The 56748-nt window shown below is 72.5% G+C and carries 47 protein-coding genes and 1 riboswitch (1 of these 48 only partly in view); of the genes, 13 read left to right on the top strand and 34 right to left on the bottom strand.

Translation table 11 applies throughout. The features are described 5' to 3' along the window. From ACZ6CZ_RS09080 to ACZ6CZ_RS09040, 9 genes are all read right to left on the bottom strand, one after another. On the bottom strand, positions 1-744 hold the 5' portion of the coding sequence (locus ACZ6CZ_RS09080; protein WP_469016940.1) for an RNA polymerase sigma factor SigF. Its footprint begins 96 nt before the window's first position; only the first 744 of its 840 coding nucleotides appear in the window; its start codon is at positions 742-744; its stop codon lies beyond the left edge, outside the window. Positions 745-961: 217 nt separating this feature from the next. Next, positions 962-2743: a thiamine pyrophosphate-dependent enzyme gene (locus ACZ6CZ_RS09075; protein WP_469016937.1), complete on the bottom strand. Its 1782-nt coding sequence runs from the start codon at positions 2741-2743 to the stop codon at positions 962-964. 13 nt (positions 2744-2756) lie between these two features. Beyond that, positions 2757-4340 carry an FMN-binding glutamate synthase family protein gene (locus ACZ6CZ_RS09070; protein WP_469016934.1) on the bottom strand — a complete coding sequence of 528 codons (1584 nt, stop codon included), beginning with the start codon at positions 4338-4340 and terminating at the stop codon, positions 2757-2759. Positions 4341-4420: 80 nt separating this feature from the next. Beyond that, the gene (locus ACZ6CZ_RS09065) at positions 4421-5449 is read right to left on the bottom strand and encodes a MerR family transcriptional regulator (protein ID WP_469016931.1); all 1029 of its coding nucleotides are present in this window, start codon (positions 5447-5449) and stop codon (positions 4421-4423) included. Then, the gene (locus ACZ6CZ_RS09060; RefSeq protein ID WP_469016928.1) at positions 5443-6219 is read right to left on the bottom strand and encodes a HEAT repeat domain-containing protein; all 777 of its coding nucleotides are present in this window, start codon (positions 6217-6219) and stop codon (positions 5443-5445) included. The genes ACZ6CZ_RS09065 and ACZ6CZ_RS09060 overlap by 7 nt, the downstream gene beginning before the upstream one ends. A 732-nt stretch (positions 6220-6951) precedes the next feature. Next, on the bottom strand, positions 6952-8607 hold the full coding sequence (locus tag ACZ6CZ_RS09055; protein ID WP_469016925.1) for a DUF7910 domain-containing protein: 1656 nt from the start codon (positions 8605-8607) through the stop codon (positions 6952-6954). 292 nt (positions 8608-8899) lie between these two features. After that, positions 8900-10192: a ThuA domain-containing protein gene (locus tag ACZ6CZ_RS09050; RefSeq protein ID WP_469016922.1), complete on the bottom strand. Its 1293-nt coding sequence runs from the start codon at positions 10190-10192 to the stop codon at positions 8900-8902. Positions 10193-10218: 26 nt separating this feature from the next. Then, entirely contained in the window at positions 10219-12444 is a 2226-nt protein-coding gene (locus ACZ6CZ_RS09045; RefSeq protein ID WP_469016919.1) for an RICIN domain-containing protein, read from the bottom strand. A gap of 46 nt (positions 12445-12490) precedes the next feature. Further along, positions 12491-13888 carry a lectin gene (locus ACZ6CZ_RS09040; protein WP_469016916.1) on the bottom strand — a complete coding sequence of 466 codons (1398 nt, stop codon included), beginning with the start codon at positions 13886-13888 and terminating at the stop codon, positions 12491-12493. A 56-nt stretch (positions 13889-13944) separates the two neighbouring features. On the opposite strand from ACZ6CZ_RS09040, the gene ACZ6CZ_RS09035 reads away from it, so the two are divergent. Beyond that, complete coding sequence (locus ACZ6CZ_RS09035; RefSeq protein ID WP_469016913.1) at positions 13945-14442, top strand: tetratricopeptide repeat protein; 498 nt, start codon at positions 13945-13947, stop codon at positions 14440-14442. 334 nt (positions 14443-14776) lie between these two features. On the opposite strand, the gene ACZ6CZ_RS09030 is transcribed toward ACZ6CZ_RS09035, so the two are convergent. Both ACZ6CZ_RS09030 and ACZ6CZ_RS09025 read right to left on the bottom strand, forming a co-directional pair. Beyond that, positions 14777-16117, bottom strand: a complete 1341-nt coding sequence (locus tag ACZ6CZ_RS09030) for a class I SAM-dependent RNA methyltransferase (protein WP_469016910.1) — start codon at positions 16115-16117, stop codon at positions 14777-14779. Positions 16118-16236: 119 nt separating this feature from the next. Then, entirely contained in the window at positions 16237-18288 is a 2052-nt protein-coding gene (locus tag ACZ6CZ_RS09025; protein WP_469016907.1) for an APC family permease, read from the bottom strand. 419 nt (positions 18289-18707) lie between these two features. Here ACZ6CZ_RS09025 and ACZ6CZ_RS09020 point away from each other — a divergent pair, with 419 nt between their 5' ends. Then, on the top strand, positions 18708-19379 hold the full coding sequence (locus ACZ6CZ_RS09020; protein WP_225827021.1) for a potassium channel family protein: 672 nt from the start codon (positions 18708-18710) through the stop codon (positions 19377-19379). Then, positions 19379-20050 (top strand): potassium channel family protein, encoded by a 672-nt coding sequence (locus ACZ6CZ_RS09015; RefSeq protein ID WP_293992736.1) that lies wholly within the window; start codon positions 19379-19381, stop codon positions 20048-20050. Before ACZ6CZ_RS09020 ends, ACZ6CZ_RS09015 begins: the two co-directional genes overlap by 1 nt. A 105-nt stretch (positions 20051-20155) precedes the next feature. On the opposite strand, the gene ACZ6CZ_RS09010 is transcribed toward ACZ6CZ_RS09015, so the two are convergent. The 7 genes from ACZ6CZ_RS09010 to ACZ6CZ_RS08980 all read right to left on the bottom strand — a co-directional run bounded on the left by ACZ6CZ_RS09010 (position 20156) and on the right by ACZ6CZ_RS08980 (position 26834). Continuing rightward, positions 20156-20974 (bottom strand): DUF3159 domain-containing protein, encoded by an 819-nt coding sequence (locus ACZ6CZ_RS09010; protein WP_469016903.1) that lies wholly within the window; start codon positions 20972-20974, stop codon positions 20156-20158. A 3-nt stretch (positions 20975-20977) separates the two neighbouring features. Further along, entirely contained in the window at positions 20978-21376 is a 399-nt protein-coding gene (locus ACZ6CZ_RS09005) for an OB-fold nucleic acid binding domain-containing protein (protein ID WP_469016900.1), read from the bottom strand. Positions 21377-21502: 126 nt separating this feature from the next. Further along, positions 21503-22189, bottom strand: a complete 687-nt coding sequence (locus ACZ6CZ_RS09000) for a response regulator (protein WP_469016897.1) — start codon at positions 22187-22189, stop codon at positions 21503-21505. Continuing rightward, positions 22186-24741, bottom strand: coding sequence for a sensor histidine kinase (locus ACZ6CZ_RS08995; RefSeq protein ID WP_469016894.1), 2556 nt, complete (start codon positions 24739-24741; stop codon positions 22186-22188). Before ACZ6CZ_RS08995 ends, ACZ6CZ_RS09000 begins: the two co-directional genes overlap by 4 nt. Before the next feature lie 110 nt (positions 24742-24851). Further along, a complete protein-coding gene (locus ACZ6CZ_RS08990; protein WP_469016891.1) occupies positions 24852-25619 on the bottom strand; it encodes a DUF3710 domain-containing protein in 768 nt (255 codons plus the stop codon). A gap of 1 nt (position 25620) precedes the next feature. After that, positions 25621-26190, bottom strand: a complete 570-nt coding sequence (gene dut, locus ACZ6CZ_RS08985) for a dUTP diphosphatase (protein ID WP_469017879.1) — start codon at positions 26188-26190, stop codon at positions 25621-25623. 59 nt (positions 26191-26249) lie between these two features. Next, positions 26250-26834, bottom strand: coding sequence for a PaaI family thioesterase (locus tag ACZ6CZ_RS08980; protein ID WP_469016888.1), 585 nt, complete (start codon positions 26832-26834; stop codon positions 26250-26252). Positions 26835-26892: 58 nt separating this feature from the next. Here ACZ6CZ_RS08980 and ACZ6CZ_RS08975 point away from each other — a divergent pair, with 58 nt between their 5' ends. Continuing rightward, positions 26893-27351 carry a DUF3093 domain-containing protein gene (locus ACZ6CZ_RS08975; RefSeq protein WP_469016885.1) on the top strand — a complete coding sequence of 153 codons (459 nt, stop codon included), beginning with the start codon at positions 26893-26895 and terminating at the stop codon, positions 27349-27351. A 76-nt stretch (positions 27352-27427) separates the two neighbouring features. Here ACZ6CZ_RS08975 and ACZ6CZ_RS08970 read toward each other — a convergent pair whose 3' ends face one another. The 4 genes from ACZ6CZ_RS08970 to ACZ6CZ_RS08955 all read right to left on the bottom strand — a co-directional run bounded on the left by ACZ6CZ_RS08970 (position 27428) and on the right by ACZ6CZ_RS08955 (position 30957). After that, positions 27428-28348, bottom strand: a complete 921-nt coding sequence (locus tag ACZ6CZ_RS08970) for a hypothetical protein (protein ID WP_469016883.1) — start codon at positions 28346-28348, stop codon at positions 27428-27430. A 13-nt stretch (positions 28349-28361) separates the two neighbouring features. Next, complete coding sequence (locus tag ACZ6CZ_RS08965; protein WP_053655247.1) at positions 28362-28658, bottom strand: DUF4193 domain-containing protein; 297 nt, start codon at positions 28656-28658, stop codon at positions 28362-28364. 392 nt (positions 28659-29050) lie between these two features. After that, positions 29051-30298, bottom strand: coding sequence for a sensor histidine kinase (locus ACZ6CZ_RS08960; RefSeq protein WP_469016881.1), 1248 nt, complete (start codon positions 30296-30298; stop codon positions 29051-29053). A gap of 5 nt (positions 30299-30303) precedes the next feature. Then, on the bottom strand, positions 30304-30957 hold the full coding sequence (locus tag ACZ6CZ_RS08955) for a response regulator transcription factor (RefSeq protein WP_469016878.1): 654 nt from the start codon (positions 30955-30957) through the stop codon (positions 30304-30306). A gap of 631 nt (positions 30958-31588) precedes the next feature. On the opposite strand from ACZ6CZ_RS08955, the gene ACZ6CZ_RS08950 reads away from it, so the two are divergent. After that, a complete protein-coding gene (locus ACZ6CZ_RS08950; protein WP_469016876.1) occupies positions 31589-31762 on the top strand; it encodes a hypothetical protein in 174 nt (57 codons plus the stop codon). Positions 31763-31867: 105 nt separating this feature from the next. On the opposite strand, the gene ACZ6CZ_RS08945 is transcribed toward ACZ6CZ_RS08950, so the two are convergent. Both ACZ6CZ_RS08945 and ACZ6CZ_RS08940 read right to left on the bottom strand, forming a co-directional pair. Then, entirely contained in the window at positions 31868-32725 is an 858-nt protein-coding gene (locus ACZ6CZ_RS08945; protein ID WP_469016874.1) for an inositol monophosphatase family protein, read from the bottom strand. 8 nt (positions 32726-32733) lie between these two features. Further along, a complete protein-coding gene (locus ACZ6CZ_RS08940; RefSeq protein ID WP_469016871.1) occupies positions 32734-33861 on the bottom strand; it encodes a ferrochelatase in 1128 nt (375 codons plus the stop codon). Positions 33862-34030: 169 nt separating this feature from the next. Here ACZ6CZ_RS08940 and ACZ6CZ_RS08935 point away from each other — a divergent pair, with 169 nt between their 5' ends. From ACZ6CZ_RS08935 to sepH, 3 genes are all read left to right on the top strand, one after another. Beyond that, entirely contained in the window at positions 34031-35272 is a 1242-nt protein-coding gene (locus ACZ6CZ_RS08935; RefSeq protein WP_469016868.1) for an MFS transporter, read from the top strand. Continuing rightward, the gene (locus ACZ6CZ_RS08930; protein WP_469016865.1) at positions 35229-36551 is read left to right on the top strand and encodes a D-arabinono-1,4-lactone oxidase; all 1323 of its coding nucleotides are present in this window, start codon (positions 35229-35231) and stop codon (positions 36549-36551) included. Before ACZ6CZ_RS08935 ends, ACZ6CZ_RS08930 begins: the two co-directional genes overlap by 44 nt. 488 nt (positions 36552-37039) lie before the next feature. After that, on the top strand, positions 37040-38086 hold the full coding sequence (gene sepH / locus ACZ6CZ_RS08925; protein WP_469016863.1) for a septation protein SepH: 1047 nt from the start codon (positions 37040-37042) through the stop codon (positions 38084-38086). Between the two features lie 109 nt (positions 38087-38195). Here the strand turns inward: sepH and ACZ6CZ_RS08920 are convergent, their stop codons facing one another. After that, positions 38196-39044 carry a sulfurtransferase gene (locus ACZ6CZ_RS08920; RefSeq protein WP_469016862.1) on the bottom strand — a complete coding sequence of 283 codons (849 nt, stop codon included), beginning with the start codon at positions 39042-39044 and terminating at the stop codon, positions 38196-38198. 310 nt (positions 39045-39354) lie between these two features. Between ACZ6CZ_RS08920 and ACZ6CZ_RS08915 the strand changes: the two genes are divergently transcribed. Next, the gene (locus tag ACZ6CZ_RS08915; protein ID WP_469016860.1) at positions 39355-40158 is read left to right on the top strand and encodes a VOC family protein; all 804 of its coding nucleotides are present in this window, start codon (positions 39355-39357) and stop codon (positions 40156-40158) included. 68 nt (positions 40159-40226) lie between these two features. Here the strand turns inward: ACZ6CZ_RS08915 and ACZ6CZ_RS08910 are convergent, their stop codons facing one another. From ACZ6CZ_RS08910 to ACZ6CZ_RS08895, 4 genes are all read right to left on the bottom strand, one after another. Continuing rightward, entirely contained in the window at positions 40227-40877 is a 651-nt protein-coding gene (locus tag ACZ6CZ_RS08910) for a thymidine kinase (protein ID WP_469016859.1), read from the bottom strand. A gap of 116 nt (positions 40878-40993) precedes the next feature. Continuing rightward, the gene (locus ACZ6CZ_RS08905; RefSeq protein ID WP_469016857.1) at positions 40994-42184 is read right to left on the bottom strand and encodes an alkaline phosphatase family protein; all 1191 of its coding nucleotides are present in this window, start codon (positions 42182-42184) and stop codon (positions 40994-40996) included. After that, on the bottom strand, positions 42184-42771 hold the full coding sequence (locus ACZ6CZ_RS08900; RefSeq protein ID WP_469016855.1) for a DUF5998 family protein: 588 nt from the start codon (positions 42769-42771) through the stop codon (positions 42184-42186). Before ACZ6CZ_RS08900 ends, ACZ6CZ_RS08905 begins: the two co-directional genes overlap by 1 nt. 95 nt (positions 42772-42866) lie before the next feature. Further along, entirely contained in the window at positions 42867-45758 is a 2892-nt protein-coding gene (locus tag ACZ6CZ_RS08895) for a bifunctional acetate--CoA ligase family protein/GNAT family N-acetyltransferase (protein WP_469016852.1), read from the bottom strand. Positions 45759-45936: 178 nt separating this feature from the next. Here ACZ6CZ_RS08895 and ACZ6CZ_RS08890 point away from each other — a divergent pair, with 178 nt between their 5' ends. Further along, a complete protein-coding gene (locus tag ACZ6CZ_RS08890; RefSeq protein ID WP_469016850.1) occupies positions 45937-46218 on the top strand; it encodes an HPr family phosphocarrier protein in 282 nt (93 codons plus the stop codon). Between the two features lie 172 nt (positions 46219-46390). On the opposite strand, the gene ACZ6CZ_RS08885 is transcribed toward ACZ6CZ_RS08890, so the two are convergent. From ACZ6CZ_RS08885 to ACZ6CZ_RS08870, 4 genes are all read right to left on the bottom strand, one after another. Beyond that, on the bottom strand, positions 46391-47086 hold the full coding sequence (locus tag ACZ6CZ_RS08885; protein WP_469016847.1) for a GntR family transcriptional regulator: 696 nt from the start codon (positions 47084-47086) through the stop codon (positions 46391-46393). Between the two features lie 218 nt (positions 47087-47304). Next, positions 47305-48060: a M23 family metallopeptidase gene (locus tag ACZ6CZ_RS08880; protein ID WP_469016845.1), complete on the bottom strand. Its 756-nt coding sequence runs from the start codon at positions 48058-48060 to the stop codon at positions 47305-47307. 12 nt (positions 48061-48072) lie between these two features. Continuing rightward, positions 48073-48236, bottom strand: a riboswitch (cyclic di-AMP (ydaO/yuaA leader). Between the two features lie 198 nt (positions 48237-48434). Next, on the bottom strand, positions 48435-49823 hold the full coding sequence (locus tag ACZ6CZ_RS08875) for a M16 family metallopeptidase (RefSeq protein WP_469016842.1): 1389 nt from the start codon (positions 49821-49823) through the stop codon (positions 48435-48437). Further along, on the bottom strand, positions 49820-51238 hold the full coding sequence (locus ACZ6CZ_RS08870; protein ID WP_469016839.1) for a M16 family metallopeptidase: 1419 nt from the start codon (positions 51236-51238) through the stop codon (positions 49820-49822). Before ACZ6CZ_RS08870 ends, ACZ6CZ_RS08875 begins: the two co-directional genes overlap by 4 nt. Before the next feature lie 279 nt (positions 51239-51517). Here ACZ6CZ_RS08870 and ACZ6CZ_RS08865 point away from each other — a divergent pair, with 279 nt between their 5' ends. Continuing rightward, complete coding sequence (locus ACZ6CZ_RS08865) at positions 51518-53974, top strand: DNA gyrase/topoisomerase IV subunit A (protein WP_469016837.1); 2457 nt, start codon at positions 51518-51520, stop codon at positions 53972-53974. On the opposite strand, the gene ACZ6CZ_RS08860 is transcribed toward ACZ6CZ_RS08865, so the two are convergent. After that, positions 53971-55143, bottom strand: coding sequence for a CobW family GTP-binding protein (locus ACZ6CZ_RS08860; protein ID WP_469016834.1), 1173 nt, complete (start codon positions 55141-55143; stop codon positions 53971-53973). The genes ACZ6CZ_RS08865 and ACZ6CZ_RS08860 overlap by 4 nt on opposite strands. Positions 55144-55523: 380 nt before the next feature. Here ACZ6CZ_RS08860 and ACZ6CZ_RS08855 point away from each other — a divergent pair, with 380 nt between their 5' ends. Together ACZ6CZ_RS08855 and ACZ6CZ_RS08850 are read left to right on the top strand one after the other, a co-directional pair. Beyond that, positions 55524-56108 carry a DUF6082 family protein gene (locus ACZ6CZ_RS08855; protein WP_469016832.1) on the top strand — a complete coding sequence of 195 codons (585 nt, stop codon included), beginning with the start codon at positions 55524-55526 and terminating at the stop codon, positions 56106-56108. Positions 56109-56343: 235 nt separating this feature from the next. Continuing rightward, the gene (locus ACZ6CZ_RS08850; protein WP_469016829.1) at positions 56344-56580 is read left to right on the top strand and encodes a hypothetical protein; all 237 of its coding nucleotides are present in this window, start codon (positions 56344-56346) and stop codon (positions 56578-56580) included. The last annotated feature ends 168 nt before the right edge of the window (positions 56581-56748 follow it).

The raw sequence follows: 56748 nt of genomic DNA, 5'->3' as shown, positions 1-56748 counted from the left end.
CTCCTTCTGGGTCAGCTCCTCGACGAAGCGCCAGTGGATGATCTGCCGGTCGCGCTCGTCCAGCTCGGCGATCATGGGAGCCAGGGCGTGGAAGTCCTCGACCAGGCCGAGCGCGGCGTCGTCGTCACCGATGAAGTCCGCCAGTGCGGCCTCGCCGTCCTCGCTGCCGCTGATCGCGGCGTCCAGGGAGGCCGAGGTGTAGCCGTTGGAGGCCAGTCGCGCCTCGACGACCTCCGACTCCGGCAGGCTCATCAGCTCCGCCAGTTCCCTGGTGGTCGGAGTGCGGCCCAGGCGGCTGCGCAGCTCCTCGGTGGCGCGGGCCAGGTGCACCCGGGCCTCCTGGAGGCGCCGCGGCACGTGGACTGCCCAGGACGTGTCCCGGAAGAAGCGCTTGATCTCACCGACGATGTAGGGGATGGCGAACGAGGTGAACTCCACCTCGCGGGTCAGCTCGAACCGGTCGATCGCCTTGATCAGGCCGATCATGCCGACCTGGACGATGTCCTCCATCTCCTCCGGCCCACGGCTGCGGAAGCGTCCGGCCGCGAAGCGGACCAGCGACATGTTCATCTCGATCAGCGTGTTGCGCGCGTACTGGTACTCGGGAGTCCCCTCCTCCAGCACCGCGAGCTGGTCGAAGAACAGCCGCGACAGCTCCCGTGCGTCCTTCGGCGCGACCTTGGACGGGTCCGCTATCTCGGGAACGTCCACGGTCCGCTCGGTCTTCTGCACGGTCGTCGTCATCTTGCGCCCTCCCAGTCGATCGGCCTCGCCCTTTGTTCACCGGCCGAGCAAAGGGGCGGCTACCCCGCCTCACGCCATGCATGCCTGCCTCGGAAAAAATTTCTTGGAGCGCGCGTGAGCCGGAGCCCGCCTGGGCCGGTGCCCGCGTGAACCGGGGAGGGGACCGGGCCGGCGGGCCCGGGGAGGTGACGGGGCCGGCGGGCCCGGGGCGCGGAGGTCAGCCCGCGTCCTTGTCCCCGTGGCTGCGCACGACCTCCTTCACCTTGGCCAGGGCGAAGCCCCAGCCCTGCTCGACGGTGGGCTTGGCCGGCACGGCGACCTCGTCCGGGTTGGTGAGCACGTCGAGCAGGACCGGACCGGGGGTGGCGAAGGCGCGCCGTACGGATTCCTCCAGGTCGGCCGGGTCGGTGACCCGGATGCCGGTGATGCCCATGGCGGTGGCGACGGCCGCGAAGTCGGGGTTGTCCAGCACGGTGCCGAACTCCGGCAGCCCTGCCTGTTCCTGCTCCAGCTTCACCATGCCCAGCCGGCGGTTGTCGAAGACGACGAGCTTGACCGGCAGCCGGCTGGTCTTCAGGGTCATCAGGTCGCCGAGCAGCATGCTGAGCCCGCCGTCACCGCAGAAGGCGACGACCTGCCGGTCCCGGTCCAGGCACTGGGCGCCGAGCGCCTGCGGCATGGCGTTGGCCATCGAGCCGAGGTTGTAGGAGCCGATCAGCCGCCGCTCGCCGCGCATCTCGACGAAGCGGGAGAGCCACACCGTGGCCATGCCGGTGTCGGAGGTGAACACGGCGTCGTCGTCGGCGAGCCGGTCCACCACGGCGGCCAGCGCCTCCGGCCGGATGTCGTGCGTACGGTTGTCCAGCGCGGAGCGGACGCGGCCCACCAGGCCCTTGTCGTGCTCGGGGTCGGCGAGCCGCGCCTGCCCCTCGCGCCACCGCTCGAAGCGCTTGCGCGCGTCCTCCAGGTGCGACCGGTCCCGGGCCCCTCGCGTCTCCCCGCCCCCGGCGGGTTGCGCGGGGCCGGCCGTGAGGTGGCCCAGCAGGTCGCGGACGGTGGCACCGGTGTCGCCGACGAGTCCGACGTCGACGGGCACCCGGCGCCCAATGTGGGCGGCCTCGGTGTCCACCTGGATGACGGTCCGGCCCGACGGATACCAGTCCCGGTAGGGGAAGTCGGTGCCCAGTAGCAGGAGCGTGTCGGCGTCCTGGAGGGCGGAGGCGGCGGCCGGGTTGCCGATCAACCCGGTCTGGCCGACCTGGAAGGGGTTCGCGTCGCCCTCGAAGCCCTCCTTGGCCTTCAGTGTGAGCACCATCGGCGCGGCCAGCCGGTCGGCGAGCGCGAGCACGTCCTCGCGGGCGCCGCGGGCGCCCTTGCCGACGAGCAGGGTGACCCGCTCGGCCCGGTCGAGCAGGTCGGCGGCGCGCCGGACGGCGGACTCGTCGGGCCGGCTCAGCGGGGCGTGCAGGGAGAACCGGGCGGGCCGGTCGTCGGTCAGCTCCCGCTCCCCCAGGTCGCCCGGCACGGTCAGCACGGCCACGCCCTTGCGGCCCAGCGCGTTGCGCACGGCCGTCTCCAGCATCTGCGGCAGCTGGTCCGGGGAGGTGATCGTCGCCCGGAAGACGGCCACGTCGCTGAAGAGGGCGTCGTTGTCGACCTCCTGGAAGTAGTCGCTGCCCAGCTCCGGCAGCGGCACCTGACCGGCGATGGCCAGCACCGGGGTACGGCTCTTGGCGGCGTCGTACAGGCCGTTGAGCAGGTGGACCGAGCCGGGTCCGACGGTGCCCATGCACACGCCCAGGGTGCCGCTCAGCTGCGACTGGGCGCTCGCGGCGAAGGCCGCCGCCTCCTCGTGCCGGCAGCCCACCCACTCCAGGTCCTCGGTGGTGCGGATGGCGTCGGTCAGCGGGTTGAGCGCGTCCCCCACGACGCCGAAGACCTGGCGCACGCCAAGCTCGCTCAGCGCGTCCACGATGACGCGGGCCACAGTTCGTGCCACGGGATCCTCCAGATCACACGGTGAAGCGGTCGGGGTCGGCGGCCTTCCAGTCGGCCGCCCAGGACTCGGGGGGCCCGGCGAGCAGCTGCCCGGGCTCGAGCCACTCGTACAGCTCCGCGTAGGAGCGTTCGGTGTAGGGGTCGATGCGCCGGCGGAGCATGTGCGGGCGCAACTGCGCGGGGTCGGTGACCCCCATCGAGGCCATGATCTGCAAGGCGCTGGCCACCGTCGCCTCCTGCAGCCGCCGCACCCGCGGCGTCTTGTCGCCGACGTCGAGGGCCCGGGCGCGCCGGGGGTCCTGGGTGGTGACGCCGGTGGGGCAGGTGTTCGTGTGGCAGCGCTGGGCCTGTATGCAGCCCACCGCGAACATCATGGCCCGCGCGGCGTTGCCGTAGTCGGCGCCCTGCACCATGCGTTTGACCAGGTCGGCGCCGGTGGCGATCTTGCCGCTCGCGCCGATCCGGACGCGGTCGCGCAGACCCGCGCCGACGAGGGCGTTGTGCACGGTCAGCAGCCCCTCGGTCAGCGGGGTGCCGACGTGGTCGGCGAACTCCAGGGGCGCGGCGCCGGTCCCGCCCTCGGCGCCGTCGACGACGATGAAGTCGGGCGCCGTGCCCTCCTCCAGCATCGCCTTGCACACGGCGAGGAACTGCGGGCGCGAACCCACGCAGAGCTTGAACCCGGTGGGCTTGCCCCCGGACAGCTCCCGCATCCGGGCGATGAAGCGGACGAGTTCGCGCGGGGTGGAGAACACCCGGTGGTACGGCGGTGAGATGACCGTCCGCCCCTCGGGCACGTCCCGCACGCGGGCGATCTCGGCGTTGACCTTCGCTCCCGGCAGCACGCCGCCGATGCCGGGCTTGGCGCCCTGGGAGAGCTTGAGCGACACGCACTTGACGTGGTCGTGGGCGGCCTTGTCCGCGAACTCGCCGGGGTCGAAGTCGCCGTCGTCGGTGCGGCAGCCGAAGTATCCGGTGCCGATCTCCCAGACGAGGTCGCCGCCCGGGCGCAGGTGGTACTCCGACAGCCCGCCCTCGCCGGTGTCGTGGGCGAAACCGCCGGCCGCGGCGCCGCCGTTGAGGGCGAGGATCGCGTTCGCGGACAGGGAGCCGAAGCTCATCGCCGACACGTTCAGCAGCGCCATGTCGTACGGCTTGCGGCAGTCGGGGCCGCCGACGCGCACCCGCGGGGGTGTGCCGGGCACCGGGCGGGGCGCCATGGACGGCACGAGGAACTCGTACCCGGGCTGGTAGACGTCCTGTTCGGTGCCGTAGGGCTGTTCGGCGTCGGTGCCCTTGGCCCGCTCGTAGACGATGTTGCGCGTGTCCCGGTCGAAGGGACGCCCGTCGAAGTTCCGCTCCACGAAGTACTGCTGGAGTTCGGGGCGGATCTTCTCCAGGAGATAGCGGGCGTGGCCCAGGACGGGATAGTTGCGCAGCACGGAGTGGCGGCGCTGGAGGAGGTCCCAGGTGCCCAGCAGACCCACCAGGGCGAGCGGTACGGCGGCCGCCCACCACCAGGGCGACAGGCCCGCCGCGGCCACGCCCGCGGCGAGGGCGGTGAGCAGGAACAGGGCGACGATAGCGATGCGTGTCACTCCACGCTCCTTGCCCGCCGATCGCCCTCCATGTCCCGCGGCCGCCGTCCGCTTCCCTCCGGCCCCGACGTCGCCGGCCTTCAGCCGTCCCGGTCCTCGGCCGCCCGCCGGTCGAGCAGCGTGACGCAGGCCGAGGCGACGCGGGCGAGCGCGGGGTCGTCGTCGTGGGCCAGCCGCCGCAGCACACCGCGCGCGGCGGTCCCCGGCAGCTCGATCAGCGCCTGGGTCAGCCGCAGGCGCGTCGCGCGGTCCGCGGCGGGCGCGGCGAGTGCGTCCACCAGCGCGCTCGTGATCGGGCCGGCGCGGCCGGGGTCCCGGGACAGCGCGCCCAGGACCTCAGCGGCCTCGACGTCGCGGGAGCCCTCGGCCACCATCCCGACGAGCGCCGGCACCGCCCCGGCCACGCCGAGCCGGCCCAGCGCCACGGCGGCATGGCCGCGCACCGTGGCGTCCGGGTCCCCGAGCGCGTCCGCGAGCGCCTCGGCCGCGCCCGGTGCCCCGGCCATCGCGGTGATCGCCAGCACCGCGCGCCGCCGGACCTCGGCGTCCCGCGCGTGCACGCCGGCGGCCAGGGCGGCCACGCCGTCGCCGCCCGAGCGGGCCAGCGCCCAGCGCAGGGCGCCCGCGACATGCGGGTCGGGCTCGGCCAGGACCGCCTCGGCCAGCAGCTCGGCGGGCACCGGCGCGTCCGCCGGCTGGGTCAGCACGGCCTGCTGCCTGCGCGCGGCACTGGCCGAGCCGAGCCCTTGCAGAAGCGCGACGATGCGCAGGACGTCCTGCCAGCCGGCCGGCGCCGACGCGTCGACGGCGCGCAGCCGCTCCAGCAGCTCCCGTTCCCGCGCCAGGCGGTCCTCCGTCCACCGGATCAGGTCGTCGACCAGGGCGGACGGCGTGAACCCCGGGTCCTCCAGGGCTCGCGCGACCTGTTTGAGCGACAGCCCGAGGGACCGCAGGCTCTGCACGTGGAAGATCCGGCGCACGTCCTCGGCGGAGTACTCGCGGTAGCCGCCGACGGTGCGCCCCGTCGGCCGCACCAGCCCGAGGGCGTCGTAGTGCCGGAGCATCCGGGTGCTCACCCCCGAGTGCCGTGCCACGTCGCCGATCAGCATGACGCGGTGCCCTCAGCGGTCTCCGTGGCGGCCTCGGTGGCGGCCTCCGTGGCGGCCTCTGGGGCGGCCTCTGTGGCGGCCTCTGTGGCGGCGGCGGCCCGCTCCGGTCCGAGGGCGACGACCCGCCTGGCCTCGGCGACCGCCGCTTCGAAGCCGGTCTCCGGGTCCCGCCGGAGCAGCTCGGTGGCGCGGGCGTGCGTGGCCACCGCCGGGTCGGGACCGGCCGCCGCCTTCCGCAGGGCGGGCCCGGCCGCGTCCGAGAGGTCGACGAGGGCCCGGCTCAGACTCAGCCGCACGTCGCGGTCCCCGCGGCCGAGCTGCGTGAGCAGTTCACCGGCGAGGCGCTCCCTCTCGTCCTCGTCGTCGGGCACGAGCACGACCGCGGCCCGCCACGCGGTCCGCGCGACCTCGTCGTCGGGGTCGCGCAGCAGGGAGCGCGTGATCCAGGCGTACGCGCTCGCGTCCCCGATCTTGGACAGCGTGTGCAGCGCCTGGCTGCGGGCCCGGGCGCGCGGGGAGACGAGTTCCCGCCGGACGCGGGGCAGGGTGGCCGCCGGCGGCAGACGGGTCAGCGCCCAGGACAGCATGTCCCGCACGAAGAAGTCCGGCTCCACCGCGCACCGTTCGACGAGCGTCTCCAGCAGGCCGGTACCGGGGGCCGAGCCGGCCGCCAGCGCCGCCTGCAGCCGCACCGACGGCTCCCCGGCGCCGAGCGCGTCGGCCAGGCGGGCGGTGTACGGGGTCGTGTGTGTCGGGTCGATCGTGACCACCTCCGGCGTCCAGGGGACACCTTGTCACCGTGCCAAGGTCAAGCCGGTGACGGGCGGGGCACCTGACGCCTCGTGGCCGCGGTCGGCGCTCCACGGTCGGGGACAGGGCCAGGACCAGGTACAGCTGTGGCCAAAATTCGATCAAGGGGGCGGCCGGACCGGGCGGCTCGATCGTTGCGTACTCCCGCCGACCTGGCGCTCCTTTTCGCAGCTCAGCGCGGTGGAGCGGGCGGACGGCCCGGTGGGCGGGCATCGACAGCCACGTCGAGCGCGGCTACCTGCCCAACAACCGCGCCGTCCCTTTCAGCCGCAGACACGTCCTCAGCGGCTCCATCGCCCAGCCTGCCCGCCGGCGGCGGATCCCGGTCCGACCTTGCCCCCGGGGGTGCGACCGGCATCGTCGACACCACGTCCGCGTCGGGCTTCACCTTTGCGACGGCAACGGGCGTGGAGGTCACCGTCGACGTGGCGGCGTCCACGACCTATGACAGTAACCGCCGCGGCAGAGCGCCGGTGCCCGTCGCCGGCCCGGGTTGCCACTGGCGGCACGCCCCCGTGGCAACCCGGTCTTCCGGCCCCGGCTTTCCCGCCGATCCGGCGCTCAGGCAGTCGGCCTCCCCACCCTCCGAGGGCTGAGCCCGGGCCCAGCCTCCGGGCCGGGTGCCTTCCAGGCGGCCCGAGCACGACGGCCCGCCGCACAGTGCTGCAGGGCTGGGTCAGGTGGTCGGCGGGCTACGCGGAGGCCATGGTGAACTGCTCGCGGGTTCCGATGGCCGTCCGGTTGGCGATGAGCGGGGACGTCCCGGTGTTGTCCGCGCTGACGTACTGGTTGTTGGCCAGCGCCTTGAAGCTGACCGTGCCATTCGAGTTCCTGATCAGCTGGAAGCTCTCCCAGGTTCCGACGGCCGTCCGGTTGGCGATGAGCGGGGACGTCCCGGTGTTGTCCGCGCAGACGTACTGGTTGTTGGCGTGGGAGAGCAGCGCGACGTTGCCGCTGCCCGCGTCGACGAGGGTGAACTGCTCCCAGGTACCGACGCTCGTCCGGTTGGCGACGAGCGGGGACGTCCCGGTGTTCTCGGCGCAGACGTACTGGCTGTTGGCCAGCGCCTTCAGCGAGATCACCGAGCCGACGCCGGGCGTGGTGCCCGAGAGCACCGGCTGGGTGGGGCGGGAGGCGGTGAGGGCGATCTGGCCCTTGAGCATCCTCCCGCCGTCACCGGTGAGCCTCAGGTAGTAGTCGGAGGAACAGGCGGTGCCGTCCTCATCCAAGGCCGGCATCCCGCTGTTGGCCGGTGTCCAGGCCTGGGATTCGGCTGTCTTGGCGATCTGGTTGCCCTCGTTGTACTCGTCGAACATCGATATATAGATGCCCTGCACCCCGGCCCGCACCATGTTGTAGAACTGCCGCCACATGAAGTCACCGTGCGCTCGCTGCCGCGCCGAGACGTCACCGGGCAGGACGCACGGCTGGTAGTCGATGCCGTGCGCGGCGCAGTCGGCGACGTCCGGCACGGTCGCCACGTTGTAGAAGTTGTCGGCGTCGGCGACAGTGCCGATCCGGCCGACCATCCACGGGGAGATCATGTCGAAGGCGTGATAGGTGTCCAGGAACCCGGTTCTGGAGTCGCCGGTGCCGGTCCGCCACCAGGTCGGCACGCCGCCGATCACGTAACATCCCTGGGACTTGAACCAGTTGATCACGTCCAGGGCCTGCGCGGCGGTGGCCGGGTGATTGCTGTCGTTGAAGCCGAAGCCCCATACGCAGACGACCGGCTTGCCGTTCTGCTTGGCGTACGCCGAGGAGGCAGTGTGGGCCTCCATCTTGTTGGACCAGTCCGTTTTGATCTCGGACTGCATGTTCGTCCAGCCGGTGACGTCGTACATGATGTAGAACTTTCGGCCGTATGACTCCGCGGCGCTGCGCACCTTGGTGGCCATCGCGTCGCGGGTGGGGCCCTCGGCGCTGTTGGGGTTGAACCGTTGCAGGGCAGCGGTGTCGATGTTGTTCTGCTGCATCCACAGGAAGTGCGTGTTCACCGTCTGCTGGTCGTACGACGAGAACAGTGTCGCCGGCCGGCCGTTGCCCAGCGCGGCGAAACCGGTCTGGTAGGTCCTGGTGTACTCGCGCACGTCCGGCCAGCACTTGATGCCGTTGTTCGACGGGGACGGCGCTTGGCCGGAGTTGGGGCTCCAGTGCCACCAGGCAGTGATCGGCGCGCCGTCCCCGATGCACGCGAACCAGCCCTGGTAGCCGACCGTGATCTTCCCGACCACGTCTCCCGGCGCGCTGGCCGCCGATGCGGTGGGGGCCAGGCCGAGCACGGAAAGCCCCACGGCCGCCGAACCGCCGACCGCCGTGCTCAGAAATGTCCGACGCGTCACACCCACGTTGACTCCAATGTTCAACAGCTGAACGCAGCGACCAACCGATTTTTCATTCCGGTAATCAAGTAATTTCCTGAAGTTGCTCATTCAATGCATCCGCTGGAACGAGCCGGGCTCGGGACGCCCGGCTTTGGACGTCGTTGCCGCCGAGGTCTACAGCCGCCCACGCAAAGCGCTCGGCTGGGAAACCCCGGCCGAGCGCCTCGCCAAGCTCCTGGCCACAGCCAGTTGATCACCTGTGTTGCGACCCCTGGAACTCGCCGTGTACGGCGGGGGCACCCTGGTGCTGGGCCGGTCAGGGCTGTGCGGTGAGTGTGAAGCTCTGTGCGGAGGAGCCGTCACAGGTGCGCTGCGTGAGCTGAACGCTGTTCGTCGAGGCGCTCGCCGCGGTCAGGCACTTGCCGCTGTGCCGGGCCGTGAAGTGATAGCGCCCGGTGCTCTCCTTCACCGGCAGCCATTGCTGGTTCTGTCCGCCGGAGTAACTCCACAGCTGAAGGGGCGCGTTGTCGGCCGTCGAGACGCCGGTCACGTCGATGACCTGCTGTGGATTGGGGCGGATGGCTGCCTGCCGGTACCCGCTGTCGGTCGAGCGGAACTGGAACTGCTGTGCCTGGGTGCCGTTGCAGGCGTACTGCTGGATGGCGGTTCCGTTCGCCGTGGCGGCTGAACGGGCGTCCACACAGGTGCCGTTGCCCACGTTCGTCAGCGAGTACCAGGCGGTCTCGGAGACCGAGTCCGCCGGCGGCGTGGTGGTGTCGGCCCCGCCCAGCCACTTCAGGCCGTCCAACAGGAAGCGGTTCTGTGTCGCGCTGGCGAACGTCGACGACGTACGCGTGTTGGTCGAGTAGTTCATCGCGTTGTGACCGAAGTTCGCGTACAGCATCTTGTACCGCGTGTTGGTCCACAGGATCGGGTAATAGCCGTCGTACCAGGACTGGTCGGGATCCGTGCCGAGGGGGAAGCTGCTGGGGTCGATCGAGGCGAGGATCTTGATGTCGAGGTTCTGCCGAAGGTCGTTGGACCAGCTGTACCACTCGCTGACCGACGAGGTGAACGTGGCCGGCAGGTTCTTGGTGGACGGGTGCGTACGGTCCTCCACCCTCAGGACCGACGTCGTCGGACCCCAGGTGTTCGTCGCGAAGTTACCGGAGCCGAGGAACGTGTTGTGGTACCAGGGCCAGCCCGCCGCATCGGTCGTGAAGGCGGCGACATGGAAGCCGAACCAGGCACCGCCATTGCGCATGTACGTCTCGAAGCCCTTCCGTTGGGCCGACGTCTGAGGCAAGTCATCGAGGAACAGCACGACTTGGTAGGAGTTGACGCCGCCGTTGCTGAGCAGGTCCCAGTTGTTGCTGGCCGTGTAGGTGAAGCCGTTCGCCGCGGCCTGCTTGGGGAACCAGTCGTTCGCCTCCTTGACGAAGTCGATGTGCGCGGCGTCGTAGGTGCCGCTGTAGAGAGCCAGCACCTTGAACGGCGTCACCGAGGAGCTCGCCTGGGCGGCCGGCGGTGAGGCCAGACCAAGCAGCGTGGCCAGCAGGACGAGGGCCCGCAGGGCGGCGCGCGCCGGACCGGATCTGATGGTGTGCATCGGCTCATCGATCCTTTCTGTGCGAGTTACGGGTAGTTGGTGAGGTACGCGACGTTGGTGCTGGAGTTGGACGGTCCTCCGGTGTTGTTGATGACATGACTGATGGTGCCGACACCGCCCAGCGAGACGGTCACCATGTCGTGGAACTTGACCCCTGACACACTTGGCACCTCGAAGGCGCGATCGGCGACCACGCTCGAGTTGGCGCTGAAGTAGCAGTAGCTGCCCAGCCCCCACGCCTCGTGGGAGGTGACGGAGGAGGCGACCTTGTAGGCGGGATAGCCCTTTCCGCTGCCGTTCATCCAGGAGGACTGGTTCGGCGGGTCGTAGGGCATCTCGTTCTGGAAGAAGTACGTTCTGCCGCCGTTGCCGTTCCAGATGACCTGGGTCTTCTGGTAGTGCTCGACGAACAGGCCGTAGGCGGTCACGTTGTTGCCGTTGACCACCAGGCCGGTGTCCGCGGTGTTGGTGCTCCAGCCGACCGTGCCGCCGTTGCCGTGGTCGGCTCTCCAGATCCAGCTGTGGTCGATGATCGTGTCGGAGCTGTTGATCACCAGCGAATTGGTCGCCTTGCCGACGGTGGCGCCGCCGATCCGGACGAAGACGTCGGACAGCTGGATCGGGTCGGCCGCGTGCGAGGCGGACGAACCGGCCGGACCGATCTGCATCAGCGTCTGGGAGTTGGTGGTGCCCGCGTCGATCAGCAGGCCCGCGATCTCGATGCCGTCCACGTCGGCGGTGGAGACGGCTGTTATCCCGCCGTCCGGCACGAAGGTGGCCAGGCCCATGCCCAGCACGACCGTGTCGGGGCGAGTGATGCTGATCGTCTGGTTGAGGTGGTAGACGCCTGGGGTGACCAGCAGGTTCTTGCCAGCCGCGAGAGCGGTGTTCATGTCGGCCGCGGTGGCACCGGGCTTGACGATGTAGAACTGGTCGATCGGCAGGGACTTGCCCGCCGGGGTCTTCCCGCTCCACGTGGTGCCCACGGCATTGTTCTGCAGTCCGGGCGCGAACACCTGGTAGGCACCCGCGCTGTTGACGTACAGGAACGGCTTCTCGCGGATGGTCGGTGAGCCGGCGACGTTGGTGTACGTCGGGAAGGACTGGGCGGGCGCGCCCTGGTCGCCGACGAAGACCATGTTCCAGTTGGAGCCGGACCAGCTGCCCATCTGCGAGTTTCGGGTGAGGAACTGCTGCTGGGAGCCGGACTGGATCTGCCCGTCGACCTTGGTGTCGGACATGAAGCCGCCGCTGGACCAGCCGCCGTCGTCGAGCGCGAGGTTGCCGCGCACGTGCATGCGCCGGTACGGGGCGGCCTGCGAGACGGCCCAGCGGTCGCTGCCGTTGGTGGGGTTGACCGACAGGTTCTCGGCGTCGCGCCAGAAGTTCTGGGTGGCGTTGCCCTGGAACCAGTCGGCCTCCGCGTGCACGGAACCGTTGATGGTCACGTCGTCCGGTGAGAACCCGAGACCGGCGACCTGGGTGTAGAAGCCGACGTTGGCGTTGGCGCTGTAGGTGCCGGGCTTGAACAGCAGAGCCTGGCGCGCCGAGCCGAACTGGTTGGTCTCCTGCTGGGAGAAGACCGAGTTCAGCTTGGACTGGATGCTGGACGCCGACATCGACGGGTCGAACACCGTCACGTTGGGACCGAAGTCCGGAGTGCCCGGCGGGTTCGTCGTGCCTCCGCCACCCAGGATGAAGGACTGCGCGGCGGTGCCGTTGCAGGTGTACTGCGCCAGCTGCACGCTGTCCGCGGTGGAGGCGCTGGGGACGTCCAGGCACTTCCCGCTGTTGCGGTTGACGAAGTGGTAGGCGCCGTCGGCCTCGGCGACGGGCTGCCACTGCTGATTGTTGCCGCTGGAGTACGTCCACAGCTGGACGGTCGCGGAGTCGGCGGTGGAAACGCCGGTGACATCCCATGCCTTGGTGGCGTCGAGGTTGCTGTTCACCCGGTAGTAGCCGCCGCTGGTGGCCACCAGCTGCCAGTTCTGGGCGGTGCTGCCGTTGCACGAGTACTGCTGGACGGCGGTGCCGTCACCACTCGCGGCCGAGCGGGCGTCGACGCACTTGCCGCTGCCCTTGTTGACCACGGTGGTATAGCCGGTCGGCAGGGAGGCGGCCGCCGCGGTCTGCGCGTAAGCCGAGTCCTGCGAGGTGTACGCGATGCCGGACACGATGCTCGCCACGAGCGCGACCACGGTCAGGCCCTTCGGTATCCGGTGGCGGCCGGACAGTCTCTTCCGTCTGAGCACGACGTTCTCCTGCGGTGATGGGGGGTGTAAGGGTGGAGCGCGTCCGTCAGCCGGAGTACTTGGCGAAGATGCTGGTGAACTGCCAGGCGTTCTGGGCCACGCCCGAGCAGGTGTCGTTGTTCGGGTAGGCGCCGGAGCAGGGACGGTCACGGTTGACCGACCAGAACGTCAGCCGCGCCAGGTGATGCTGCTGTGCGTAGGCCAGGATGGTCTGGAAGTCGGCTGTGGTGACGGTCTCGTTGACGTCCGTGATGCCGTTCATGGACGAGATGCCCATGTCCCGGTACGCCTGGTTGTCGGTGTACTTGTAGGCGTTCTTGAGCACCGTCTTCAGACCCTCCGCGGCCCGCTGCGTGAGCGTTCCCATGTTCTGGCCGGCGCCGTCGAAGTCGAACGGCATGATGGTCCAGCTGTCCACGGTCAGTCCGGACGCGGCGGCCCTGTTGATCAGGCTCGTGTCGGGACCGCTCTGGCCGGTGCCGATGGTGACGTACACCTTGATGCCCGGGTTCTTTGCCTTGACGGTCTTGAGGGCGTCCACGGTGCGCTGCTGGACCGTGGAATTGCTGTAGGCGTCGGCCTCCAGGTCGATGTCGATGGCCTTGAGCCCGTAGGCGTTGACGACCTTCTGGTACGCGGCCGCCAGCTCGCCGGCGCTGGAGCAGGAACTCTCCAGCTTGTTGCCGCTGTACCCGCCGAAGGACGGGATGACGTCGCCGCCGTTCGCCCGCACGGTGTTGACGGTCTGCTGGTCGACGCCGCCGGTCAACGGGCGGCCGCCGTCCCACTGGGGGTTGCAGTAGCCGTTGCTGAGGACGAAGGCCAGGGTGAACCACTTGACGCCAGTGGCGTTCATGACAGTGGTGGGGCTGGGCGGGCTGCCCCAGCCGTTGTAGATGTACGGGGCGACGGCCATCGGCGCGGAGGTGGAGGGCGGCGGGGTCGTGCCCCCGTCGGCGGCGGGTGCGGTCCACTTCTGGTTGGCCGCGCCGGTGCAGCTCCAGATCTGTATGGCGGTGCCGTTGGCAGACGTGTTGCCCGCGACGTCGAGACACTTGCCGGCCTGCGGATTGACGATGTCGCGGGCCGCGCTGACCGTCCACTTCTGGTTCGCGCCACCGCCGCAGTCCCACAGCTGGAGCCTGGCGCCGTTGGCGGTCGAGTTCCCGGTGACGTCAAGGCACTTGCCCAGGGCCCGGATGCTCCCGTCGGAGCCGACAGTCCACTGCTGGGCGGCGGTGCCGTTGCAGTCGTAGAGCTGTACGGCCGTGCCGTTCGTGGAACTCGCGCCGGCCACGTCGAGGCACTTGCCCCCGAGACCGGTGACGCTGCCGGTGGCCGCCACCGCGGGCGACACGGTGATCGCACCGGCGGAGAGAGTCAGTGCTGCAGTCGAGAGGGTGGCGCGCAGCGCGGTGGAGCGCGCGAGGGAACGTCTGACCATCAAGGGGGATCACAGCCCTTCAGAAGTGGCTGGTGGCGTGGGGGGTGTTCATATGCATGAACGATGAGCGTATCCGTGGAGGCTCGGTGATCGGTGAACTTAAAGGTCTGCACCAGACACGTCAAGAGATGAAGACAAGGGAGAGCCGAATTGGGTTGGCTTCACGAGGAGTTGAACCCGCCGTCAACCTCCGGTGCGACGACGGGCAGCCGGGAATCCGGCGCTCGGCACCCGGATGCCTCGGACGCTCTCTGGAAGAGTTGGGCCGCTACGAGGAAGCGGTGGGCGTGTACCAGCGGGACATTGAGATCTGCCGCGTCGTCGGTGACTGGCACGGCGAGGCGGGCACCCGGAACAATCTCGGCCTCGCTGCGCTCTTCTTGCTCTCGTCAGCTCTGTGGACGACGGACCTGGAGGAAGCCGTCTCTCTCGGTCCGGCGGCGGTCACCGCGCTCGGCATGACTGACGACGAGGCGCTGACCGAACAGGCAACGGCTCTCGTGGCCACGATGCGAGAGTCCGTCGACGGCGGCGGACTGCCAGGGGCTACCTGAGCCGTTCCGCCGGTGCAACGGTGCCTCGGGCGCCGCTACGTGGAAGGCGAGTGGGGTCTTACAAGAGGTACTGCCCGCGCTTGTTGCTGTCCGGACGTCGCTCACGGCAAAAAGGCATCGAGGCCGGGCGTCCCGCGCCAGAACCGGGCCCGGGACGCGGTGGCCCCGGCGCGTGGGTGACCTGCCACGCCCGCGCAGCCAGCAGACCGTCCGACCAGCGACATACGGCACCTGATGACCCATCAGAACGAGCGTCAAATGAGCGTCACTTCAGCGTCAGGACATCGCCCGTAACGCCCGCACCGCATCTCATGCGCACGCACAAAATCGCAGGTCAGGAGCCCTTCGCGGCCGGTTCGAGGATGGCGACACACTCCACGTGGTGCGTCATCGGAAACAGATCGAACGCCCGCAGCGTCCGCACCCGGTAGCCGCCGTCGCGGAAGTACGCCAGGTCGCGGGCCAGCGCGGCCGGGTCGCAGGCGACGTAGGCGATGCGGCGGGCGCCCAGGGACGACAGGTGCTGCACCGTCTTCTTGCCGGCGCCGGCCCGCGGGGGGTCGAGGACGATGAGGTCGACCTCGGTGATGCCGGTGCGCGGCAGGACCGACTCGACCTTGCCCTGCTCGATGCGGACCCGGGGGAATTCGGCCAGGTTGTGGCGGGCGTCCTCCACCGCGCGCTTGCCCGACTCGATGCCGAGCACCGCGCCCTTCTCGCCGAGGCGGTCGGCGAGGGCGCCGGCGAAGAGGCCGACGCCGCAGTAGAGGTCGAGGGCCATGTCGCCCTTGCGGGGCAGCAGGCCCTGCATGACGGTGGTGACCAGGGTGTCGGCCGCCTTCGGGTGGACCTGCCAGAAGCCGCCGCTGCCGACCCGGTGCGTGCGGCCGTCCGCGCGCTCGCGGACGAAGGGGCGGCCGTGGACGCGGTGGACGCCGCCGTCCTTCTCCTCGACCCGCATCACCGACACCGGCCGGTCCAGCTCGACCAGGGGCAGCCGCGCGCCCGGCCGCGGGGTGAGGATGACCTGGCGGTCCTGCGAACCGGTGGCCGCGATGGCCTCCACCGACTCCATGCCCGTCCAGTCGCGCTGCTCGATGCCCAGCTCGCTGACGCCCTCGGCGGCGATCATGCAGTGGTCGATGCGCTCGACGTCGTGGGAGCGGTGGCGGCGCAGGCCCGCGTGGCCCTCGGCGTCGACGGCGTACTGCACCCGCGTCCGCCACTGGGGCACCTGGCCGGCGGGCACCTTGTCGCCCTCGGCCGGCATGACCGTGCCGTCCCAGCCGGCCTCCTCGGGGGTGAGGCCGGCGAGCCGCTCGAGCTGCTCGGCGATGACCTCGCCCTTCAGCCGGCGCTGGGCGCCCGGCTTGGCGTGCTGCCAGTCGCAGCCGCCGCAGCGTCCGGGTCCGGCGAAGGGGCACGGCGCCTCGACGCGGTCCTTGGAGGCCTCCAGCACCCGCACCGCGTCCGCGCGCAGGAAGCGGGCGCCCTCCTCGCCCTCCGTCACCCGGGCCACGACCCGCTCCCCCGGCAGCGCGTGCCGGACGAACAGCACCTGGCCCTCGGCGGTCCGGGCGATGCAGTGGCCGCCGTGGGCCACGGGGCCGATCTCGACCTCGTACTCCGCTCCGACGAGCGACCCCGCCTGCGCGTTCTTCGGTTCTGCCTGCATGGCGGGGTGACTCCAGATCGAGAAGGGTGAGACGGCCGGGGATGAGACGGCCGGACAACAGCCCACCAGTCTACGTGGGTGTCGTCCGGCCGTTCACCACGCGCCCGCGCGGGCGGTCCTCAGCCCTTGGGCGCCGGCGTCTCCTTCGCCCGCTCCTGGGCCGGACCCCGGCGCACCGCACCCGGCGCGCTCCAGTCCTGCCGCCTGCGCGCCCGGTTGCGCGCCGCCACGGAGGAGGCCAGCTGGTAGGGGACGGAGGTGACCATGACGCCCGGGGTGAACAGCAGGCGGCCCTTGAGGCGCAGGGCGCTCTGGTTGTGCAGCAGGTGCTCGTACCAGTGGCCGACCACGTACTCCGGGATGATCACCGAGACGGCGTCGCGCGGGGACTCCTTGCGCAGGCTCTTGACGTACTCGATGATCGGCCGGGTGATCTCCCGGTAGGGCGAGTCGAGCACCTTCAGCGGTACGTCGATCCCGCGCCGCTCCCACTCCTCGCGCAGCGTCCTGGTCTCCGCCGGGTCGACGTTGACGGTGAGCGCCTCCAGGGTGTCCGAGCGCATCAGCTTGGCGTAGGCCAGGGCCCGCAGGGTGGGGCGGTGGATCTTGGAGATCAGCACCACCGAGTGGACCCGGGAGGGCCGCACGCTGTCGTCGCTGGGGCCCTCGGGGGCGGCGATCTCGTCGGCGACGCGGTCGTAGTGCTTACGGATCGCGGTCATCGTCGCGTAGAAGATGCACATGCCCAGCAGGGCCACCCAGGCGCCGTGCGTGAACTTGGTGACGAGGACGACGACCAGCACCAGGCCGGTGAAGAAGGCGCCGAAGGTGTTGATGGCGCGCGAGCGGATCATGCGGCTGCGCTTGGCCGGGTCCTTCTCGGCCGCCAGGTGGCGGTTCCAGTGCCGGACCATGCCGGTCTGGCTGAGCGTGAAGGACACGAAGACACCGACGATGTACAGCTGGATCAGGCGGGTGGAGTCCGCGCCGTAGATGAAGACCAGCAGCATCGCCGTGCCCGACAGCAGCACGATGCCGTTGGAGAAGGCGAGGCGGTCGCCCCGGGTGTGCAGCTGGCGGGGCAGGTAGCGGTCCTGGGCGAGGATCGAGCCGAGCAGCGGGAAGCCGTTGTAGGCCGTGTTCGCGGCCAGGAACAGCACCAGGGCGGTGGCGGCGGCGAGCACGATGAACAGCAGGCTGCCCTTGCCGAAGACCGCCTCGGCGACCTGGGAGATCACCGGGTTCTGGACGTAGTCGGAGCCCAGCGCCACACCGTTGTGGAGCAGATCGGTGGCCGGGTTCTCGGCCATCCGGACCTTGGTCACGCCGGCCAGGGCGATGATGCCGCAGAACATGGTCACGGCCAGCAGACCCATCATGGCCAGTGTGGTCGCCGCGTTCTTCGACTTGGGCTTGCGGAAGGCGGGGACGCCGTTGGAGATGGCCTCCACACCGGTGAGGGCCGCACAGCCGGAGGAGAAGGCCCGCAGCAGCAGGAAGACCAGCGCGAAGCCCGCGAGGCCCTGGTGCTCGGCCTTGATGTGGTAGTCGGCGGTGGGTGCCCGCATGGTGTCGCCGAGGACCAGGCCGCGGAACGCGCCCCAGGCGATCATGATGAAGACGCCGGCGACGAAGACGTAGGTCGGGATCGCGAAGAGCGTGCCCGACTCCTTCACGCCGCGCAGGTTCATCAGCGTCAGCAGCACGATCACGGCGGCCGCGCAGAAGACCTTGTGCTCGACGACGAAGGGGACGGCCGAGCCCAGGTTCTCGATGCCGGACGAGATGGACACGGCGACGGTCAGGACGTAGTCGACGAGCAGCGCGCTGGCGACGGTCAGGCCGGCCGCGGGTCCCAGGTTGGTGGTGGCGACCTCGTAGTCGCCGCCGCCGCTGGGGTAGGCGTGGACGTTCTGCCGGTAGGAGGCGACGACCGTGAACATCAGCACGACGACCGCGAGGGCGATCCACGGGCTGAAGTGGTACGCCGACACGCCCGCGATGGACAGGACCAGCAGGACCTCTCCGGGCGCGTACGCGACGGAGGACAGCGGGTCGGAGGCGAAGACGGGGAGTGCGATGCGCTTCGGCAGGAGCGTCTCGCCCAGCCGGTCACTGCGCAGGGCCCGCCCGATGAGGATCCGTTTGGGCACGTCGGTCAGTTTGGACACGACAGAGGATCGTAGGCCTTCGAACTGGCAGTCGCCCACCCGCCATCCCCTATCCGCCGCGCGCCGTCCAAGGTTCTGCCTCCCGGGTGAACTCGCAGGGGGTCGGAACTGCGGATTCCGCGGCCGGCCCGCGCGGCGTGCCTAGATGACAAACCCCGTCTGTCGCCGCACCCCGGAGGTTCCATGCCCGCGACCGCAGAGCTGATCGGCGCAACGGCCGCCCTCGTCGGCCTCGGAATCCTCACCCTGTGCAGCGTGCGCAGGATCACTCGCCGCTGAGCCCCGCCGGGGCCGCGGACGTGCACAGGGGTGCCCACCAGGGACGGCGCGTGTGTAGCTTAAGCACCGGTCTGAGACCCTGAGGATGCTCGGAACCCGTCGGAGCCGAGCGGCATCGTTTGAACACCGGAAGGACGGTCGTGCACATCGTCATCATGGGCTGCGGGAGAGTGGGTTCCGCTCTCGCCCAGACCCTGGAGCAACAGGGGCACACGGTCGCCGTGATCGACCAGGACCCCACGGCCTTCCGCCGGCTGGGCCCGGGATTCGGCGGCCGCCGGGTCACCGGTGTCGGCTTCGACCAGGACACGCTGCGCGAGGCGGGCATCGAGGAGGCCGGCGCCTTCGCCGCCGTCTCCAGCGGTGACAACTCCAACATCATCTCCGCGCGCGTGGCCCGCGAGATGTTCGGCGTGGAGAACGTGGCCGCCCGCATCTACGACCCCCGCCGCGCCGAGGTGTACCAGCGCCTCGGCATCCCCACCGTGGCGACGGTCCGCTGGACCGCCGACCAGATGCTGCGCCGTCTGCTGCCCTCGGGCGCCGAGCCGCTGTGGCGCGACCCCACCGGGGGCGTCCAGCTCGCCGAGGTGCACGCCTCGCCGAAGTGGGTCGGCCACAAGATCAGCAAGCTCCAGGAGGAGACGGGCGTCCGCGTGGCGTTCCTGACCCGGCTCGGGGAGGCGATCCTGCCCACCTCGCAGACGGTGCTGCAGGAGGGCGACCTGGTGCACGTGATGATGCGGACGGACGACGTCGAGAAGGTCGAGGCGGCGTTCGCCGGGGGCCCTGAAGAGGAGGGCGGTCACTGATGAGGGTCGCCATTGCCGGTGCCGGCGCCGTCGGCCGCTCCATCGCGGGCGAGCTGCTGGAGAACGGCCACGAGGTCCTGCTGATCGACAAGGCCCCGACCGCCATCTCGGTGGAGCGGGTCCCCCAGGCGGAGTGGCTACTGGCCGACGCCTGCGAGATCACCTCCCTGGACGAGGCGGCGTTGCAGCGCTGCAACGTCGTGATCGCCGCGACCGGCGACGACAAGGTCAACCTGGTCGTCTCGCTGCTCGCCAAGACGGAGTACGGCGTCCCGCGCGTCGTCGCCCGGGTGAACAACCCGAAGAACGAGTGGCTGTTCAACGAGGCGTGGGGAGTGGACGTCGCCGTGTCCACGCCCCGCCTGATGTCCGCCCTGGTCGAGGAGGCGGTGAGCGTCGGCGACCTGGTCCGGCTGCTGCGCTTCAGCCACGGCGACGCCAACCTCGTGGAGCTGACGCTGCCCGAGGAGTCGGCCCTGGCCGGCACCCAGGTCGGCGACGTGGAGTGGCCGGAGGACACCTCGCTGGTCACCATCATCCGCGGCACCCGTGTGCTGACGCCGTCCAAGGAGGACTCCCTGGAGGCCGGCGACGAGCTGCTGTTCGTGGCCGCGCAGGCCCGCGAGGAGCAGCTGGAGGACCTGCTGTCGGTCCGGCGGGAAGAGGACTGACCCGCCGGGGTACGGCACGAGGGGGGCGCCCGGAGATCTCCGGGCGCCCCCCTCGTCGTCTCCTGGCCGCGCGGCCTGCGCGTCCCTCGTCGTCCCGGCCGCCGGCTACGCGTCGCGGCGGTGCCGCCCGCCCGCGGACTCCTCGGCCTTCGCCGCCTGCTCAGCCGTCCCGGCCCGCTCGGCGGCCTGCCCGGCCCGCTCGGCCTCGGCGGCGGCCTTCTCGGCCTTCTCGGCCTGCTCCTGCGCCTCCATCTCCGCGAAGACGTCGATCGGCGCCGGCGCCTTGGCGAGGAAGACCCAGGTGAGCCAGACCGCCAGCAGGAACGGCGGGATCTTCAGGGCCACCAGGACCCAGCCGAGCTGGGCGGTGTCGGCCCACCAGTACAGCGGGAAGAGGACCGCGCACTTGGCGAGCATGATCAGGCCCCAGGCCCAGCTCGCCTTGGCGTAGGCCTTCTTGCGGCCGGGGTTGCGGGTGCGCCAGGAGAGGTTCTCCTTGAAGACCGGGCCGAGCATCAGGCCCATCAGCGGCACCCCGGCGAGGGTGGTGACGATGTAGGCCAGCGCCGTCCCCAGCGTGTACAGCATGCCGGGGAGGTAGAAGTCCTTGGCGTTGCCGGTCATCATCGCGAAGACCACGCCGAAGGCGACGCCGAAGACGCCGCTGAAGGCGTGCTTGACGGTGTCCCTGCGCACCAGCCGGACCGCGACCAGGACCAGCGACACGGCCAGCGCGGCGATGGCCGACCAGTGCAAGTCCTTGTTGATGGTGAAGATGGTGACGAAGAGGAGGCCGGGCAGGACCGTCTCGACCATGCCCCGGACACCGCCGAACGCCTCGAACAGCGCGGCCTCGGTCACCGCCCGGGCGTCGTCCTGTGACGTGTCGTCGGTGTCTTCGGTCGGCTTGTCGAGGGACGTCACCGGCTACTCCCTACCCAGGGGTCTCAGTTCGTACTTCGGATTGAACAGCACCCGGCGGCCCCGGCTCATCGAGATCCGGCCCGACGCGAGGAGCTTGCGCCCCGGTTCTATCCCCGTGATGGAACGCCTGCCCAGCCACACCACGTCCAGCGCGGCGGAGCCGTCGAACAGCTCGGCCTCCAGGGCCGGGACACCGGCCCGCGGCCGCAGGGTGACCGTGCGCAAGGTACCAGTAACCGTGACTATCTGGCGGTCCTGACAGTCTCCGATCCGTGTGCAGCCGGCCGTCTCGGCGTCTTCCCGAAGCTCCTCGGACTCCAGGTCCTCCTGCGAGGTGGAGAGCCGGTCGAGCATGCGCCGGAACCGGCCCGCCGGCTTTTCGGAACGAGGAACAGCACTCATGTCTGAAGCCTACCGGGGTGCACCGACGGGCCCGTACCCGCGGCCGGGCGGCCCCGGCCCCCGGGCGCCCGCGCACCTCGACCGCCCGGCGTGCGCGGCGAGCGCGGGCGGCCGGTCGTCCCCGGGTCACGTCTCGAAGCGGTAGCCCATCCCCGGTTCGGTGACGAAGTGCCTCGGGTGCGAGGGGTCGGCCTCCAGCTTGCGGCGCAGCTGTGCCATGTACACGCGCAGGTAGTTGGACTCCGTCCCGTACGACGGCCCCCACACCTCCTGGAGCAGCTGCTTCTGGCCGACGAGCCGCCCGGTGTTGCGGACCAGCACCTCCAGCAGGTGCCACTCGGTGGGGGTGAGCCGGACGTCCTTGCCGCCCCGGTCGACCTTCTTCGCCACCAGGTCGACGGTGAACTCCGGCGTCCGTACGGTCGTCACCTCGTCCGCCCCGGTCCCGGCCGGCTCGGCCCGGCGCACGGCCGCCCGCAGCCGGGCCAGCAACTCGTCCATGCCGAAGGGCTTGGTGACGTAGTCGTCGGCGCCCGCGTCCAGCGCCTGCACCTTCTCGTCGGAGGAGTGCCGGGCCGAGAGGACGAGGACGGGCACCCTGGTCCAGCCGCGCAGGCCCCGGATCACCTCGACGCCGTCCATGTCGGGCAGGCCGAGGTCGAGCACGATCACGTCGGGGTGGCGGGAGGCCGCCAGGGCGAGGGCGGACCTGCCGTCGGGCGCCGCGTCCACCTCGTACCCGCGTGCCTTGAGGTTGAGCACGAGGGCGCGGGTGATCTGCGGCTCGTCGTCGACGACCAGCACCCGGGTCATGACATCTGCCTTTCCTCTGCGGTCGAGCGCGGCCCGTCCGGCCGCTGTTCGGGGAGTCCGCCCGCCGCGCCGAGGCTGAGGACCATGGTGAGGCCCCCGCCCGGCGTGTCCTCGGCGGTGAGAGTGCCGCCCATCGCCTCCGCGAAACCCCGGGCGACCGCCAGGCCGAGGCCGACGCCGGCACCGCGCGGGGCGTCACCGTAGCGCTGGAAGGGCTCGAAGATGCGGTCCTTCGCCTCGTCGGGAACGCCCGGTCCCCGGTCCACCACCCGCACCTCGACCCGGTCGGCCATGGCGCTGGCGGACACCAGGACCCGCTGCCCGGGCGGGCTGTACTTGACGGCGTTCTCCACCAGGTTGGCCACGGACCGCTCCAGCAGCCCGGGGTCGACGGCGACCATCGGCAGCGTCTCCGGGACGTCGAGGTCCACGCTGTCCTCGGGCACGCCGCCGAGGGCCACCGGGACCACCTCGTCGACGTCGATCTCGCGGATGAGCGGGGTGACCGTGCCGGTGTGCAGGCGGGACATGTCGAGCAGGTTGCCGACGAGGTGGTCGAGGCGGTCGGCGCCCTCCTCGATGCCCGCGAGCAGCTCCGCCTCGTCCTCGGCGGACCAGGCCACGTCGCCGGAGCGCAGCGAGGACACGGCCGCCTTGATGCCCGCCAGCGGGGTGCGCAGGTCATGGCTGACGGCGGCCAGCAGCGCGGTGCGGATGCGGTTGCCCTCGGCGAGCGTGCGCGCCCGGTCGGCCTCCTCCCGCAGGCGCCGGCGGTCCAGCGCGACGGCGGCCTGGGCGGCGAAGGCGGCCAGCACCCGGCGGTCCCCGGCGGGCAGCACCCGGCCCCTCAGCGCGAGCGCCAGGTGGTCCCCGACCGGCACGTCCACGTCGGCGTCCTCCGGCCGCCGCAGCGGCGGCCCCGACCCGGCGCGGGCCGCGCAGTGCCACGGGTCGAGGTCGCCGGTCCGCTCCAGCAGGGCCGCCGAGTCCATGCCGAAGGTCTCGCGGACCCGCTCCAGCAGCTCCTCCAGGCCGGTCTCGCCGCGCAGCACGTTGCCGGCCAGGAAGGCGAGGATCTCGGACTCGGCGCGCAGCCGGGCCGCCTGGTCGGTGCGGCGGGCGGCGAGGTCCACCACCCGGGCCACCGTCGCCGCCACGCCCACGAAGACCGCGACGGCGACGGCGTCCCGGGGGTCGGCGACGGCCGGTTGGTGCAGCGGGGGTGCGCAGGCCCAGGCCAGCAGCAGCGACCCGCAGACCGCCGAGGCCAGCGCCGGGCGCAGTCCGCCGAGCAGCGCGACGGCGATGGTCACGGCGAGGAACAGCAGCATGTCGTTGGCGAGGCCCAGGCTGACGGTGTCCAGCAGCGCCGCGAGGGCGGCCGGGCCGGCCAGCCCCGCCGCCCAGCCCCACCGGACCCGGCCCCGCCCCGGCCGGGCGTTGCCGGCAGCGGGCAGGACGCGCCCGCGGCCCGCCTCCTCGTGGGTGACGATGTGGACGTCGAGGTCGGGACCGGAGTCGCGGGTGACGGTGGCGCCGACACCGGGCCCGAAGACGTACTGCAGGGTGGTGCGGCGCGAGGAGCCCAGCACGATCTGGGTGGCGTTGACGCCGCGCGCGAAGTCCAGCAGGGCGGCCGGGATGTCGTCGCCGACGACGTGGTGGAAGGTGCCGCCCAGGTCCTCGACGAGGGTGCGCTGGACGGTCAGTTCCGCCGGGGAGGCGGCGGCCGGGTCGTCGCCGCGGGTGATGCGGACGGCGAGCACCTCGCCGCCGGCGCCCTTCTCGGCCAGGCGGGCGGCCCGCCGGATCAGGGTGCGTCCCTCGGGGCCGCCGGTCAGCCCGACCACGATCCGCTCCCGCGAGCCCCAGATCGTGGACACCCGGTGCCGGCTGCGGTACTCGTTCAGGTACTCGTCGGCCCGGTCGGCGACCCACAGCAGCGCCAGCTCGCGCAGGGCGGTGAGGTTGCCGGGCCGGAAGTAGTTGGACAGGGCCGCGTCGACGCGGTCGGGCCGGTAGATGTTGCCGTGGGCCATCCGGCGGCGCAGCGCCTGGGGCGACATGTCGACCAGCTCGATCTGGTCGGCCCGGCGCACCACCTCGTCCGGGACGGTCTCGCGCTGGCGCACCCCGGTGATCCACTCGACCACGTCGCCCAGCGACTCCAGGTGCTGGATGTCGACGGTGGAGACGACGTCGATGCCGGCGGCGAGCAGTTCCGCCACGTCCTGCCAGCGCTTGGCGTTGCGGGAGCCGGGGGCGTTGGTGTGGGCGAGGTCGTCCACCAGCGCGACGGCGGGCGCCCGGCGCAGCACGGCCGCCACGTCCAGCTCGCCGGTGCCCCACCCGGGGTCCCGCGGCCGCAGCGGCGGCACGTGGTCCAGGCCGTGCAGCAGCGCCTCGGTGCGCGGCCGGCCGTGGTGCTCGACGAGGGCGGCCACGCAGTCGGTGCCCCGCTCGGTCCGGCGGTGCGCCTCCGACAGCATCGCGTAGGTCTTGCCCACACCGGGTGCCGCGCCGAGGTAGATCCGAAGCCTGCCGCGTGCCATGGCGCCATTCTCCATGCCGAAGGGCCGTACCCCGGTGCGGGGTACGGCCCTTCACCGCCCGGCCGGGCGGTACGTCCGGACTTCCGGGGCCCTGGGCCTCCGGAGAGCCTCTAGCGGACCTCGGTGATCTCCGGGCCGCGCTGCAGCTGGCCCATGCCGCCGGAGAAGCGCGAGCCGGCATCCTCCTGCTGGACGCCCTCGGGGACCATCTGGGCGTCGTTCGGCAGCTTCAGGACGATCGGGTCGCGGGGCGCCATGGGACCCTCGCCGCGGACCACGACCGTGTCGCGGAAGATCTGCTCCAGCAGCCCGGCCGCCTGCGGCTGCACCGCGCCCTGGCCCGAGATCACCCCGCGCAGGAACCAGCGCGGGCCGTCCACGCCGACGAACCGCACGACCTGGTAGCCGCCCGTGCCGTCCGGCAGCTGCACCGGCACCTGGGCGCGCAGCTCCCAGCCCAGCGGGCCCTCGACCTCGTCGACGATGCCGCCCTGCTGGGTGATGCCGGCCGCGATCTCCTCGCGGACCTCGCCCCAGATGCCCTCGCGCTTGGGCGCGGCGAAGGCCTGGAGCTGGACGGCGCTGTCACGCAGGACGACGGTGGCCGCGACGATCGCGTCGCCCGCGACCTCGACCCGCAGCTCCATCCCGTCCACGCCCGGTACGAACAGTCCGCCGAGGTCGACGCGGCCCTCGGCCGGGTCGCGCACCTCGGTGCTGTCCCAGGGCCCGTCGGGCCGCGGTTCGGGCTCCAGCCGGACGCGGTCGCGTGCGGCCGCGTCCTCGTCGTCCGCCTCGGTGTCGACGCTGTCGACGACCTGCTCGGCCTCGCCGGCCGCGTCCTCGGCGGCACCCTTCTTCTTGCGACGTCCGAACACGTCACTGTCCTTCCCGGTCGGATACGACCGAAGCGTATCGATTCCCACCCGCCTGGCCGCCCTCGACGGCCTGACCGCTTGTGCCGCTCCCGCCGCCCACCGCGGCATGGCCACCGGTGGACCCGAAGCCCCCCTCGGCGCGCGCCGAGCCGGGAAGTTCCGCCACCTCCTGGAAGCGGACCCTCTCGACCTGCTGGACGACCAGTTGGGCAATCCGGTCGAAGCGCTCGAACCGCACGGACTCGCGCGGGTCGAGATTCACCACGATCACCTTGATCTCTCCACGGTACCCGGCATCAACCGTCCCCGGGGCATTCACGAGGGCGACACCGCAGCGGGCGGCGAGCCCGGACCGGGGGTGCACGAAGGCCGCGTACCCCTCGGGCAGCGCGATCCCCACTCCGGTGGGCAGCACGGCCCGTTCCCCGGGCGCCAGCTCGCACGCCTGGGTGGTCCGCAGATCGGCGCCGGCGTCACCGGGGTGCTCGTACGCCGGCAGCGGCACGTCGGGGTCGACGCGCCGGATCAGTACGTCCAGGGGTGCCCGGTGCGCAGGGCCGGCGGGACTCATGGGGTTCGCGGGGCTGTCGGGGCCGACGGCGTCCGCGGGGCTCCGCGGGCTGTCGGGGCTCACGGGTTCACCTCGAAGGCGCGGGCCCGCCGGAGCTGGTCGGGGTCGTCCATCGCGGCCCGGATCTCCTCCGCGCGGCCGTGGTCGATGAAGTGGTCGACCTTCACCTCGACGAACAGGGCGTCGGCCCGCACGGCGAGGAGCCCGTCGGGGCCGCCGATGCGTCCGGTGGCGGTGCAGTAGATCTTGCGGCCGGCCACGGCGGTCACCTCGGCCTGCAGGTGCAGCGTGGTGCCCACCGGCACCGGCCGCACGAAGTCGGTCTCCAGCCGCCCGGTGACGGCGATGGTCCGCAGCAGCCAGTTCAGCGAGCCGAGCGTCTCGTCGAGGGCGGTGGCCAGCACCCCGCCGTGCGCGAGGCCCGGGGCGCCCTGGTGGGCGGGCTGCACGGTGAACTCGGCCGTGAGGGAGACGCCCTGGCCGGCCCGGGCCTCCAGGTGCAGCCCGTGGAGCTGTCCGCCACCGCACCCGAAACAGTGTTCGTAGTGGGCGCCGAGAAGCTCACCGGGGGCGGGAGCGTCGGGGTGACGGACCGGCCGCACGGCGTCGGCGGGAGGCTGAAGGGCTGCGGAACTACCACTCACAGCCGCAGACCTTACCCGCGCGCCGGGGCTGTCCCCACACCGTGCCAAGCTTGGTTTCATGCAGCTCTCCGCCACCCCTTACGAAGAACGCCTCACCGCCCCCCGTTCGTGGTGGCTGATCAGCTTCCTGATCGGCGTCTCCCTCGCCCTGATCCTGCTCCCCTTCGGCACCCTGCCGATGCTCGGCGGCCTGGTCGGCGGTACGGCGGCGGCAGCGGTGGTCGCCAGTTCCTACGGCTCGCCGCGCATCCGGGTCGTGGGCGGCTCGTTGATCGCGGGCGAGGCGAAGATCCCGGTGTCGGCGCTGGGCGGCTCGCAGGTCCTGGACCCGGAGGAGGCCCGCGCCTGGCGCACCTACAAGGCCGACACCCGCGCGTTCCTCCTGCTGCGCGCCTACATCCCGCGGGCGCTGCGCGTGGAGGTCACCGACCCGCAGGACCCGACGCCCTACCTGTACCTGTCGACCCGGGAGCCGGAGCGCCTCGCCGCCGCGATCGAGGCGGCCCGGGAGGCCTAGGGTCCTGTCGGCCACCGCCTCCGGTGACCGGTGGCCGGTGGTCGTCGTCGTGCGCCGCTCCCCGCGGCCGGGCGCGTCAGCGCCCCAGCTCCCCGAGCGGGTCGGTCATCGGCAGGGGGTCGGCCGGGCGGTCGAGGGGCGGCAGCTCGGGCAGCCGGTCCCAGGGCACCTGGTGCCCCCGCAGGTCGGCCCGGATGCGTGCCGCGAGTCTTCTGGTGTCCCGGCGGTTCATGACCGCCCCGACGGCCGCGCCGACCATGAACGGCATCAGATTGGGCAGGTCGCGGACCATCCGCTTCATGATCTGCCGGCGCAGTTCGCGCTTCATCCGGCCGCCGAGGGCCGTGTCGATCGTGGACGGCCGGTGCACGTCGATGCCGCGCTCGCTGGACCACGAGGCCAGATACGCGGCGGAGCGCTCCCTCACGTTGCCCGGCGGGCGCAGGCCGTAGACCTCGTACAGCTCGGCGATCAGCTTCAGCTCGATCGCGGCGACCCCGGTGATCTCCGCGGCCAGTTCGGTCGGCATCGCCGGCGGCACCGGCAGCATCGCCGCGGCACCGATCCCGGCGCCGACCGTGGAGGTGCCGTTGGCGGCGCCCGTCACCAGCTTGTCGGCGAGCCGCTCGGGCCCGAGGCCCGGGAACTGCCGGCGAAGCGTGGCGAGGTCGCGTACGGGGATACGCGGGGCGATCTCGATGACCCGGTCCGCCAGGTACCCCAGCCCCGCCCTGGCGCGGCTGCCGCCCTTGCGGACCCCTTCCCGGGTCCTTTCCCGGGTCTTGTCGCGGAGGACCGCCGCCCGTCGCCGGGCGGCGGGCGCGGGCCGCTCGGCGGGCTCCGGGAGGTCAGCCCCGTCGGCCGCCGGTTCGAGCGAGGCTCCCTTGACGGATGAGCCCCGCTCGTCGTGACGCGCGCCGTGCGGGCCGCCGGACGGCCCGTGGTCCGCTCCCGGCAGGCGGAAGCGGCGCTTACGAGGAGGGGTCGAGCCAGTCACGGCCGACCCGCCCTCAGTCGCAGTCGCGGCAGATCGGCTGGCCGTTCTTCTCCCTGGCCAACTGGCTGCGGTGGTGGACCAGGAAGCAGCTCATGCAGGTGAACTCGTCCTGCTGCTTCGGCAGGACCCGGACGGCCAGCTCCTCGTTGGAGAGGTCGGCACCGGGCAGCTCGAGGCCTTCCGCGGCCTCGAATTCGTCGACGTCCACCGAAGAGGTGGTCTTGTCGTTTCGTCGAGCCTTCAGCTCTTCGAGGCTGTCCGAGTCGACGTCATCGTCGGTCTTGCGTGGAGTGTCGTAATCGGTTGCCATGTCGCTCTCCCCCTCTGGGTGTCTGCGGTGTCTCCAGCGCACGTAACGCGTGAGAGGCCGGACTTGTGCCCGACCCGAGGCGGAGATTTTGCCTCACATCAAGGTCTGTTACTCAATCGACACCCAACCGGACTCCTCAAGAGTGATCGGCTTGGATGGCGAGGGGGACCGTACACGGTCCGGATGCCGCACCTCAAAGGCGTCTCATCGTGTACTTCCCGTGATCGTGACCCCTGAAAACCCGGATTATCCCGGCTTTCCGGCGTCAGTCATGATCACGGAGAGTGGATGGCCGGAAAACCGCTCCTGTGATCGATCACACAGGCAACAGCGTGCCGGACCGTCCGAAAATTCCGCGTCGGGCGAACTTTCTTCGCGGGTGTCGGGACACCTCACAGCGGCAGTGTGACGCGCATCACCAGCCCTCCGCCCTCGCGGGGCCGGGCGCTGATGTGACCGCCGTGCGCGCGGGCCACGGACCGGACGATGGACAGGCCGAGGCCCACCCCCTTGTCGCTGCCCGTGCGCTCCGTGCGCAGCCGCCGGAAGGGCTCGAAGAGGTTGTCGATCTCGTAGGCCGGCACCACCGGGCCGGTGTTCGAGACGGTCAGCACCGCCCGCCCGTGCTGCACCTCCGTGGTGACCTCGACCCAGCCGTCCTCGGGCACGTTGTAGCGCACCGCGTTCTGCACGAGGTTCAGCGCGATCCGCTCCAGCAGGACGCCGTTGCCCTGCACCACGGCCGGGCCGCGCTCCCCGCGGACGGCGACGCCCTTGGCCTCGGCCTCCGCGTGCACCTGGTCGACGGCCTGGGAGGCGACCTCGGCGAGGTCGACGGGCTTGCGCTCGACGATCTGGTTGTCGCTGCGGGCGAGCAGCAGCAGGCCCTCCACGAGCTGCTCGCTGCGCTCGTTGGTGGCCAGCAGCGTCTTGCCGAGCTGCTGGAGCTCCACGGGCGCCCCGGGGTCGGAGAGGTGCACCTCCAGGAGCGTGCGGTTGATCGCCAGGGGCGTGCGCAGCTCGTGCGAGGCGTTGCCGACGAAGCGCTGCTGGGCGGTGAACGCCCGCTGAAGGCGCTCCAGCATGTCGTCGAAGGTGTCGGCCAGCTCCTTCAGCTCGTCGTCCGGGCCGTCCAGCTCGATACGGCGGGACAGGTCCGAGCCGGCCACCTGGCGCGCGGTGCGGGTGATCCGGCCGAGCGGGGACAGCACGCGCCCGGCCATGGCGTAGCCGAACGCGAAGGCGATCACGGCGAGGCCCAGCAGGGCCAGCAGGGAGCGGCTGAGCAGGTCGTCCAGGGCCGTCTGGCGCTGGTGGTCGACGCACTGGCTGATCGCGTCGTTGAAGTCCGGCAGCGGCAGGGTCTGGGTGTTGATCGCCGGGCAGTCCTCACTGGACACCTTGATCGCCGTACCGCTGACGATCTTGAACAGCGGCTGGTTGCCGGTGCTGATGGCCTGCGCGGCCAGCAGGTAGATGATCGACAGCAGCAGGATGCCGGCGATCAGGAACATGCCGCCGTACAGCAGCGTGAGGCGTATCCGGATGGTCGGGCGCAGCCACGGGAAGGGGGCCTGCGGTCTCCTGGGGTCCCAGGTGGGTTTCGGGGGCGCCTGCGGGGGCGCGGGAGCGGCGGCCACGGCGATCAGATCCGGTATCCGGAGCCGGGGACGGTGACGATGACGGGCGGCTCGCCCAGCTTGCGGCGCAGGGTCATGACCGTCACGCGCACCACGTTGGTGAAGGGGTCGGTGTTCTCGTCCCACGCCTTCTCCAGCAGCTGTTCGGCCGAGACGACGGCACCCTCGCTGCGCATCAGCACCTCCAGCACGGCGAACTCCTTGGGGGCGAGCTGGACCTCCTTGCCGTCGCGGAGGACCTCGCGGCGGTTGGGGTCGAGCTTGATCCCGGCGCGCTCCAGGACCGGGGGCAGCGGCACGCTGGTGCGCCGGCCGAGGGCGCGCACCCGGGCGATCAGCTCGGTGAAGGCGAAGGGCTTGGGCAGGTAGTCGTCGGCGCCGATCTCCAGGCCCTCGACCCGGTCGCTGACGTCACCGGAGGCGGTGAGCATGAGCACGCGCGTGGGCATGCCCAGTTCGACGATCCGGCGGCAGACGTCGTCGCCGTGCACGAGCGGGAGGTCCCGGTCGAGGACGACCACGTCGTAGTCGTTGACGCCGATGCGTTCCAGGGCGGCCGCACCGTCGTACACGACGTCGACCGCCATGGCCTCCCGGCGCAGTCCGGTGGCCACCGCATCGGCGAGCAGCTGCTCGTCCTCGACGACGAGTACGCGCACGTCGGTTGTCCTTCCTGTGTCCACCCGCGGAGCGCCGGGAGCGCGCGGGCAGGGCTGTCCGGGCTGTTGTGGCCTCCATCCTGCCCTTTTCCGCCATAAGTCGGCGGTAAGGCGGGGGCGGCGGCCGTCCGGCCGGGCGGCGGGACCGGGACGCGCGGGACCTGCGGGACCGGGACGCGCGGGACCTGCGGGGCGGGCGGTGGCGCGCGAGCGGCGAGGCGCGGGCGGGCGGCGGTGGGCCCGCGGGTGGCGGCGGGGCGGCGGGCGGGCGGCGCTCCGGGGAACGGCGGGGGCGGTGCGGCGGGGACCGTCCGGGCGAGGTGGCGGGAAAGGGCGGGCGGGGCGGGAAAGTTGGGAGCGGGCGCGGGGGAATACGAGATTTTCTCTTCCGGTTGAGGTTTCCGCGAGAGGGAGCGGGGGGAGGACGGCTGTACACCCCGCGATCACGCTCTGCATGTGCCGCAGTACCATGCGGCATTCCGCAATCCGCTTGCCGCAGAGCGGGCGCGGGTGTCCGGCACCGTCGCCGCCCGGCCGGGCAGCGCTGGGCACCTGCGAGAGACGTGATCGCCCCTTCCGTACGGCACACCCCCGTGCCACACACCCACGACCCAGGACGAGGGGGCGCAGCATGGACGCATTCACCGCAGGACTTCTGCAGCGCATACAGGCAACCGAGTCCGACCTTTCGCGGGCTCGCGACGAGGGCGACGACTTCCTCGTCGAGGTGGAACAGGCCGAGCTCGACGACCTGCGCCGCCTCGCCGCCGATCACGGTGTGGAGGTCGGCGCGTCACGCGTCTGAACGGCCGGCAAGGCACGGACGGGACCTCGGCGAATCCAGCGCCGGGGTCCCGTTCCGCGTTCTCGTCCCGGTCGTCCCGGTACAGGGTGCCCGGCCGCGCGGCAGTCAGTCGTGCCAGGCGCCGAAGTCCTCCAGCAGCCGCTGGAGGGGCTCGAAGACGCCGGGGGTGGCGGCGACCGTCAGGTCACGGCACGGGCGCTGTCCGGGCCGCCCGCCGGTCAGGGCGCCCGCCTCCCGGGCGATGAGGTCGCCCGCGGCCACGTCCCAGGCGTTGAGGCCGCGCTCGTAGTAGCCGTCGAGGCGGCCCGCGGCCACGTCGCACAGGTCGACCGCGGCCGAACCGCCGCGCCGGATGTCGCGCAGCAGCGGGATCAGCCGCCCGGCGACCTCGGCCTGGTGGGCGCGGACCTCGCCGACGTAGTTGAACCCGGTGGACACCAGCGCCTGCTCCAGCGGGGGCGCGGGGCGGCAGGACAGCGCCCGCTCGCCCGCCCAGGCGCCGGTGGCCCAGGCTCCGCCGCCGCGCACCGCGTGGTACGTCTCCCCGCGCATCGGGGCCGCGACGACCCCGGCGACGGTCTCCCCGTCCCGCTCCGCCGCGATGGACACGGCCCAGGTGGGCAGCCCGTAGAGGTAGTTGACGGTGCCGTCGAGCGGGTCGATCACCCAGCGGATCCCGCTGGTGCCCGCGCCGGCGGCGCCCTCCTCGCCGAGGAAGCCGTCGTCGGGGCGGCGGGCGGAGATCAGGTCGGTGATCAGCTTCTCCGCGGCGATGTCCATCTCGGTGACGACGTCGATGGGGCTGGACTTGGTGCGGGCGACCGCGAGGTCGGCCGGGCGGCGGTCCCGCAGCAGTTCACCGGCGCGGCGGGCGGCCTCCCGGGCCAGCTCGAGCAGGTCGGTGTGGAGCGGGTCGGGCGGCTCGGGGGCTGGCCGCTCGGGGTCGGGCCGGGCGTCGGTCACGGGGCTCCTCACGCGTAGGGGCTGTCGGCGCCCGCGGCGGCGGGGCGGGGGGCGCGGGCGGGGCAGCAGCCGACCGGGCAGACGTCGTGGCTCGCGCCCAGCGCGCCCAGGGCGCACCGGTCGACTCGCTGTCCGCTCTCGGCGGCGGCGCGCTCCAGCACCAGCTCGCGCACGGCGGCGGCGAACCGCGGGTCGGCGCCCACGGTGGCGGAGCGGCGCACCGGCACACCCAGCTCCGCGGCCTTGGCCGTGGCCTCCGTGTCGAGGTCGTAGAGGACCTCCATGTGGTCGGAGACGAAGCCGATCGGAGCCATGACGACGGCCGGCACACCGGCGCCGTGCAGCTCCTCGAGGTGGTCGCAGATGTCCGGCTCCAGCCACGGGATGTGCGGGGCGCCGGAGCGGGACTGGTAGACGAGCCGCCACGGGTGGTCGACGCCGGTGCGCTCGCGGACGGCGTCGGCGATCAGCCGGGCCACGTCCAGGTGCTGTGCGACGTAGGCGCCGCCGTCGCCGTGGACCTCGGCGGGGCCGGAGGTGTCGGCGGCGGCGGTCGGGATCGAGTGGGTGGTGAAGGCGAGGTGGGCGCCGGCGCGGACGTCCTCGGGGAGGTCGGCCAGGGACGCCAGCACGCCCTCGGTCATGGGCTCGACGAAGCCGGGGTGGTTGAAGTAGTGCCGCAGCTTGTCGACGCGTGGCGGCCGAAGGCCCTCGCCCTCCAGGGAGGCCAGCGCGTCGGCGAGGTTCTCGCGGTACTGCCGGCAGCCCGAGTAGGAGGCGTAGGCGCTCGTGGCGAGGACCAGGACGCGGCGGCGGCCGTCGGCGGTCATCCGGCGCAGGGTGTCCGTCAGGTACGGGGCCCAGTTGCGGTTGCCCCAGTAGACCGGCAGGTCCAGGCCGTGCTCGGCGAAGTCCTCGCGCAGGGCCTCCAGCAGGGCGCGGTTCTGGTCGTTGATCGGGCTGACCCCGCCGAACAGGAAGTAGTGCTGTCCGACTTCCTTCAGGCGTTCCTTGGGGATGCCGCGCCCGCGCGTCACGTTCTCCAGGAACGGGACCACGTCGTCCGGGCCTTCCGGTCCGCCGAAGGAGAGCAGCAGCAGGGCGTCGTAGGGGGTGGCATCGAGCACGTCTGGCATGTCTTGATCCTGCCACCCGGCGCCGACAGCCGGGAAACGGCGGGAGGGTCAGCGGGTCGCGTCCCGGGTCGTCCTATATGCCCCTCAGGCAAACCTGGTGCGTTAGGGTCGCCTAACTCGTAAGCTGTATCAGCCGCAGTCACGCCTTACCCAGCCGTCGGAGAGCCCCGTGCCCAGCCCCTACCTCGCCCTGTTCTCCGCTCCCGGCAGCAAGCGCTTCTCCGCAGCGGGCTTCGTCGGCCGGATGCCGCTGTCGATGATGGGCATCGGCGTGGTCACGATGATCTCCCAGCTCACCGGCCGGTACGGGCTGGCGGGCGCGCTGTCGGCCACCCTGGCGCTGGCCGCCGCCGCGCTCGGGCCGCAGATCTCCCGGCTGGTCGACCAGTACGGGCAGCGCCGGGTGCTGCGCCCGGCGACCCTGGTGGCGCTCGTCGCGGCGGCCGGTCTGCTGCTCGCCGCGCACTACCGCTGGCCGGACTGGACGCTGTTCGTGTGCGCCGCCGGCATCGGCTCGGTGCCGAGCCTGGGCGCGATGGTCCGGGCCCGCTGGGCGGCGCTGTACCGGGGCACGCCGCAGCTGCACACCGCCTACTCGTTCGAGTCGGTGGTCGACGAGGTCTGCTTCATCTTCGGGCCGATCGTCTCCATCGGCCTGTCCACGACCTGGTTCCCGGAGGCGGGACCGCTGCTGGCCGCCTGCTTCCTGGCGGCCGGCGTCTTCTGGCTGACCGCCCAGCGCGCGACCGAGCCCGCGCCGCACCCGCGCGCGGACCACAGCGGGGGCAGCGCGCTGCGCGCGGCCGGGCTCCAGGTGCTGGTGGCGACCTTCGTGGCGACGGGCGCCATCTTCGGCGCCGTCGACGTGGTGACCGTCGCCTTCGCCGACGAGCGCGGCCACAAGGGCGCCGCGAGCGTGGTCCTGGCGCTGTACGCGGCCGGCTCCTGCGTGGCCGGGGTGGTGTTCGGGCTGCTGCGCTTCGCGGGGGCGCCGGAACGCCGCTGGCTGCTGGGCGTCTGCGGCATGGGCGTGAGTATGATCCCCCTCCTACTGGTCGGAAACCTGCCGCTTCTGGCCGTGGCGCTGTTCGTGGCGGGCCTGTCCATCGCACCGACGATGATCACGACGATGTCCCTCATCGAAGAGCACGTACCTCGCGCGAAGCTCACCGAGGGCATGACCTGGGTGAGCACCGGCCTCGCGGTCGGGGTCGCGCTCGGCTCGTCCGCGGCCGGCTGGGTGATCGACGCAGCCGGGGCGCGTGCCGGGTACGGGGTTCCGGTGGTGGCCGGGGCCGTCGCGGTCGCGGTCGGTTTCCTCGGGTTCCGCCGGCTCAGCAGGCCGGCCGCGGTTCGGGGAGGCAGCGTTGAGCACCACAGCGAGCCGGAGGAACGGCAGCACCTGGCGTAACTGGGGCGGGAACGTGACCGCGCGCCCCGCCCGGCAGGTCACGCCCGCGTCGGTGGAGGAACTGGCCGCGGCGGTGCGCCGGGCGGCCGAGGACGGCCTGACGGTGAAGCCGGTGGGCACCGGGCACTCCTTCACCTCCATCGCCGCCACCGACGGCGTGCTGATCCGTCCTCAGCTGCTGACGGGCATACGGGCCGTCGACCGGGAGGCCATGACCGTCACGGTGGAGGCGGGCACCCCGCTCAAGCGGCTGAACGCGGCCCTCGCGCGCGAGGGGCTGTCGCTCACCAACATGGGCGACATCATGGAGCAGACGGTGTCCGGGGCCGCCGGCACCGGCACCCACGGCACGGGCCGCGAGTCGGCCTCGATCGCCGCCCAGATCACCGGACTCGAGCTGGTCACCGCGGACGGCTCGGTGCTCACCTGCTCCGCGAAGGAGAACCCGGACGTCTTCGCGGCCGCCCGGATCGGCCTGGGCGCCCTCGGCGTGGTCACCGCCCTGACGTTCGCCGTGGAGCCCCTCTTCCTGCTCACCGCGCGCGAGGAGCCGATGCCGCTGGACCGGGTCCTCGCCGAGTTCGACCAGTTGTGGGCCGAGAACGAGCACTTCGAGTTCTACTGGTTCCCGCACACAGGTAACACCAACACCAAGCGCAACAACCGCAGCGCCGGTCCGGAGCGGCCGGTGGGACCGCTGGCCGGCTGGGTCCAGGACGAGTTCCTCTCCAACGGCCTCTTCCAGGCGGTCCAGTGGACGGGCCGGGCCGTGCCCGCGGCCGTCCCGCCGATGGCCCGGGTCTCCAGCCGGGCGCTGTCCGCGCGGACGTACACCGACATCCCGTACAAGGTGTTCACCTCGCCGCGCCGGGTGCGCTTCGTGGAGATGGAGTACGCCGTCCCGCGCGCGGCCCTTACGGAGACGCTGCGCGAGCTGCGGACCATGGTGGAGCGCTCGGGGCTGCGGATCAGCTTCCCCGTGGAGGTGCGCACCGCCCCGGCGGACGACATCACCCTGTCCACCGCCTCCGGCCGGGACAGCGCCTACATCGCCGTCCACATGTTCCGGGGGACGCCCTACCAGGCGTACTTCACCGCCGCCGAGCGCATCTTCACCGCGCACGAGGGCCGTCCGCACTGGGGCAAGGTGCACACGCGGGACGCGGCGTACCTCGCCGGTGTCTATCCGCGCTTCGGCGAGTTCACGGCGCTGCGCGACCGGCTGGACCCGCAACGGCTGTTCCAGAACGACTACTTGCGCAGGGTCCTGGGCACGTGAGGTCCGTCGTCCGGGTGACGCCGGTGTCACGGCCGTCACGCCGGATCACCCGACTGTCCGGCCGGGAGCGGGGCACACGTACGAAACCATTCGCTCCGTTTCTGGGGATCGCGTGAAGTTCGCCACGTCTTCGAGTGCCGTGACCCGGCCGCGGGGGGCCGAGCCGGTCCCCCTGCCGGAAGTTGGGCGGCGCGCCCATCCACGCACATGGTCCAAATGGAGTACTGTTGCGAGCCCTGGGTCCGGTCTCCCGCCAGGGCGTCCGGGGCCTTGCAGGACCGCCGGGAGGGGGCTAGTTGCACAGGGTGATGGAGTTCGTCACTTAGCGTTGCGAACAGGTAACCGTGCCATAACGGCGTTCCAGGGCCCGCGCCCGACACGCCGGGCAACTCGGCAAGGTTGTGGCAGGCTGCACCCGGGCAGGCCACACTCGACTAGCGGAAGCAGCGACGCACGTGACGTCGGCAGGCACCACCCGGGAGGTCCCCATGCCCGAACTGCGTGTCGTGGCCGTCTCGAATGACGGCACACGGCTGGTGCTCAAGGCTGCCGACTCTACGGAGTACACGCTTCCGATCGACGAGCGGCTGCGTGCCGCCGTCCGCGGCGACCGGCCCCGCCTCGGCCAGATCGAGATCGAGGTGGAGAGCCATCTCCGCCCCCGTGACATCCAGGCGCGGATACGTGCCGGCGCGAGCGCGGAAGAGGTCGCCCAGTTCGCCGGCATCCCCGTCGACCGGGTACGGCGCTTCGAGGGCCCGGTGCTGGCCGAGCGCGCCTTCATGGCGGAGCGGGCCCGCAAGACCCCGGTCCGCCGCCCCGGTGAGAACTCCGGTCCGCCGCTCGGCGAGGCCGTCCAGGAACGGCTGTTGCTGCGCGGCGCCGAGAAGGACACCGTGCAGTGGGACTCCTGGCGCCGCGACGACGGCACCTGGGAGGTTCTGCTGGTCTACCGGGTGGCGGGCGAACCGCACTCGGCGAGCTGGACCTACGACCCGCCCCGGCGACTCGTCCAGGCCGTCGACGACGAGGCGCGCTCGCTGATCGGCGAGTCCGACGAACTCGCCGTGCCGGAGCCGAGCTTCCCGTTCGTCCCGCGCATCGCCCGGCTGCCCCGCGACCGCCCGCTCGACCGGTCCCTGGACCGCGTCCTGGACCGGGAGCGGCCCGGTCTGCCCGCGCAGGCCTCCGAGCCCGCCGAGGAGAGCACGAGCGAACGCGACTCGCTGACCAGCCTGCTGGAGGCGGTGCCGAGCTTCCGGGGCGACCTCGTGGTCCCGGAGCGCCCGGCCGTGGAGTCGCCGCAGGAGCCCGATCCCGAGCCCGTGGCGGAGGAACCGCCCGCCCCGGCCGCGTCGGCCGGTTCCGCCTACGCGGACGTCCTCATGCCGCGCTCCGTCGGCAGCCACCGCGACCGGCTGGTCGGCGCCACGGACCGTCAGGCCGAGGCCGACGGGGTCCGCCCGGGGCGCCGGGCGGCGGTGCCGAGCTGGGACGAGATCGTGTTCGGGACGCGGCGCAAGAAGCAGGAGTAGCCCCGGCCGCGGAAGTCGCGCAGACGACGGGCGGCACGACCGGTACGTACGCACGCGTGTGCGGCGAAGGAGGGGGCCCGTGCGGGTCCCCTCCTTCGCCGTGCCGCCGTTACCGCGGGTCCGCTCCCGTGGCCACCGGCCGCGCCGGGTCCGCGGACCACTCCGACCAGGAACCCACGTACAGGGCCGCCGGAACGCCCGCCACCGCGAGCGCCAGCACCTCGTGGGCGGCCGAGACGCCCGAGCCGCAGTACACGCCCACCTCGGCGCCCTCGACCGCGCCCAGAGCCCGGAAACGGTCCTTCAGCCGGTCGGCGGGCAGGAAGCGGCCGTCGGCGCCCACGTTCTCGTTCGTCGGCGCGGACACCGCACCCGGGATGTGCCCGCCGACGCGGTCGATCGGCTCCACCTCACCCCGGTACCGCTCCCCCGCGCGCGCGTCCAGCAGCAGCCCCGAGCGGGCCAGCGCGGCGGCGCCGTCCGCGTCGAGCAGCCCCGCGCCGGGCTCGGGCACGAAGTCGCCCTCGTCCGGCGTCGGTACGTCCGCCGACAGCGGTCCCTGCCAGGCCGGCAACCCGCCGTCCAGGACCCGCACGTCCGGGTGACCCGTCCAGCGCAGCAGCCACCAGGCGCGCGCCGCCGCCCAGCCCTGCCCGCCGTCGTACACGACCACCGGCCGCGCCGCCGACACGCCCGCGCGGCGCATCGCCGCGCCGAACTCCCCCAGGTCCGGCAGCGGATGCCGGCCGCGGTCGCCGGGCGGCGAGGCCAGTTCCCGGTCCAGGTCGACGAAGACCGCGCCGGGCAGGTGCCCGGCCGCGTACTCGGCCCGCCCGTCGAAGGCCGGGGCGCCCCCCGCCGGGGCCAGGGTGAGCTGCCAGCGGACGTCGAGCAGGACGGGTGGATTCAGCGCGGTCAAGTCGTGCGCGAGTTGGGTTGCGGTGATGATGGCTTCCATGGCCCCCATCCATACGTCAGGGGTGGCCGCGACGTCCAGGTCCGACTACTCTGCTCCGCCGGGCAGGCTCGGTCACCACGCGTATGGGACCGGGCACGTGCTGTACAGCCGATGGACCTCCACCGGCAGACGTCAGGGAGTGGCGGGACCCGGCGGATCAGGCATCCTCCGGGCGAAACCCGCCGGTCGGCGGCGCACGGCGCCGCGGACGATGCGAGCACCGGGGACGGGGCGTGCGGCGGACGGCGGCACACCCTTGCGGAGATCGGAAACGACACGGCCACCGCGAGGGGCCGGGGAGAGAGTGACGATGACCGAGGCACGGGAGCCGGCCGGCCCGAACGGCGAGACACACGCCCGGCACGCGCCCGGCACACCCTCGTGGGTGAGCTTGATGGTGCACGGACTGACGGCGACCGAGGACTTCTACGGGCAGCTGTTCGGCTGGGAGTTCCAGCCCGGTCCGCCGCAACTCGGCCCGTACGTACGGGCCCTGCTGGACGGACAGGAGGTCGCCGGGATCGGCCAGTTGCCGCCCGACCGCCGGCTGCCGATCGCCTGGACGCCCTACCTGGCCTCACCGGACGCGGACCAGACCGCCGACACGGTACGGCTGTGCGGCGGCACGGTCGGGGTCGGCCCGCTGGACGCGGCCGAGGCCGGGCGGCTGGCCATCGCCTCCGATCCCTCGGGGGCGGTCTTCGGCATCTGGCAGCCGGCCCGGCACCTCGGCCCGGCGGTCACCGGCCTGCCGGGCACGCCGGCCTGGAACGAGCTGATCACCTACGAGACGGCGAGCGTCGTCAAGTTCTACCAAACGGTGTTCGGCTTCGCCCAGGAGCCGGGGATCCCGGCCGACTTCGACTACGTGACCCTCTACAAGGAGGGCCGCCCGGTGGCCGGCATCCACGGCATGGGCAACGGCCTGCCCCGCGACCGGGGGGCGCACTGGCTGACGTACTTCGAGGTCGCCGACACCGACGGGACGCTGCGCCGGGTCACGGAGCTGGGCGGCCGGGTGGTGGAGCCGGCCCGGGACAGCGCGCGCGGACGGGTCGGCACGGTGGCGGACCCGGAGGGAGCGGTGTTCTCGGTGATCGAGAGCCCGCGCTGAGCCGTGCCTGACCTGGCCCGCATCGCGGTCGGCGGACCGTGTCGCGGTCGGGCGGACCGTGTCGCGGCTCAGGCCGGGGAGACCGGCAGGACGTCCGGGGACAGGGCCGCCGCGCGGGCCGACGCGGCGGTCATCCGGCGCCGGTGGTGGCGCCGGCACAGCACCTCGTAGCCGATCTCGCCCCCGGACTGGTCGACGTCGCCCACGACCACCTGGGCGCCCTCCACGACCATCTCACCGCCCACGGTACGGGCGTTGTGCGTGGCCCGGGCGCCGCACCAGCACAGCGCCTCGACCTGGAGCACCTCCACCCGGTCGGCCAGCTCCACCAGCCGCTGGGAGCCGGGGAACAGCTTGGAGCGGAAGTCGGTGGTGATGCCGAAGGCGTAGACGTCCAGGCCCAGGTCGTCGACGACGCGGGCGAGCTGGTCGATCTGCACCGGCGCCAGGAACTGCGCCTCGTCGGCGATCACGTAGTCCGCGCGGCCGCCCTGGGAGAGGTGGTCGACGAGGTAGGCGTACAGGTCCTGGCCGTCCTCGACCTCCACGGCGTCGGTGACCAGGCCGAGGCGGGAGGACAGCTTGCCCTCGCCGGCGCGGTCGTCGCGGGTGAAGATCATGCCGGCCAGACCGCGGGCGGACCGGTTGTGCTCGATCTGCAGAGCCAGCGTCGACTTCCCGCAGTCCATCGTTCCGGAGAAGAACACCAGCTCGGGCATGAGGAGTCGAGGACCTTCCGGGGAGAGGGGGCTGAGGGCGGCGAGGGGACGGACGGCAGGGCGGGGCGGAGGCGGCGGGCGGAACCGCGGCTCGGCTTCGGCTTTCGATTCGCGCTTCAGGAGCGTACTTCGAGCAGCGGGACGAGCTGCTCGGCCGGGGTCATCGAGCCGTGGTTGCCGACCATCACCGACTCCTTCGGCTCCCGCTCCGAGGCGATGAGCAGGACGTCGTCGTGCGCGGCCGCGATCACGTCACCGAGCCGGCCGTACACCCGTTCGTCGATCCGCGGCCCGAACCAGCCCGCCGCGATCGCCTCGTCCCGCGAGGCCACCCAGAACTGCTCGCCGAGGACCTCGCGCCAGCAGGTCAGGACGTCGTCGCCGGCGCCCGCCACCGCGTACACGTGCCGGGCGCGGCCCTCGCCGCCGAGCAGGGCGACCCCGGCGCGCAGCTCCCAGTCCGCGTCGAAGTCGATGCGGTGCTCCTCGTCGAACGGGATGTCGACCATGCCGTGGTCGGCGGTGACGTAGAGCGCGCTGCGCGGTGGGAGCTGCTCGGCCAGCCGCTGGACGAGCCGGTCGACGTACATGAGCTGGCCGCGCCAGGTGTCGGAGGCGACGCCGTAGCGGTGCCCGGCCCCGTCGAGCTCGGAGTAGTACGTGTACACCAGCGAGCGGTCCCCGGCGGCCAGTTGCTCGGCGGCGAGGTCCATGCGGTCCTCACCGGTCAGCCGGCCGTGGAAGGTGCCGCCGCTGAGGGCGACCTTGGTCAGGGGGGTGTTCTGGAAGTGCGGCGCGGACACCTGGGCGGCGTGCACACCGGCGTCGTGGGCCAGCTGGAAGACCGTGGGGTACGGCTGCCAGACCCCGGGATCGGTCCACGGCTGCCAGCGCAGCTGGTTCATCAGCCCGCCGGTCGCGGGGTCGCGGACCGTGTAGCCGGGCAGGCCGTGCGCGCCGGGTGGCAGGCCGGTGCCGACGGACGCGAGGGAGGTGGCGGTGGTCGCCGGGTAGCCGGCGGTCAGCGGGCGGCCCGTGCCGCCGCGCGAGGAACCGAGCAGCGAGGTCAGGAAGGGCGCCTCGTCGGGGTGGGCGCGCAGCTGTTCCCAGCCGAGGCCGTCGATCAGGAAGACGCAGTTGCGGTCGGCCGCGGTCAGTTCGGTGATCGCCGCGGTCATGCCGGGGACGCCCATCCCGGCGGCCAGGGTGGGCAGCAGGTCGGCGAGGGAGCCTGTGCCGTAGGCGGGCAGCGGCGCGGAGTCCAGGGTGAGGGGCTGCGGGTGGGAGTCCCAGGGGGCGTACGCCATCAGCGGGTGACGTCCGCGGTCGCCTCGGAGATGGCCTGCGCGAAGAGGAGCGCCTGGCGCACCGTCTCCGGGCCGTCCCCGGCCTCGCTGACGCGCAGGCTGAGGTCGTCCGCCGTCGAGCTGCCCGTGTAGCCGTGGTCGGCCTCGCAGTTGGCGTCGCCGCAGGCGGCGGGCTCCAGGTCGATGCGCGAGACGGCGCCCCAGCCGATGGTCAGCACCACCTCGCGGGGCAGGGTGCCCGGCGCGTACTGCTCGGGGTTGGCGACCACCCGGCTGACCACGACCGAGGAGATCCGGCCGAGCTTCACGGACTCGGTGGAGGTGGTGGCGTACGGCGTCGGGGAGGTGGTGTCGGCGGCCTGCTCGTCGGTGTGGCTGACGATGAAGCGGTTGCCGGTGAGAACGAGGACGGTGACGTGCCGGCGGACCTCGTTCTGGTCGAACGTGGTCTCCTGGTGAACCAGGTACGACCGGACGGGCTCGCCGCCGACGGCGGCCTCCACCGCCTCGGCCACGAGGGCCGGGTAGTAGCCGCTGCGCTCGATCGCCGCGCGCAGCCCCTGGGTCGTCGTACTGGTCTTGGCCATGACGTCCATCCTAATCCGTGGGCAGGGGCGGTCCGGGCCAGTCGCGGGCACCGGGCGGCGGCGCCCGTGATCCTCTCCGGGCCGCCCGGCGGCGGTCAGTAGGCCGGCAGCGTGCGCGGGCCGAGGTCGTCGCGGGCGGGCGGGGGCGCGAGGCGGACCGAGGCGCCGAGGACGCTGACGCCCTGCGGGGCGACGACGACGGGTTCCAGGGTGACGGCGACGACCTCGGGGTGGGCGTCGACCAGCCGGGACACCCGCAGCAGCAGTTCCTCCAGGGCGGGGGTGTCCACCGGGGTGGAGCCGCGCCAGCCGAACAGCAGCGGCGCCGTCCGGATCGACCGCACCAGCGAGGACGCCTCCCGGTCGGTCACCGGCACCAGGCGGTGCGCCATGTCGCCGAGCAGCTGCGAGGCGGCTCCGGCGAGGCCGAAGGAGAGCACGGCACCCGCCGCCGGGTCGATCACGGCCCGTACGACGGTGTCCACGCCCCGGGGCGCCATCTGCTGCACCACCGGCCGCAGCTCCTCGGGCTGTCCGAACAGCTCGGTCAGCTCGGCGTAGGCTCGGCGCAGTTGCTCCTCGTCCGCCAGGTCCAGGCGTACGCCGCCCAGGTCGGCGCGGTGGCGCAGGTGCGGGGCGGTGGCCTTGAGGGCGACGGGGTAGCCGAGGGCGCGGGCGGCTCCGGCGGCGGAGTCGGGGTCCGGGGCGGGCAGCGCGCCCCGGACCGGGATGCCGTAGCGGCCGAGCAGCGCGCCGGTTTCCTCGGCGCCGGGCGTGAGGCCCTGGCCGCGGGCGAGCAGGGCCGTGATCAGCTCGGCGGCGCCCTTCTCGTCGATGTCGTCGAACTCCGGCACCTTGCCGGGCTCGGCCGCCTCCCGGCGCCACTGCGCGTACTTCACGGCCTCGGCGAGGGCCCGCACGGCGCGCTCGGCGGCGGGGTAGGCGGGGATCAGGCGGGAGCAGGTGCCGGCGGCGCCGGGCGCGCCGGTCCCGGCAGTGGCGCCCGGTGCGGTCGGTGCACCCGGGGCCGGTCTGCCGGGAGGCGGGGTCGGCTGCGGGGCCGGTGTCCCGAAGGGGCGGGCCGGTGCCGGGCGGGTGCCGGCGGCGGTCTGGGGGGCCGTGCTCGCCGCGGCCGACAGCGCCTCCGCGAGGCCGCCCAGCTCCACGTGCACCACGAGCACCGGCTTGCCGGGCACCTGCTCGGCGGCTGACCGCAGCGCCTCCGCCAGCGCCGCGTCCGCGACCGACGCCTCCCCGATCGCCGGGATCGCGGTGACGACGACGGCGTCGCAGCCGTCGTCGGCCAGGGCCGCCGACAGCGCGGCGCGGAAGTCCTCCGCCGTCGCCGCGGTCGTCAGGTCCAGCGGCCGGGAGGGCCGCAGCCCCTCGGCGAGGCACTGGTCGTAGGTCAGCAGGCCCAGCGACTCGGAGTTGCCGAGGATCGCCACCCGGGGTCCCGCGGGCAGCGGCTGGCGGGCGAGGAGCAGGCCCGCGTCCACCAGCTCGGTGATCGTGTCCACCCGGATCACCCCGGCCTGCCGCAGCAGCGCGGACACCGTGGCGTGCGGCAGCCGCGTCGCGCGCACAGCGTGGCCCTGCGGGGCCGACCCGGCGCCCTGCACGACGACCAGGGGCTTCGCGGCGGCGGTGCGGCGGGCGAGGCGGGTGAACTTGCGGGGGTTGCCGATGGACTCCAGGTACATGAGGACGACGTCCGTGTCGGGGTCGTCGTACCAGTACTGCAGGACGTCGTTGCCGGAGACGTCGGCCCGGTTGCCGGAGGAGACGAAGGTGGAGACCCCGGTGACCCCGGTGACCCCTCCCCCGCGCCGGTGCAGCCGCGACAGCAGCGCGATGCCGATGGCGCCGGACTGGGCGAACAGCCCGATGCGGCCGGGCCGGGGCATCTCTGGCGCCAGCGACGCGTTGAGCCGCACCTCGCGGGAGGTGTTGATGACCCCGAAGGCGTTCGGGCCGATGATCCGCATCCCGTACGCGCGCGCCTGCCGCACGAGGGCGCGCTGCCGCTCGCGCCCCTCGGGCCCGCTCTCGGCGTACCCGGCGGAGAGGACGACGAGCCCCTGGACGCCGTGCTCCCCGCAGTCGGCGACCACCTCGGGCACGAGGGAGGCCGGTACCGCGACGACGGCGAGGTCGACGGGGCCCTCGATGTCCCGCACCGAGCGGTACGCGGCGACCCCGTCGACCTCCTTGAGGTCCGCGGGGTAGGCCGCGTTCACGGCGTGCAGCAGCCCGGTGTAACCGGCGTCCCGGATGTTGCCCAGGACGCTGCGGCCCACCCCGCCGGGCGTGCGGCCGGCGCCGACGACGGCGACGGAGCCCGGGACCAGCAGCCTCCGTACGGAGCGGCCCTCGGCGCGCTGCTCACGCGCGCGCTGGACCGCCAGCGAGCGGTCGGTGGGCTCCAGACCGAACTCCAGGCGTACGACGCCGTCCTCGAAGCTGCGCCGCTGGGTGTACCCGGCGTCCGTGAAGACCTTGATCATCTTGGTGTTGGCGGGCAGCACCTCGGCCGCGAACCGGCGGATGCCGCGCTCCCGCGCGACCGCCGCGATGTGCTCCAGCAGGGCGGAGGCGACCCCGCGCCCCTGGTGCGCGTCCTGGACCAGGAAGGCCACCTCGGCCTCGTCGGCGGGCGCGGAGGCGGCCATGCCGTCGGCGCCGATGCGGTCGTAGCGCACGGTGGCGATGAACTCGCCGCCGACGGTGGCCGCGAGTCCCACCCGGTCCACGAAGTCGTGGTGCGTGAAGCGGTGGACGTCCTTGGCGGACAGCCGCGGGTACGGCGCGAAGAACCGGTAGTACTTCGACTCGTCGGACACCTGCTCGTAGAAACTGACCAGGCGGTCGGCGTCGGCGGCGGTGATGGGCCGGACGCGCGCGGTGCCGCCGTCGCGCAGCACCACGTCCGCCTCCCAGTGGGCGGGGTACTCGTGCCGGTCCTGCCGGTCCGCCGGGGTCTGCATGGGCCCCAGAGTACGGCTCGCGTACGACAACGGCGCGAGGCAGTCTGTGGGTGACGGACGTCGGACGGGGGCCGCCGTGCGACGGCCCGCCGGTACCGGACGAGGGCCCGCACCGGGCACGCCCCACCGTATGGGAAACTGGTCTAGACAACCCTGAGACACTGAAGGGCAGCATCACATGGCTGAGCGCCGCGTCAACGTCGGCTGGGCCGAGGGCCTCCACGCCCGCCCCGCATCCATCTTCGTCCGGGCCGCCACGGCGTCCGGCGTCCCGGTGACGATCGCCAAGGCCGGCGGCACTCCGGTCAACGCGGCGTCCATGCTGGCCGTCCTGGGCCTGGGCGCCCAGGGCGGTGAGGAGATCGTGCTGGCCTCCGAGGCCGAGGGCGCGGACGCCGCCCTCGACCGGCTGGCCAAACTGGTCGCCGAGGGCCTCGAGGAGCTTCCCGAGACCGTCTGAGCGGCCGCGTACCGCCGCGAGAACACCGACAGCCGCGCCACCCCTTTCCGGGGGCGGCGCGGCTGTCGGCGTTTTCCGGGGAAGATATGCCGGTGACGATGTGAGCACGCCGGAATTCGGGCAGCGGAAATACACCTCCGCGAATTACTCCTCTTTGTATACGGTGCCCGTGTTAAAGGCGCGGGCCCGACATGTTTACGGGAGGTTGCGAAGTCCTCACACGGTCCCGGGCGTGCGCTCCGGCGGAGAAGCGCAGCCGGTGCGCGGCCGTGGCCCGCTCGGCGTGCAGCGCGGTGATCGCCCGCGCGCGCTCCGCGTCGCCGCGGGCCACCGCGTCCACGATGGCGCCGTGCTCCGCCCAGGACTCGGCCGGGCTGGCGGGCGCCTGCACCGTGTACATCCAGGCGATCTTGTGCCGCAGCTGGGTGAGCACCGAGGTCAGGGCGTGGCTGCCGGAGGCCTGGGCGAGCGTCTCGTGGAACCAGCCGCCCAGGGATCGCAGGTCCTCGCTGGTACCCCGCCGGGCCCGCTCCTGACCCAGCCTGACCAGGCCGCGCAGCACCTTCAGATGGGCCTCGGTGCGCCGCTGGGCGGCACGGGAGGCACCGAGCGGCTCCAGCAGCATCCGCATCTCCAGCAGGTCGGCGGCCTCCTGCTCGGTCGGTTCGGCCACGCACGCGCCCGCGTGCCGCCGGGTCACCACGAACCCCTCGGCCTCCAGGGTGCGCAGTGCCTCGCGGACGGGGACGCGCGAGACGCCGTAGCGGCGGGCCAGGACTTCCTCGGTGAGGCGGCTGCCGCGCTCGTGGACGCCGGCGACGATGTCGTCCCGGATCGCCGTGCATACCGAATGCGCCGGAATACGCATGACCGACCTCCGTCTTAATCCCCGTGAAACGCCGCCGAACGCCGCGGTACGCCGCCGATTGACGTGTGTTCAGCGACTCTATTGCAGCAGGCCGGAATTTCCGATGGCGGGTCGGAATCCAGGGATATTTTTTGGACAGCCGGCACCGGGAACGGCGAAAGCCCCGGCCTGGCGGCCGGGGCCTCGAGATCGTGCGGCCGGGTCGGTGACCCGGTGCGTCAGACGTGCACGCCGTGCTTGCGGAGGTAGGCCACCGGGTCGACGTCGGAGCCGTACTCGGGGGTCGTCCGGGCCTCGAAGTGCAGGTGCGGGCCGGTGGTGTTGCCGGTCGCGCCGGACAGGCCGATCTGCTGGCCGGGGGTGACCCGCTGGCCGACCGAGACGCCGATGACGGACAGGTGGCCGTACTGGGTGTACATGCCGTCGGCCATCCTGATCACGACCTCGTTGCCGTACGCCCCGCCCCAGCCGGTGGAGACGACCGTGCCGACGCCGACCGCGTGCACGGCCGTGCCGCTCGCGGCGTGGAAGTCGATGCCGGTGTGGGAACCGGAGGACCACAGCGAGCCGCCGGTCTGGTAGCCGGTGGAGACGTAGGAGTGCGCGATCGGGGCGGCGAAGGCGTTGAGGCGCTCGCGCTCGGCCGCGCGGGCGGCACGGACCCGGGCCGCGCGCTCCTGCTTGACCCGCTCGGCGGCCTCCTTGGCCGCGGCCTCCTCGGCCGCCTGCCGCTCGGCGGCCTCGCGCTGGGCGGCGGCCTGCGCGTCGATCTGCTCGGCGACGGAGTCGCTGAGGGTGATGACGGGGGTCAGACCGGTCTGCTCGACGCTGTTCTCCGCGGCGAGCGCGGGACCCGCGGCCAGAGTGCCGCCGAGGACGCCGGTGGTGAGGGCGGCGATGCCCGCTGCCTGCGCGGAGGTGCGCTTGACCCGGCCGGGCCTGCGGTGCTTGCCGGAGGCGCACATGAACGCCATGAAGTGGCTGGTCCTTTCCTTCCCTCTCGCCTACCGGGTTAGCTGACGGGTTCGGAGCAGGAAGGTCTCCTACGGACCCCCTCGCTGCGCGCGCGGGCGTCCGATTCACCCCAGGGACTGCGTGGGTCCCCGGCTCCCCTGGCTCGCGCCGTACGGGGACTCGGCGATGACTGTCCGGTGCCGCGGGCGCGGCGCACTGCCTGACGGACAGCCCGGAAGAAACTAAAGGGAGCGCCTCTCAAATCCCAAACAGAATCCGGCTTTTGTAGCGCATCCCACAGGGCAGACAGGCAACCTCCCCCGCAATCCGGACATCTGACAGCAGCGGGGCCCCGGCGACCCACAGGTCACCGGGGCCCCGCGCGCTGCCGGTGCTACTCGGCGGCCACCACCGTGACGTCGCCGATGCCGAGGGCCTCGACGGGCTCCTTGATCTGGGCGGCGTCACCGACCAGCACGGTCACCAGCCGGTCCACGGGGAAGGCGTTGACGACCGCCGCGGTGGCCTCCACGGTGCCCGTGGCGGCCAGTTGCCGGTACAGCGTGGCCTGGAAGTCGTCGGGCAGATGCTGCTCGACCTGGTCGGCCAGGGTCGCGGCGACCGCGGCGGCCGTCTCGTACTTCAGGGGCGCCACCCCGACGAGGTTCTGCACGGCGACGTCGCGCTCGGCGTCGGTGAGACCGTCGGCGGCCAGCGTGCGCAGCACCGTCCACAGGTCGTGCAGCGCGGGCCCGGTGTTCGGGGTGTCCACCGAGCCGCTGATGGCGAGCATCGAGGCGCCGGAGCCGTCCGGGGCGGAGAGCAGCACCTGCCCGAAGGCGCGGACGCCGTAGGTGTAGCCCTTCTCCTCGCGCAGCACGCGGTCCAGGCGGGAGGTGAGCGTGCCGCCGAGGCAGTACGTGCCGAGCACCTGGGCGGGCCACACCCGGTCGTGCCGGTCGGCGCCGACGCGGCCGATGAGCAGCTGCGTCTGCACGGCGCCTGGCCGGTCGACGATGACCACGCGGCCGGTGTCGTCGGCGGTCACCGCCGGCACGGGCCGGGGCTCGGCCGGGGAGCCGCGCCAGGCGCCCAGGGTGTCGGCGAGCAGCGCGTCCAGGTCGGTGCCGGTGAGGTCGCCGACGACGACCGCGGTGGCCGTGGCGGGGCGCACGTGCCGGTCGTAGAAGGCGCGGACGGCCGCCGCGTCGATCTTGGCGACCGTGTCCTCGGTGCCCTGGCGCGGGCGGGACATGCGCGAGGCGGCCGGGAACAGCTCCTTGGACAGCTCCTTGGCGGCCCGGCGGGCGGGGTTGGCCATCTCGTGCGGGATCTCGTCGAGGCGGTTGCGCACCAGCCGCTCCACCTCGCTGTCGGCGAACGCGGGCGCGCGCAGGGCGTCGGCGAGCAGCCCGAGGCCCTTGGCCAGGCGGGAGGCCGGGACCTCCAGGCTGACCCGGACACCGGGGTGGTCGGCGTGCGCGTCGAGCGTGGCGCCGGCCCGCTCCAGCTCGGCGGCGAAGTCCTCGGCGGAGTGCTTGTCGGTGCCCTCCGAGAAGGCCCGCGCCATGATGGTGGCGACGCCGTCCAGACCGGTCGGCTCGGCGTCCAGGGGCGCGTCCAGCAGCACCTCGACGGCGACGACCTGCTGGCCGGGGCGGTGGCATCGCAGCACCGTCAGGCCGTTGTCCAGCGCCCCGCGCTCAGGGGCCGGAAAGGCCCAGGGCCGGGCCTCGCCGGGCTCCGGCCGCGGGTGGAACTCCATGGTGGCAAGCTCGCTCACTTCGCCGTCTCCTCATCCTCGCGGTGGTCGCTGTCGCGCCGGCCGGCGCCGGCCTCCACGGTGGCCTGCGACTCCGGGTCCTCGGGGACGTCGGCGTCCTGGACGGCCTCCGGGGTCTTCGGCTCGTAGACGAGGACCGCGCGGTTGTCGGGGCGCAGCCTGGCCTCGGCGACCTGCCGGACCTCCTCCGGGGTCACCTCCAGCACGCGCCCGACGGCGGTGAGGGCGAGCTGCGGGTCGCCGAACAGCACCGCGAACCGGCACAGTTCGTCGGCGCGGCCGGCGACCGTGCCGAGCCGGTCCAGCCACTCGCGCTCCAACTGGGCCTGCGCGCGCTCCATCTCCTCGGGCGTGGGGCCCTCCGCCGCGAAGCGGGCCAGCTCCTCGTCGATGGCGGCCTCGATGACCGGCACCTCCACGTCCCCGGAGGTCTTCACGTCCAGCCAGCCCATCGAGGGCGCGCCCGCCAGCCGCAGCAGGCCGAACCCGGCCGCGACGGCCGTACGGTCGCGGCGCACCAGCCGGTTGTACAGGCGGGAGGACTCGCCGCCGCCGAGGACGGTGAGCGCCACGTCGGCCGCGTCGCACGCGCGCGTGCCGTCGTGCGGGAGGCGGTAGGCGGCCATCAGGGCGCGGGCCGGCACCTCCTCGACGAGGACCTCGCGCAGCTGCTCGCCGATGACGTCCGGCAGCGAGCCGTCACGCGGGGCGGGCTTGCCGTCGTGCGAGGCGATCGAGCCGAAGTACTTCTCGATCCAGGCGAGCGTCTGCTCGGGGTCGATGTCGCCGACCACCGAGAGCACCGCGTTGTTCGGCGCGTAGTACGTGCGGAAGAAGGCGCGCGCGTCCTCCAGGGTGGCCGCGTCCAGGTCCGCCATCGAGCCGATCGGCGTGTGGTGGTAGGGGTGGCCCTCCGGGTAGGCGAGCGCGGTCAGCCGCTCGAAGGCGGTGCCGTAGGGCACGTTGTCGTAGCGCTGGCGGCGCTCGTTCTTGACGACGTCGCGCTGGTTCTCCATGGACTCGTCGTCCAGGGCCGCGAGCAGCGAGCCCATGCGGTCGGCCTCCAGCCAGAGGGCGAGTTCCAGCTGGTGGGCGGGCATGGTCTCGAAGTAGTTGGTCCGCTCGAAGCTGGTGGTGCCGTTGAGCGAGCCGCCGGCGCCCTGCACCAGCTCGAAGTGGCCGTTGCCCGTCACCTGGCCGGAGCCCTGGAACATCAGGTGCTCGAAGAGGTGAGCCAGGCCGGTACGCCCCTTGACTTCGTGGCGGGAGCCCACGTCGTACCAGAGGCAGACTGCCGCCACGGGGGTCAGGTGGTCCTCGGAGAGCACCACGCGAAGACCATTGGCCAGGCGGTGCTCGGTCGCTGTCAGGCCCCCGGAGCCTGCCTCGGCCGTGGTCGTGTCGCCCATGGGCATGTACGTCCCTTCGCTCGCGGAGGCGGTCGTCGAAACCGCGGTTTTCCTGCCGTTCCCGCCACTGTATGCAAGCGGGCGGACCGTCGGCGAAGTTCCCGCGGGACGTACGCCCACAGCGGATCGCGTAGCCTGCGTCACGCGTGCCGCCGGGCGGCCCCCGGGGGCCCGCGGGCGCCGGTGCGGGCCGCGGACACCGGGTCGTGGCCCGGCCTGTCAGTGCCGCGGTCCACAATGGTGCGCGTCAGATCCCGTTCACGCTTGAGCAAGGAGCCGGCAGCGATGGCCCGCCGCAGCACGAAGACCCCGCCGCCCGACGACTCGTTCGAGGAGAGGATCCTCGACATCGACGTCGTGGACGAGATGCGCGGCTCCTACCTCGAGTACGCGTACTCGGTCATCTACTCGCGCGCCCTGCCGGACGCCCGTGACGGCCTGAAGCCGGTCCATCGCCGGATCGTCTACCAGATGAACGAGATGGGCCTGCGCCCCGAGCGGGCGTACGTCAAGTGCGCCCGCGTCGTCGGCGAGGTGATGGGCAAGCTGCACCCGCACGGCGACGCGTCGATCTACGACGCCCTGGTGCGCATGGCACAGCCCTTCTCGATGCGCGTCCCGCTGGTCGACGGCCACGGCAACTTCGGCTCGCTGGGCAACGACGACCCGCCCGCCGCCATGCGGTACACCGAGTGCCGGATGGCCGCCGCGACCGGTCTGATGACCGAGTCGATCGACGAGGACACGGTCGACTTCGCGCCGAACTACGACGGCCAGGAGCAGGAGCCGGTGGCCCTGCCCGCCGCCTTCCCGAACCTGCTGGTCAACGGCGCGTCCGGCATCGCGGTCGGCATGGCCACGAACATGCCGCCGCACAACCTGGGCGAGGTCGTCGCGGCCGCCCGGCACCTGATCCGCAACCCGAACGCGGACCTGGACGCGCTGATGAAGCACGTCCCGGGCCCCGACCTGCCCACCGGCGGACGGATCGTCGGCCTGGACGGCATCCGGGACGCCTACGCCACGGGCCGCGGCAGCTTCAAGATCCGCGCCACGGTCTCGGTGGACTCGGTGACGGCCCGCCGTAAGGGCCTGGTGATCACGGAACTGCCCTTCACGGTGGGTCCGGAGAAGGTGATCGCCAAGATCAAGGACCTGGTCGGGTCGAAGAAGATCCAGGGCATCGCCGACGTCAAGGACCTCACCGACCGCGAGCACGGGCTGCGCCTGGTCATCGAGATCAAGAACGGCTTCGTGCCGGAGGCGGTCCTGGAGCAGCTCTACAAGCTGACGCCGATGGAGGAGTCCTTCGGCATCAACAACGTGGCCCTGGTGGACGGCCAGCCGCTCACCCTGGGCCTCAAGGAGCTGCTGGAGGTCTACCTCGACCACCGCTTCGAGGTCGTGCGCCGCCGCAGCGAGTTCCGCCGCGGCAAGCGCCGCGACCGGCTGCACCTGGTGGAGGGCCTGCTGACGGCGCTCGTCGACATCGACGAGGTCATCCGGCTGATCCGGTCCAGCGACAACTCGGCGCAGGCCAAGGAGCGCCTGATGGCGCGCTTCGGGCTGAGCGACATCCAGACCCAGTACATCCTGGACACCCCGCTGCGGCGCCTGACCAAGTACGACCGCATCGAGCTGGAGGCGGAGAAGGAGCGGCTCAACACGGAGATCGAGGAGCTGACCCGGATCCTGGACTCCGACGCGGAGCTGCGCAAGCTGGTCTCCGCGGAACTGGCCGCGGTGGCGAAGAAGTTCGGCACCGAGCGGCGTACGGTCCTGCTGCAGTCGGCGGGCGCCGTGGCGACCGTGCCGCTCCAGGTCGCCGACGACCCGTGCCGGGTGCTGCTGTCCTCGACCGGTCTGCTGGCCCGCACGGCGAACGCCGAGCCGTACCCGGACGACGCGGACGCCAGGCGCACCAAGCACGACGTGATCGTCTCGGCGGTCCCGGCGACCGCACGCGGTGAGATCGGCGCCGTGACCTCGGCCGGCCGCCTGCTGCGCATCAACGTCGTCGACCTGCCGCAGCTGCCGGACACGGCGTCCGCGCCGAACCTCTCCGGCGGGGCCCCGCTGGCGGAGTTCGTCTCCCTGGAGGGCGACGAGACGGTGGTCTGCCTCACCACGCTGGACGAGTCCTCCCCGGGCCTGGCGCTGGGCACCGAGCAGGGCGTGGTCAAGCGGGTGGTGCCGGACTACCCGACCAACAAGGGCGAGCTGGAGGTCATCACCCTCAAGGAGGGCGACCGGATCGTCGGCGCGGTGGAGCTGCGCACCGGCGAGGAGGACCTGGTGTTCATCGCCGACGACGCCCAGCTGCTGCGCTTCCAGGCGTCCCTGGTCCGCCCGCAGGGCCGCCCCGCCGGCGGCGTGGCCGGCATCAAGCTCACCGAGGGCGCGAAGGTGATCGCCTTCACCGCGGTCGACCCGGCGGCGGACGCGGTGGTGTTCACGGTCGCGGGCTCACGGGGCACGCTGGACGACTCGGTGCAGACCACGGCCAAGCTGACCCCGTTCGACCAGTACCCGCGCAAGGGCCGCGCCACGGGCGGTGTGCGCTGCCAGCGGTTCCTGAAGGGCGAGGACTGCCTGTCCCTGGCCTGGGCGGGTCCCGCGCCGGCCCGCGCGGCGCAGAGGAACGGCACCCCGGCCGAGCTTCCGGAGCTGGACCCGCGCCGGGACGGCTCGGGCACGTCGCTGCCGAAGACGGTGTCGGTGGTGGCGGGCCCGGTGGCCTAGGAAGCGCCCGGCGGGTCCTCGAGGTCCGCCGCAGCCGCCGGGTCGGCGTCCTCGGGCTCCCCGGCGTCCTCGGGCTCCCCGGGCTCCCCGGCCTCCTCGTCGGGCTCCTGGACGTAGCGCAGGACGCCCCACATGCCGTGCTCGTCGGCGTGCGGGGCGTCGGCGGCGCAGGCCCCGAGCTGCTCGGCGAGGGCGCCGGTGTCGAGGCCGGCGCCGATCAGCACGAGCTGGGTACGGCGGTCCGCATCGGGTGCCCAGGGCTCCGGGTAGAAGCGCAGGAACCGGCCGACGGCATGGACGCCGTAGCGGTTGCCGGTGTCGTACGGGCCGAAGTCGACGTACCCCTTGATCCGGTACAGCCCCTCGGGGCGGCTGTCCAGGAACGCCATCAGCCGCCGGGGCTCCAGGGGCGTCCGCGAGGTGAAGGACAGGCTGTCGTAGCCGGCGTGCAGATGTCCCGCGTGTCCGGCACCGCCGTCCGGGCCGGGTGTGCCGGGCTGAGGGGGTGTGTCGTTCGGGTCGGGCAGGTCGTCGAAGGACAGCTGACCGACGCGCTCCTCGCTCGGCCGGCAGTCGAACAGGAACTCCGGGTCGATACGGCCGTAGGCGGCGGGCACCACGGCGGCGCGGTCGGTGAGCGAGCGGACGAGATCCAGGACGCGCCCGGCGTCCGGCGCCCGGTCGAGCTTGTTGACCACCACGAGGTCGGCGAGGGCGAGGTGCCGGTCGATCTCGGGGTGCCGCGCGCGCGTGCCGTCGAACTCGGCGGCGTCGACGACCTCGACGAGCCCGCCGTAGACGATCCCCGGAACCTCGCTGGCGAGCACCATGCGGACCAGTTCCTGGGGCTCGGCGAGTCCGCTGGCCTCGATGACGATGACGTCGATGCCGGCGGCGGGCGCGGCGAGCCGGTCCAGGTAGGTGTCGAGTTCGCCGGTGTCGACGGCGCAGCACAGGCAGCCGTTGCCGAGGGAGACGGTCGAGTCGCCGAGGGCGCCCGCGACGGCCATCGCGTCGATCTCGATGGCGCCGAAGTCGTTGACGATCGCCCCGATGCGGCTGCCTCCGCTGCGGTGCAGCAGGTGGTTGAGGAGCGTGGTCTTCCCGGCGCCGAGGAATCCGGCCAGGACGAGGACCGGGATCTGCGGTGACCGGTGGCTGTGCGGCAACGTGCGACCTCTCGTACGCGGACGCGTGCACCGGCTCGCGGCCGGGCACGGGGCCCAGGACGGACTGCGGATCAAGGATACGAGCGGCGGCGATCTCCCCGGAGTGCGCGGTCACCGGGAGTGCGCGCGGAGCGGACGTCGGACTGGGGTCCTCCGGTTCGATCCGGCCTGATCCGAACGAAAGGCCCCAGGCGCCCGGGCGTGCGACCCTCGCTTCCCTCTGTGCGCCTCCTCTCCGCCTCCCCGCCCGTCGGAGCCGCTCGGCACCCTGGGAGACGGCACGCGCCGCCCACCGCTCCGCCGGTCCCGTTCCCGTCGACCCGCACCCCTCGACCCGCACCCCGGCGACCGGCGGACGGCCGCCTGAAACGAGGGTTGACATGGCCACACAGAAAGCTGGGAGGCGAGGACCGGGTCCCGTCGGCGCGGCCCTCCTGCTCTCGGCCGCCGCCGGTACGGCGGTCTCCTTCCTGGCGTACCACCGCGCGCTCCGGGCACTCGCCCGCTCGCACACCGCCCTGCTGGAACGCCTGGCCGCCCTGGAGGAACAGCACCGGGCGGCCTTCCGGCGTGCGGACCGCACCGCCTACCAGCGCGACCACCGCGATCTGCTGCTGGCCGCGATGGACGACGCCGATCTGCTGGCGGTGCTGGACGCCTACGACAGCGAGCTGCCGGCCCGCACCCAGAAGCAGTACCTGTTCGCGAACACCCTGTACGTGCACGCCCTGCACGGCTACCGGATCGGGCTGCTCGGCAGGGCGGAGCTGCTGGGTCACCTCCGGGTCGTCTTCCAGAGCCCGGCGGCGCGCGCCTACTGGGAGGCGACGCGCCACCACCGCGCGAGCCTGCCCGCCGGCTCCGAGGAGGCGGAGGTCGGCCGGCTGACGGACGACCTGCTGGCCGAGCTGGACGAGGCGGACACGGACGAGTGGTGGGTGGTCGGCACCCTCCCCGACGAGTGAGAGCGCGCCGACCGGGCCGGCGGTGCCCGGCACCGCGGGTGAATCGCGCACAACCACCCACCCGGGCGTACGACGTCACGCTGTGCGCGATCCCGGCGAGTTACGTTGTCCCCGCCTGCCCAGCGGCACACCCACACCGGCGGGGCGGCCCCACCGTCGTCGCCACCGCAGACCCACCCCTCGCCGCGGCCGGCACGAGAACTTTCTGACCGACCGAGCAAGGACCGGGATCGATGTGAAGATCGTGCGCCGCATTGGTGCGTCACCTCGCGAGAGAGGCAGCGTGAGCGGCCAGACCTGCCCCGACATCTTCGAACTGCACAACGGCGACTTCGCCGTGATCGGCACGGACCGCACGGCCGAACTCGACACCGAGCTACCCGCGGACGCGGCCCGCGGGGACCACGAGCGGATCGTCGTCATCACCCGCGCGACGCTGCTCCGCGCGAAGGCCGACATCCCGGACGCGTGACGCGCCCGGCGACCGGAGCCCCGGCGTCGTTCGCCCGGTGATCGCGGCGCGGGGGAGGGGGCACGGGGGGGGGGAGACTCCCTAAGGCCGGGACAGGCGCTTGGGCCCTAGGGGCGTCGACCCCACTCCGAAAAGCCAATTCCCGGGGGCTCCCCCACGGGGCCCCGA

Source organism: Streptomyces sp. NPDC041135 (assembly GCF_055592085.1).
Note: the sequence above shows the minus strand (reverse complement) of the source record. Positions and strands in the feature narration are given on the sequence as shown.

Bases quoted from the DNA above. Each gene is read 5' to 3' on its own strand.
- ACZ6CZ_RS08870 (WP_469016839.1), bottom strand. From the start codon at position 51,238: ATGCCCATGGGCGACACGACCACGGCCGAGGCAGGCTCCGGGGGCCTG.
- ACZ6CZ_RS08910 (WP_469016859.1), bottom strand. From the start codon at position 40,877: ATGCCCGAGCTGGTGTTCTTCTCCGGAACGATGGACTGCGGGAAGTCG.
- ACZ6CZ_RS09050 (WP_469016922.1), bottom strand. From the start codon at position 10,192: ATGCACACCATCAGATCCGGTCCGGCGCGCGCCGCCCTGCGGGCCCTC.
- ACZ6CZ_RS08890 (WP_469016850.1), top strand. From the start codon at position 45,937: ATGGCTGAGCGCCGCGTCAACGTCGGCTGGGCCGAGGGCCTCCACGCC.
- ACZ6CZ_RS08900 (WP_469016855.1), bottom strand. From the start codon at position 42,771: ATGGCCAAGACCAGTACGACGACCCAGGGGCTGCGCGCGGCGATCGAG.
- ACZ6CZ_RS08855 (WP_469016832.1), top strand. From the start codon at position 55,524: ATGGCCACACAGAAAGCTGGGAGGCGAGGACCGGGTCCCGTCGGCGCG.
- ACZ6CZ_RS08965 (WP_053655247.1), bottom strand. From the start codon at position 28,658: ATGGCAACCGATTACGACACTCCACGCAAGACCGACGATGACGTCGAC.
- ACZ6CZ_RS09015 (WP_293992736.1), top strand. From the start codon at position 19,379: ATGAGGGTCGCCATTGCCGGTGCCGGCGCCGTCGGCCGCTCCATCGCG.
- ACZ6CZ_RS08975 (WP_469016885.1), top strand. From the start codon at position 26,893: ATGCAGCTCTCCGCCACCCCTTACGAAGAACGCCTCACCGCCCCCCGT.
- ACZ6CZ_RS09000 (WP_469016897.1), bottom strand. From the start codon at position 22,189: ATGACCCGGGTGCTGGTCGTCGACGACGAGCCGCAGATCACCCGCGCC.
- ACZ6CZ_RS08915 (WP_469016860.1), top strand. From the start codon at position 39,355: ATGACCGAGGCACGGGAGCCGGCCGGCCCGAACGGCGAGACACACGCC.
- ACZ6CZ_RS08895 (WP_469016852.1), bottom strand. From the start codon at position 45,758: ATGCAGACCCCGGCGGACCGGCAGGACCGGCACGAGTACCCCGCCCAC.
- ACZ6CZ_RS09040 (WP_469016916.1), bottom strand. From the start codon at position 13,888: ATGGTCAGACGTTCCCTCGCGCGCTCCACCGCGCTGCGCGCCACCCTC.
- ACZ6CZ_RS08940 (WP_469016871.1), bottom strand. From the start codon at position 33,861: ATGCCAGACGTGCTCGATGCCACCCCCTACGACGCCCTGCTGCTGCTC.
- dut (WP_469017879.1), bottom strand. From the start codon at position 26,190: ATGAGTCCCGCCGGCCCTGCGCACCGGGCACCCCTGGACGTACTGATC.
- ACZ6CZ_RS08920 (WP_469016862.1), bottom strand. From the start codon at position 39,044: ATGGAAGCCATCATCACCGCAACCCAACTCGCGCACGACTTGACCGCG.
- ACZ6CZ_RS08950 (WP_469016876.1), top strand. From the start codon at position 31,589: ATGGACGCATTCACCGCAGGACTTCTGCAGCGCATACAGGCAACCGAG.
- ACZ6CZ_RS09030 (WP_469016910.1), bottom strand. From the start codon at position 16,117: ATGCAGGCAGAACCGAAGAACGCGCAGGCGGGGTCGCTCGTCGGAGCG.
- ACZ6CZ_RS08880 (WP_469016845.1), bottom strand. From the start codon at position 48,060: ATGGCGTTCATGTGCGCCTCCGGCAAGCACCGCAGGCCCGGCCGGGTC.
- ACZ6CZ_RS08995 (WP_469016894.1), bottom strand. From the start codon at position 24,741: ATGGCACGCGGCAGGCTTCGGATCTACCTCGGCGCGGCACCCGGTGTG.
- ACZ6CZ_RS08885 (WP_469016847.1), bottom strand. From the start codon at position 47,086: ATGCGTATTCCGGCGCATTCGGTATGCACGGCGATCCGGGACGACATC.
- sepH (WP_469016863.1), top strand. From the start codon at position 37,040: ATGCCCGAACTGCGTGTCGTGGCCGTCTCGAATGACGGCACACGGCTG.
- ACZ6CZ_RS09035 (WP_469016913.1), top strand. From the start codon at position 13,945: ATGAACGATGAGCGTATCCGTGGAGGCTCGGTGATCGGTGAACTTAAA.
- ACZ6CZ_RS08905 (WP_469016857.1), bottom strand. From the start codon at position 42,184: ATGGCGTACGCCCCCTGGGACTCCCACCCGCAGCCCCTCACCCTGGAC.
- ACZ6CZ_RS09005 (WP_469016900.1), bottom strand. From the start codon at position 21,376: ATGAGTGCTGTTCCTCGTTCCGAAAAGCCGGCGGGCCGGTTCCGGCGC.
- ACZ6CZ_RS09065 (WP_469016931.1), bottom strand. From the start codon at position 5,449: ATGCTGATCGGCGACGTGGCACGGCACTCGGGGGTGAGCACCCGGATG.
- ACZ6CZ_RS08865 (WP_469016837.1), top strand. From the start codon at position 51,518: ATGGCCCGCCGCAGCACGAAGACCCCGCCGCCCGACGACTCGTTCGAG.